Origin of the sequence: Megamonas rupellensis DSM 19944, from assembly GCF_000378365.1 — a bacterium.
GTDB lineage: Bacteria > Bacillota > Negativicutes > Selenomonadales > Selenomonadaceae > Megamonas > Megamonas funiformis.
Genome location: NZ_KB899584.1, coordinates 1 through 41946, shown reverse-complemented (window position 1 = coordinate 41946; position 41946 = coordinate 1). Strand labels below are relative to the sequence as shown.

At 30.8% G+C, this 41946-nt stretch carries 37 protein-coding genes and 1 CRISPR repeat array; of the genes, 12 read left to right on the top strand and 25 right to left on the bottom strand.

What is annotated here, in order from left to right; translation table 11 throughout:
• The coding region (locus tag F553_RS12320) for an IS3 family transposase (protein ID WP_018999694.1) at positions 1 to 123 on the top strand (123 nt) is incomplete at its 5' end.
• Between the two features lie 60 nt (positions 124 to 183).
• Here the strand turns inward: F553_RS12320 and F553_RS0107935 are convergent.
• From F553_RS0107935 to purE, 9 genes are all read right to left on the bottom strand, one after another.
• Positions 184 to 3105, bottom strand: coding sequence for an insulinase family protein (locus F553_RS0107935; RefSeq protein WP_018999693.1), 2922 nt, complete (start codon positions 3103 to 3105; stop codon positions 184 to 186).
• Between the two features lie 327 nt (positions 3106 to 3432).
• Entirely contained in the window at positions 3433 to 3771 is a 339-nt protein-coding gene (locus F553_RS0107930) for a helix-turn-helix domain-containing protein (protein WP_115152401.1), read from the bottom strand.
• A 356-nt stretch (positions 3772 to 4127) separates the two neighbouring features.
• Complete coding sequence (gene purD, locus F553_RS0107925) at positions 4128 to 5399, bottom strand: phosphoribosylamine--glycine ligase (RefSeq protein ID WP_018999691.1); 1272 nt, start codon at positions 5397 to 5399, stop codon at positions 4128 to 4130.
• Between the two features lie 78 nt (positions 5400 to 5477).
• Positions 5478 to 6071, bottom strand: coding sequence for an IMP cyclohydrolase (locus tag F553_RS11825; RefSeq protein ID WP_008537823.1), 594 nt, complete (start codon positions 6069 to 6071; stop codon positions 5478 to 5480).
• A gap of 34 nt (positions 6072 to 6105) precedes the next feature.
• On the bottom strand, positions 6106 to 6720 hold the full coding sequence (purN, locus tag F553_RS0107915) for a phosphoribosylglycinamide formyltransferase (protein ID WP_008537822.1): 615 nt from the start codon (positions 6718 to 6720) through the stop codon (positions 6106 to 6108).
• Entirely contained in the window at positions 6713 to 7780 is a 1068-nt protein-coding gene (gene purM / locus F553_RS0107910; protein WP_018999690.1) for a phosphoribosylformylglycinamidine cyclo-ligase, read from the bottom strand. The genes purN and purM overlap by 8 nt, the downstream gene beginning before the upstream one ends.
• A gap of 22 nt (positions 7781 to 7802) precedes the next feature.
• Positions 7803 to 9236, bottom strand: a complete 1434-nt coding sequence (purF, locus tag F553_RS0107905; protein WP_018999689.1) for an amidophosphoribosyltransferase — start codon at positions 9234 to 9236, stop codon at positions 7803 to 7805.
• A 114-nt stretch (positions 9237 to 9350) separates the two neighbouring features.
• Positions 9351 to 10061, bottom strand: a complete 711-nt coding sequence (gene purC, locus F553_RS0107900) for a phosphoribosylaminoimidazolesuccinocarboxamide synthase (protein ID WP_008537819.1) — start codon at positions 10059 to 10061, stop codon at positions 9351 to 9353.
• A gap of 90 nt (positions 10062 to 10151) precedes the next feature.
• Positions 10152 to 10643, bottom strand: a complete 492-nt coding sequence (gene purE / locus F553_RS0107895; RefSeq protein WP_008537818.1) for a 5-(carboxyamino)imidazole ribonucleotide mutase — start codon at positions 10641 to 10643, stop codon at positions 10152 to 10154.
• Between the two features lie 517 nt (positions 10644 to 11160).
• Between purE and F553_RS0107890 the strand changes: the two genes are divergently transcribed.
• The 5 genes from F553_RS0107890 to F553_RS0107870 all read left to right on the top strand — a co-directional run bounded on the left by F553_RS0107890 (position 11161) and on the right by F553_RS0107870 (position 17792).
• Positions 11161 to 12387 (top strand): aspartate kinase, encoded by a 1227-nt coding sequence (locus F553_RS0107890; RefSeq protein ID WP_008537816.1) that lies wholly within the window; start codon positions 11161 to 11163, stop codon positions 12385 to 12387.
• A gap of 48 nt (positions 12388 to 12435) precedes the next feature.
• Positions 12436 to 13926, top strand: a complete 1491-nt coding sequence (gene thrC / locus F553_RS0107885; protein WP_018999688.1) for a threonine synthase — start codon at positions 12436 to 12438, stop codon at positions 13924 to 13926.
• 443 nt (positions 13927 to 14369) lie between these two features.
• Positions 14370 to 14999 (top strand): DUF47 domain-containing protein, encoded by a 630-nt coding sequence (locus tag F553_RS0107880; RefSeq protein WP_026296977.1) that lies wholly within the window; start codon positions 14370 to 14372, stop codon positions 14997 to 14999.
• A complete protein-coding gene (locus tag F553_RS0107875) occupies positions 14992 to 15993 on the top strand; it encodes an inorganic phosphate transporter (RefSeq protein ID WP_018999686.1) in 1002 nt (333 codons plus the stop codon). The genes F553_RS0107880 and F553_RS0107875 overlap by 8 nt, the downstream gene beginning before the upstream one ends.
• 179 nt (positions 15994 to 16172) lie before the next feature.
• Positions 16173 to 17792, top strand: coding sequence for a nucleoside kinase (locus F553_RS0107870; RefSeq protein ID WP_018999685.1), 1620 nt, complete (start codon positions 16173 to 16175; stop codon positions 17790 to 17792).
• Positions 17793 to 17863: 71 nt separating this feature from the next.
• Here F553_RS0107870 and F553_RS0107865 read toward each other — a convergent pair whose 3' ends face one another.
• From F553_RS0107865 to dapF, 8 genes are all read right to left on the bottom strand, one after another.
• Entirely contained in the window at positions 17864 to 18532 is a 669-nt protein-coding gene (locus tag F553_RS0107865; RefSeq protein WP_018999684.1) for a hypothetical protein, read from the bottom strand.
• 58 nt (positions 18533 to 18590) lie between these two features.
• Entirely contained in the window at positions 18591 to 19391 is an 801-nt protein-coding gene (gene proC, locus F553_RS0107860) for a pyrroline-5-carboxylate reductase (protein WP_018999683.1), read from the bottom strand.
• Positions 19392 to 19502: 111 nt separating this feature from the next.
• Positions 19503 to 20708 (bottom strand): bifunctional phosphopantothenoylcysteine decarboxylase/phosphopantothenate--cysteine ligase CoaBC, encoded by a 1206-nt coding sequence (coaBC, locus tag F553_RS0107855; RefSeq protein ID WP_018999682.1) that lies wholly within the window; start codon positions 20706 to 20708, stop codon positions 19503 to 19505.
• An 84-nt stretch (positions 20709 to 20792) separates the two neighbouring features.
• Positions 20793 to 21002 carry a DNA-directed RNA polymerase subunit omega gene (rpoZ, locus tag F553_RS0107850; protein ID WP_015562278.1) on the bottom strand — a complete coding sequence of 70 codons (210 nt, stop codon included), beginning with the start codon at positions 21000 to 21002 and terminating at the stop codon, positions 20793 to 20795.
• 29 nt (positions 21003 to 21031) lie between these two features.
• Positions 21032 to 21649, bottom strand: a complete 618-nt coding sequence (gmk, locus tag F553_RS0107845; RefSeq protein ID WP_018999681.1) for a guanylate kinase — start codon at positions 21647 to 21649, stop codon at positions 21032 to 21034.
• On the bottom strand, positions 21639 to 21914 hold the full coding sequence (locus F553_RS0107840; RefSeq protein WP_008537806.1) for a DUF370 domain-containing protein: 276 nt from the start codon (positions 21912 to 21914) through the stop codon (positions 21639 to 21641). The genes gmk and F553_RS0107840 overlap by 11 nt, the downstream gene beginning before the upstream one ends.
• A gap of 19 nt (positions 21915 to 21933) precedes the next feature.
• The gene (locus tag F553_RS0107835) at positions 21934 to 22830 is read right to left on the bottom strand and encodes a YicC/YloC family endoribonuclease (RefSeq protein WP_018999680.1); all 897 of its coding nucleotides are present in this window, start codon (positions 22828 to 22830) and stop codon (positions 21934 to 21936) included.
• A gap of 31 nt (positions 22831 to 22861) precedes the next feature.
• Positions 22862 to 23692 carry a diaminopimelate epimerase gene (dapF, locus tag F553_RS0107830; protein ID WP_018999679.1) on the bottom strand — a complete coding sequence of 277 codons (831 nt, stop codon included), beginning with the start codon at positions 23690 to 23692 and terminating at the stop codon, positions 22862 to 22864.
• Positions 23693 to 24007: 315 nt separating this feature from the next.
• Here dapF and F553_RS0107825 point away from each other — a divergent pair, with 315 nt between their 5' ends.
• A complete protein-coding gene (locus F553_RS0107825) occupies positions 24008 to 25780 on the top strand; it encodes an Rqc2 family fibronectin-binding protein (RefSeq protein ID WP_018999678.1) in 1773 nt (590 codons plus the stop codon).
• Positions 25781 to 25910: 130 nt separating this feature from the next.
• Here the strand turns inward: F553_RS0107825 and pckA are convergent, their stop codons facing one another.
• Positions 25911 to 27488, bottom strand: coding sequence for a phosphoenolpyruvate carboxykinase (ATP) (pckA, locus tag F553_RS0107820; RefSeq protein WP_018999677.1), 1578 nt, complete (start codon positions 27486 to 27488; stop codon positions 25911 to 25913).
• Positions 27489 to 27767: 279 nt separating this feature from the next.
• Between pckA and F553_RS0107815 the strand changes: the two genes are divergently transcribed.
• Entirely contained in the window at positions 27768 to 28643 is an 876-nt protein-coding gene (locus F553_RS0107815; RefSeq protein ID WP_008537719.1) for a LysR family transcriptional regulator, read from the top strand.
• Positions 28644 to 28724: 81 nt separating this feature from the next.
• Here the strand turns inward: F553_RS0107815 and F553_RS0107810 are convergent, their stop codons facing one another.
• Both F553_RS0107810 and F553_RS0107805 read right to left on the bottom strand, forming a co-directional pair.
• Positions 28725 to 29882: a toxic anion resistance protein gene (locus tag F553_RS0107810; RefSeq protein WP_018999676.1), complete on the bottom strand. Its 1158-nt coding sequence runs from the start codon at positions 29880 to 29882 to the stop codon at positions 28725 to 28727.
• 5 nt (positions 29883 to 29887) lie between these two features.
• On the bottom strand, positions 29888 to 30853 hold the full coding sequence (locus tag F553_RS0107805) for a 5-bromo-4-chloroindolyl phosphate hydrolysis family protein (protein WP_018999675.1): 966 nt from the start codon (positions 30851 to 30853) through the stop codon (positions 29888 to 29890).
• A gap of 197 nt (positions 30854 to 31050) precedes the next feature.
• On the opposite strand from F553_RS0107805, the gene F553_RS0107800 reads away from it, so the two are divergent.
• On the top strand, positions 31051 to 31542 hold the full coding sequence (locus F553_RS0107800; RefSeq protein ID WP_018999674.1) for an HD domain-containing protein: 492 nt from the start codon (positions 31051 to 31053) through the stop codon (positions 31540 to 31542).
• A 30-nt stretch (positions 31543 to 31572) separates the two neighbouring features.
• Positions 31573 to 32103: a GNAT family N-acetyltransferase gene (locus F553_RS0107795; RefSeq protein WP_018999673.1), complete on the top strand. Its 531-nt coding sequence runs from the start codon at positions 31573 to 31575 to the stop codon at positions 32101 to 32103.
• A gap of 202 nt (positions 32104 to 32305) precedes the next feature.
• Positions 32306 to 32998: a CRISPR direct-repeat array (repeat unit 30 nt; unit sequence ATTTAACTTTAACAAGAGTTGTATTTGAAT).
• Positions 32999 to 33150: 152 nt separating this feature from the next.
• Here F553_RS0107795 and uraA read toward each other — a convergent pair.
• Positions 33151 to 34422 (bottom strand): uracil permease, encoded by a 1272-nt coding sequence (gene uraA, locus F553_RS0107785; protein WP_015562292.1) that lies wholly within the window; start codon positions 34420 to 34422, stop codon positions 33151 to 33153.
• A 202-nt stretch (positions 34423 to 34624) separates the two neighbouring features.
• On the opposite strand from uraA, the gene F553_RS0107780 reads away from it, so the two are divergent.
• On the top strand, positions 34625 to 35098 hold the full coding sequence (locus F553_RS0107780; protein WP_008537708.1) for a nucleoside deaminase: 474 nt from the start codon (positions 34625 to 34627) through the stop codon (positions 35096 to 35098).
• Positions 35099 to 35176: 78 nt separating this feature from the next.
• On the opposite strand, the gene ftsY is transcribed toward F553_RS0107780, so the two are convergent.
• From ftsY to F553_RS0107760, 4 genes are all read right to left on the bottom strand, one after another.
• Complete coding sequence (gene ftsY, locus F553_RS0107775) at positions 35177 to 36103, bottom strand: signal recognition particle-docking protein FtsY (protein ID WP_008537707.1); 927 nt, start codon at positions 36101 to 36103, stop codon at positions 35177 to 35179.
• Positions 36104 to 36106: 3 nt separating this feature from the next.
• On the bottom strand, positions 36107 to 39667 hold the full coding sequence (gene smc, locus F553_RS0107770; protein WP_018999672.1) for a chromosome segregation protein SMC: 3561 nt from the start codon (positions 39665 to 39667) through the stop codon (positions 36107 to 36109).
• Positions 39668 to 39706: 39 nt separating this feature from the next.
• Entirely contained in the window at positions 39707 to 40738 is a 1032-nt protein-coding gene (locus F553_RS0107765; RefSeq protein WP_018999671.1) for an HlyD family secretion protein, read from the bottom strand.
• Between the two features lie 183 nt (positions 40739 to 40921).
• Positions 40922 to 41602: an HAD family hydrolase gene (locus tag F553_RS0107760; protein WP_244263950.1), complete on the bottom strand. Its 681-nt coding sequence runs from the start codon at positions 41600 to 41602 to the stop codon at positions 40922 to 40924.
• Positions 41603 to 41742: 140 nt separating this feature from the next.
• Between F553_RS0107760 and F553_RS0107755 the strand changes: the two genes are divergently transcribed.
• Positions 41743 to 41946, top strand: a 204-nt coding sequence (locus tag F553_RS0107755) for a transposase (protein ID WP_018999669.1), incomplete at its 3' end; no start/stop codon positions are given.

Sequence of the window (41946 nt, the reverse complement as noted above, 5' to 3'; positions counted from 1 at the left end):
GTTGAAGATTTTATAAAAGAGTTAAAATCTTATATAAAATATTATAATACAAAACGGATAAAGATAAAACTAAAAGGACTTAGTCCTGTAGAATACAGAACTAAGTCTCAATTAGTAGCTTAATTAATATGTCCAATATTTTGGGTGCATATCATACTATGACAGTCTTCTTTTTTTATTAAATTATAAAATAGTAGTTACTGTTTTAAATACATCTTTAGCTTCGTTTACTTTGTTGCTTCCACCTAAAACACAGATAGCATTTTCCTTCATGCAAGCATCTACTAAATCAGCTAAAGCTCTAATATCTTCTTGAGTTGTAGCTAAAATTTCATCACGCTGTTGCTGACGCATTTCGTCTGTCATTTCAGCAATATACGCAGAAGAAGCTAATTCACCTTTTAATGCAGGAGTAAGTGGCATGTCAATATTACTAATTGTGCCGATAATATATTTTGTCATTTCTCTATCACTAACATTAAAATTACGTAAAAACTCTGCTGTTTTATCATATACATTTAAAGTTTCTACTAAATTAGGATCACGATAAGAACCAAAATACATATTGCCATCACGACGGAATTTTACAAATGCACCATAAGCTCCGCCAAGAACACGAATATTAGTCCACAAATATTCATAACGCATAATAGTTTCTAATACCTTCATAGCTCCTGTATATTTATATCCTAAGCGTATGAAATTAGCACCTTTGGCAACATATTGTACCTGAGAAGATGTAATAAAACCTTCATTTTTCTTTTCTACTGCAAATGGTATTTCTTGTTTTGGATAAGTTTCATTTGGCAATATTTCTAATAAAGGCTTAATTGCAGATATTACTTTTTCATAATCATTTTTAGATACAGTAATACTTGTCAATAAATTAGCCTTATTAAATATCATTGGTAAAATTTTAGCAAAAGCTGTTTGCATTTTATTAAATTCATTATCAAAATCATTTAAGAAATTCTTAATAAATGCATAGAATTTTAAGTCACCAAAATTATCATAGCATTCTTTTGGTGTAAAATATGCCATCAATTCATCAAGAACTAACTGATGACCCGAACGCAATATTGACATTTCAAAATCACTGCGACATTGCATTGCCAAATCTTTAATACGTTCTTTAGAAGTAAAGGAACTATTGAAAATTATTTCTTGTAGTAATTTTATCAATTCTGGCATCTTATCTACCAAAACTTTAGCTTTAAATACAAATTTTGGCATATAAGAGTCAACATCGCCCTCTTTATCATACGTAGCTACAGCAAATCTCATTCCACCAGTATGCAAGTTTACAGCATTAGCCAATGCTTCATATGTGTAATTTTTTGTAGCAGTTCTACCAATAAATTCTTCCAATAAGAATAGATAATTTATATCTTCATAAGCTATATTGCTTATATCAAATAACATTCTTAAATAGCAAATTCCATTTGTATCAATATCATATCTTAAAACTTTTGTATCTGCTATTTCATCTTCAGCAATAATTAATTTATCACATTGTTTAGTGATATCTTCAATTTTCAATAATGGAATTTTTTCTAAATCCTCTGGTTTATCCACAGAACGTTGACGCTCTTTTAATTTTTGAGTATCCGCAATAATTTTTTCAATATCTTCTTTACTCATAGAAGCTTTTTTCTGTGCTAATTTATCAGCTAAATCTTTTTCTTGTTTAGTGATTACATTTTCATCTGGTTCTAAAATTAAAATATGACTATGAGTATTATCCAATAAATATTCTTGAATTAATGCTTCAAACTTACCTTCTTTTGCCCATTGTTTTACAGTTTTCAAAGCTTCTTCATAATGGAGATACATAGTAGCATCGCCATCATATAACCAGCTATTCATAAGATTAATATTATAAATCAATCCTTTTGGATATTGACCAAAATCAGCCTCACGAAGCTTAAATTCCATACTATTAATAGAAGCTTGCAGCAATTCATCATCAATGCCATTTTTTACAATATCATTTAAAGTATCAGTTACAACTTTTGTAAATTCATCAACTTTATTAGCCTCAGAACCATTGACGATAATGCTAAACATTGGCTGTAAAATACCATTATCAAATGAAGAAATTACATCACTACCAAGACCAGCTTTAATTAAAGCATTGCGAAGTGGTGCAGCTTCACTTTTTAATAAAGCATGTTCCAATATAGTAAATGCTAGCATTTTTTCTTTTTCTAAAGAAGTTGCAATAGAATAATTCATGCTTAAAAATGTTTTATTTTCTTTTGCTTCACCTGGAGCTATAGGATAAATATCTTTAATCAATTTACGAGCTGTAAATGGTTTTTGTACATCAATATGGGAGTTGATTTCAATTTTATTAAAATTGCTAAGATATTCTTCATCTAAGAAAGATAAAGTTGACATCATATCCATATCCCCATAAAGATAGATATAACTATTAGCAGGGTGATAATATCGACTATGGAAGTCAATAAACATTTCCTGTGTTAAATCCGGAATAGCTACAGGGTCTCCACCAGATTCATATTGATATGTTGTATCAGGATAAAGATTATTTAAAATCTTTCTTTCCAATAATCCATCTGGAGATGATAATGCACCTTTCATTTCATTATAAACTACACCACTATAAGCTAATGGAGCATCTACATTATCAATTTCATAATGCCAACCTTCTTGCATTAAGATTTCAGGTGTTGTACGCATATTTGGATAAAATACTGCATCAAGATAAACGTCCATAAGATTGCGGAAATCCTTTTCATTTCTGCTAGCTATAGGATACATAGTTTTATCTGGAAATGTCATTGCATTTAAAAAAGTATTTAAAGAACCTTTTACTAATTCCACAAATGGTTCTTTAGTAGGAAATTTACGAGAACCACAAAGTGTGGAATGTTCTACAATATGAGCTACACCAGTATCATCAGTAGGAGTAGTGCGGAAAGTTATAGAAAATACTTTATTATCATCATTATTTTCTATAAATAATAATTTCGCGCCACTTTTCTCATGATAAAATTCATATGCATTAGATGAAATTTCAGATATATGGGATATTTTATCCAATCTGAAACCACAATAAATATTTTTCTCTTGTAAATTCAAAATAATATCTCCTTTATTCAAAATAAAATTAATATATTATATTTGCAGATTTTGCTTAATTAATTTATATAAAATTCATAATCCCGATAGAAGAAATGGGATATTTTTAAAAATCATACATATACAATTAAAAGCATATCTATATTATACCTTTAAAATAGCAAACCTTCAATAAACTTAATTAACCCTTAAAAATATCTATTGCAATTATAAAAAATATGCTATTATAATAACTGAACCTCAACCACTTATGTATTTCTTACATTTATTTTTTACATAATATAAAAAAGTACCTATAATAAAAATTATAGGTACTTAAAAATGTCATTACATTTTTTTCCAGTCAATTATTTCTTTTAAAATGCCTGTGATTTTATCCAATTCTTCGTTGGACAAATCTTTTAAGAGATAGTTAATATGCTGAATGCTTGCTTGTCTAACTTCGATTTCACTATCATTGTTAGGCACATCTAAGAACAATTCAGACATAGTAATCCCTAGAGCTCTTGTTATTTTCTCTAATGTTGTAATTGTTGGACTCTTTAAATTACGTTCCAAATGACCCAAGAAGACTGGATTAATTTCAGCTCCTAAAGCTAATTGCTCTTGAGTTAATTTTTTTTGTTGACGAAAAGATCTAATTTTTTCTCCAACGGTCTTCTTCATAACCATTGCCACCACCTATATATTAACATATAGACTTATCATAAGTGTACAAATGCATTGAACACAATATACAATAGATAATAATTGGCTATTTATTAGTACTATATGTTATTTTTCTAATTAACAAAATATTTAAAGTTATCATTATTAAACTAATAGCTTTACAGATATTTTACTATTTAATTATTTTTTTGTAATGCTATTCATTGTCAAATGTATCTATGTTCTCATCAATAAAATCATATAAGTAGTAAAAAAATAATCTAATCTCAATAAAAATAAATCAATAATTAATTAAAAATAAAGGAATAATATCAACCTATTATTCCTTTATTTTTTTATATATACTATTTTAATTATTTACGGTTGAAAGCTCTATGTGCGATATCTTTTCTATAATATACATCTTTAAAATCAATAAGTTTTATATCTGTATAAACTTTATCTACAGCAGTTTTTATATCATCACCTAAAGCCACTACACCTAATACACGTCCACCATTTGTGACAATTTTTCCATCTTTTTTAGCTGTACCAGCATGGAAAACTAAAACATTTTCTTTTTCTGCCTTATCTAAACCTAGAATTTCATTGCCTTTTTCATATTTAGCAGGATATCCACCGGCACTCATAACTACACAAACAGCAGCTTTTTTGCTCCATTTTATATCACAATTTGCAAGTGTACCATTTGCACAAGCTAACATGATTTCAGCTAAATCACTTTCTAACAATGGCAATACAACTTGTGTTTCTGGGTCACCAAAACGAGCATTAAATTCTACAACTTTTGGTCCTTCTGCTGTTATCATTAAACCAGCATACAAACAACCTTTATACTCATAGCCTTCTTGTTTCATAGCTTTTATAGTTGGCTCTAAAATCTTTGTTTGTACTTGTTTCATTAAATCTTCTGTAATAACTGGTGCTGGTGCATATGTTCCCATACCACCTGTATTTGGCCCCTTATCGCCATCATACGCTCTTTTATGATCTTGAGATGGTATCATAGGGATAATAGTTTCACCATCAGTGAAAGCCAATACAGAAGCTTCCTCGCCAGCCATAAATTCTTCGATAACTACGCTATTACCAGCACTACCAAAAGTTTTATCGCACATAATTTCATCAATTGCTTCTAAAGCTTGTTCTTTTGTTTCTGCAACAATAACACCTTTACCAGCAGCAAGCCCATCTGCTTTAATTACTATTGGTGCGCCTTCTTGTTCTATATAATTTTTAGCTTCCACTGCATCTGTGAAAACTTCATATTTTGCAGTAGGAATACCATATTTTTTCATAATATTTTTAGAAAAAGATTTAGAACCTTCTAATTGAGCAGCAGCTTTTTGTGGTCCAAAAGAAGCAATTCCCACTTTAGCCATATCATCAACAATTCCATTTGTCAATGGAACTTCTGGTCCTACCACCACTAAATCGACTTTTTTCTCTTGAGCTACTTTTACTAAAAATTCATTATCCTCTACTGAACCTGGTATACATTGTGCTATTTTTTCCATGCCTGGATTTCCTGGCACAGCATAAATTTTATCCACAAGTTTACTTTGAGCTAATTTCCATGTAAGTGTATGTTCACGTCCACCACTACCAATAACTAAAATATCCAAAATATAACCCCCTTATTAAAAGAAAACGCACTTAAATAGTGCCAATTGTTAGCATATCAATAAGTGCGCTAAAATATATTATTTGCTTAACTGAGCTGTAAGATATTCTTGAATGCAATCATCATAATGAGATGTATGACAGAAAGCTTCTTGAGCTAATTGCATACGGAATTTTCCTGTAGTGCAACCATCTTTAGCTATCATTTCAGCAACTTCATCATAATGTTTAGGATTTACTACAACTGTAACAAATTTGAAATTTTTTGCAGCAGCACGAATCATTGCAGGACCACCGATATCGATATTTTCTACTGCTTCAGCAAGAGTTACATTTGGTTTTTCTATAGTTTCACGGAATGGATATAAATTTACAACAACTAAATCAATAGGTTGAATATTAAATTTTTGCATTTGTGCTACATGACTTTGATTATCACGAACAGCTAAAATACCACCATGAATATATGGATTTAAAGTTTTTACACGACCATCCATAATTTCAGGGAATTTCGTTACATCACTAACATAAGTAACAGGTATACCAGCATCGTCAATTGCTTTCATTGTTCCACCAGTAGAAATGATTTCTACACCAGCTTCATGAAGTTTACGTGCAAATTCTACAATACCAGTTTTGTCAGAAACACTTAATAACGCTCTTTTAATAGGCATAATAAAAGCCTCCTCTTAATGTGATTATATAAAATCAATCATCAATCGTCACATGACGACCATTGACATGTATTTTTCCTGCTAAATACAATTCAATAACTTTTGGATATATTATATGTTCTTGTTCAAGCACTCTAGCAGATAAAGTTTCTTCTGTATCATCATCTAAAACAGGTACTGCTTTTTGCATGATAATAGGGCCACTGTCCATACCTTCATCTACAAAATGCACAGTGCAACCAGATACTTTCACGCCATATGCTAAAACATCACGATGAGCATGAGCTCCACCAAAAGAAGGTAATAATGATGGGTGTATATTTAAAATACAATTTTTAAATTCATTGACAAAATAAGGGCTTAAAATACGCATAAATCCAGCTAAAACAACTAAACCTACATTGTATTTTTTTAATTGTTCTACAAGTTTTTGTTCAAATTCTTCTTTTGTAGAACATTTTTTTCGATCAACGCAAACAGCAGGAATACCTGCTTTTCTAGCGCGTTCTAATGCCATTGCTTCTGGTTTATCAGTTAGTACAACACCTATTTTAGTTTTAATCTGACCATTTTCAATCGCATCAATGATAGATTGTAAATCACTACCACGACCAGAAGCCAATACACCTAAAATTATTTGGTTATTCATTGAAAACTCCGCCTTTTACTTCTACAGTTTGGTTGCCTTCAACAACTTTACCAATAATATAGGATTTTTCACCTTTTGCTTTGAGGTCTTCTTGAATTTTAGCTGCTTCTTCTTCAGATACAAGTAAAATCATACCGATACCCATATTGAATACACGGTACATTTCATGCCAATCTACATTACCCCAAGCTTGTAAGAGTTTGAAGATTGCTGGCATTTCCCATGTGCTAGCATCTACTTCAACGCCAGTACCTTCTGGTAAAATACGGGAAATATTTTCATAGAAACCGCCACCAGTTACATGTACCATACCATGAATATCATATTTTTCAATTAATGGTAAGCAAACAGCTGGATAAAGACGTGTAGGTGTTAAAAGTTCTTCGCCTAATGTTTTACCATTTAATTCTGGGAATTTTTCTTCACCTGTAAAACCTTTTACATCAAAGCAGATTTTACGAACTAAAGAATAACCATTAGAATGTACACCACTAGAAGGAATACCTAATAAAACATCGCCAGCTTTTATTTTTTCACCAGTGATGATATTAGCTTTATCCACTACACCAACAGCAAAACCAGCAATATCATATTCGCCATCAGCATAAAAACCAGCCATTTCAGCAGTTTCACCACCGATTAAAGCACAGCCAGATTCTTTACAAGCACCAGCTACACCTTTTACTACAGTAGCTACTTTTTCTGGATCTAATTTTCCTACAGCAAGATAATCTAAGAAATAAAGTGGTTCTGCACCTTGCACTAAGATATCATTTACGCACATAGCTACAGCATCTTGACCAATAGTATCATGTTTATCAAGCATAAATGCAAGACGTAATTTTGTACCAACACCATCAGTACCAGATACCAATACAGGTTCTTTATATTTTCCACTATTTAATGCAAAAAGACCACCAAAACCGCCTAAATCACCTAAAACTTCTGGACGATATGTTGCTTTTACGCTATCTTTTATAAGTTTTACAGAATAATTTCCAGCATCAATATCAACACCAGAATCACGATACGTAAGATTTGTCTGTTTATTATCAGTCATGTTAACCTCCAAAAAGTGCAAATTATTTTGCTCTTTGTTCAAATACGTATTTATCAGCACCAGTTACTGTTTCTTTTGACATTTCAATTGGATAAGCATTGTTAAAGCAAGCATAACACATATCTTCAGGATTAGCTGTTGTCATAGAAGCTTTAAGACCTTCCAAAGAAAGGAAATGTAAAGAATCTGCACCTATAAATTGACGAATTTCTTCAACTGATTTAGTTGCAGCGATTAATTCTTTACGTACAGAAGTATCAATACCATAGTAGCAAGGATAGCCAATTGGTGGAGAACTAATGCACATATGAACTTCTTTTGCACCTGCTTTGCGAAGCATTTTTACGATTTTACCACTAGTAGTACCACGAACGATAGAATCATCTACCATAATAACAGATTTACCACGAACAGCTTCAGATATTGCATTCAATTTCAAGCGAACAGCTGTATCACGTTTTTTCTGTGTTGGTTGAATAAATGTACGTCCAATATAACGATTTTTGATTAAACCTTCGCAAAATGGAATGCCTGATTCATAAGCAAAACCTGTAGCAGCTGTATTACCAGAGTCTGGTACAGATATAACAATATCACCTTTGAATTTACTTTCACGAGCAAGCATGCGACCCATCATAAAGCGAGCAGCATGAACACTTTGTCCATCAATTACACTATCTGGACGAGCAAAATATATATATTCGAAAACACATGCAGCTTTTTTCTGTGGAGTTGTGTATTTATAGGATTTTAAACCATCATCACCCATGACAACCATTTCGCCTGGTTCAACATCTCTAATAAATTCTGCACCTACAACATCAAGACCACAAGATTCAGAAGAAATTATCCAAGAACCTTCTTCTGTTTTACCGATGCAAAGAGGTCTAAATCCTTGTGGATCACGTACAGCTATTAATTTATTTTCAGTCATAATAGCCAAGCAAAAAGCACCTTTTACTTGTTGTACACTTTCAATGATTTTTTCCTCAATACTTGATTTACGAGAACGTGCGATAAGATTAACGATTACTTCTGTATCTATAGAAGTTTGAAAAATTGTACCTTGTTCTTCTAAGTAACGACGAAGTTCAGCTGCATTTGTTAAATTACCATTATGGGCTAAACTAATTTTTCCGCCGGAATAATTAGCAATTAAAGGTTGTGTATTTGATAATAAGCTAGAACCAGTTGTTGAATAACGTACATGACCAATAGCAATATATTGATTTTCCATATGAGGTAATTGATGACGAAATACTTCATTTACAAGCCCCATATCACGAGTAACGTCCATCCAAGCGCCATCAGTAACAGCTATACCAGCACTTTCTTGACCACGATGTTGAAGTGCATACAACCCAAGATATGTTAACATAGAAACATCTTCAGTACGAGAAAATACACCAAAGACGCCACATTCTTCTTTCCACTTATTTGACGTAATGTCAACCATTAGTTACATTCTCCTATACATATATTTTAATCATAAACCTACTCAATACATACAATATAAATGAAGAATACTAAGCATAAATATTTTATAATTTATGCTTAGTATTTTATTTAATTATAAAGTTTCGCCTGTTAAACGATGAAGAACTTCTTTATAAGCATCTTCAACATTACCTAAATCACGACGGAATCTATCTTTATCAAGTTTTTCATGTGTCTGACTATCCCAGAAACGGCAGTTATCTGGAGATAATTCGTCGCCTAAAAGAATTTCACCATGATATTTACCAAATTCTAACTTAAAGTCAATGAGGTCAATATTTTTTGTAGCAAGATATTTTGTCATAACATCATTGATTTTAAGAGACATAGCTTCAATCTGATCAAGTTCTTCAGCTGTTGCCCAACCCATAGCTGTGATATGATAACGGTTAACCATAGGATCACCTAAATCATCACATTTATAGCAATATTCAATTACAGGTTTAGACATTTTTACGCCTTCTTCAAGACCAAGACGTTTTGCTAAGCTACCAGCAGCTACATTACGGATAATAACTTCAAGAGGAACGATATCTAATTTTTTTACAAGGATTTCACGGTCATTAAGAACTTTAATGAGGTGATGTTTAATGCCTTCTTTTTCTAATAAACCAAAGAAGAAATTAGTAATTTTATTATTTAAAATGCCTTTGTCTGCAATAGTACCTTTTTTTGCACCATTACCAGCAGTTGCATCATCTTTGTAATAAACTAATAATTCATCAGGATTTTCTGTTGAAAAGATTTTTTTTGCTTTGCCTTCATATAATAATTTGTTTTCCATTATTAATTGACCTCCCAAGTCATTAACTAAAATCTAAATAAAAATGAGTTATACGATTTTATATTAATTTTAGATGAATTTTTTCGTTAATTATGCTTGAAGTTGTTGTGCAACTTTTGCAGCTTTAGCTTCAACTTCTTCAACCATTTTTTCACGATATTCTTTAAGTTGTTTTCTTAAATTCATATCGCTTACAGCAAAGATTTCTATAGCAAAAATAGCAGCATTTTTAGCACCATTAATTGCCATAGTTGCAACTGGAATTCCAGATGGCATTTGTACAGTACTTAATAAAGCATCCATACCATTTAATGGAGTTGCATTAATTGGTACTCCAATAACAGGTAAAGTAGTATAAGATGCGATAACTCCACCTAAATGTGCAGCAGCACCAGCGGCAGAGATGAATGCGCCAACACCTCTTTCTTCCGCAGAAGAAACTAGGCCACGGACTTTGCCAGGGGTACGGTGTGCAGAAGCTACAATTACTTCTGTTTCTACATTAAACTGATGTAATAAATCAACAGCCGGTTTTAAAATGGGAAAATCAGAATCACTGCCCATTACTACAGCTACTTTCATTTAAATCATCAACCTCCTGAGTAGTTTTATTTAATTAGTACAATAATTACTATAACAGAATAAACTTAAAACTTCAATGTATATAGCTTATAAAAATTTTACATATTTTTTATAAAAAGGATAGAAATTTTCACTCTAAGATAATTTTAAATTTTGCAAAAATGTAACCTTGAAAACTTCTAGATAAAAATTGCTAAATATAAAGAAATAAAATTTTTTTATATTCTTATTGTATCTTTTTTAATTTAACAAATCACTTATTTACGCTATTTTCACCAAAAATTTTCTTCTTATTTCCTATTATAATAAATAAGAAATTTTCATTTAACAAAATTAAATAGAAGTATTTTTATAAAATCAAATAATTATATAGATTATAATTATAATTATGATAGACACAATAAACATAAACTGCTATAATAAAAGCATTATATATGGTTTGCATTGTATAATAAATGTAAAAGGCAAACTTAATTTATACACTATGTAAATACATAAATACTTTAGGAGGGTAACAATGGCACTAATTGTAAAAAAATTTGGTGGCAGCTCTGTTGGAAATATTGATAAAATCAAAGCTGTTGCAAAACGTATTTTAGATGAAAAACAGCCAGATGATAAAATTGTAGTAGTTGTTTCCGCTATGGGGGATACAACAGATGACTTAATTCAATTGGCAAAAGGGATTACTAAAGATCCATATCAATATACTCGTGAAATGGATATGTTACTTACTACTGGTGAACAAGTTTCAATTTCTTTATTGACTATGGCATTTAAAGCTTTAGGACAAAAAGCTATTTCTCTTACTGGAGCATTAGCTGGTGTAAAAACTAATTCTGTTCACACAAAAGGTAAAATCAAAGATATCCAACCTAAACGTATTTTTGAAGAATTAGATAAAGGCAATATTGTTATTGTAGCTGGCTTCCAGGGTTGTGATGATTTAGGCGATCCTGTTACTTTAGGTCGTGGTGGTTCTGATACTTCTGCAGTTGCTCTAGCTGGTGCTATGAAAGCTGATGTTTGTGAAATTTACACTGATGTTGATGGCGTATATTCTGCTGACCCACGTATTGCTAAAGGCGCTCGTAGAATGAAAGAAATCACATATTATGAAATGTTAGAAATGGCTCGTTTAGGTGCTGGTGTTATGCAACCACGTTCCGTAGAAACTGGTCGTTTATACAATATTCCAATTCATGTAAGATCTACATTCACTAACAAACCAGGCACAATTATTAGGGAGGAATATACAATGGAAGAGAAAGAGTTTATTATTAGAGGGGTAGCTCATGATACTAATGTAGCTAAATTCGCTGTATTAGGTATTCCAAATACTCCAGGTATTGCACATGCAATTTTCTCCAAACTTGCTGAAAATAATGTTGATGTTGATATGATTGTACAAAGCATTCGCAATATGGAAAAAAATGTTACTGATATGGTATTTACTGTTACTGCTGATGACCTCGGTCAAGCAAAACAAATTGTAGATAAAGTTGCTGATGAATTAAATGCTGTTGCTGTATTAATCGAACAAGATGTAGCTAAAGTTTCTATCGTTGGTGCAGGTATGCTCGGTAACCCTGGTATTGCTGCTAGAATGTTCAAAGCTTTGTCTGATGCTAATATCAATATTGATGTAATCAGTACATCTGAAATCAGCATCTCTTGCTTAATTAAAGCTGATAAAATCAAAGAAGCTGTAAATGCTATTCATGATGAATTCTTTAAAGACTAATCATTAAATCGAATATAAATAGATATTTATAAATTAAGGGGGCATTCTATGAATTATATAAGTACACGTGGTCATAATTGTGCTGTTACTTCTGCACGTGCCATCATAAAAGGATTAGCAGAAGATGGTGGATTGTTTGTTCCTGAAAATATACCTATTATTGATGAAAAATTTTTAACTTCACTTCTTGATTTATCTTATCAAGAATGTGCAAAAAAAATTCTTTCTTTATATTTAACAGATTTTACTGCTGAAGAAATCAATCAATGTGTTGATAACGCTTATACTACAGAAAAATTTGACACTGATAAAATTGTCCCTACAGTAGAAGTCGAAAAAAATAATTATCTTTTAGAGCTTTGGCATGGTCCAACAAGTGCTTTTAAAGATATGGCATTACAATTATTGCCACAATTCATCTCTACTTCATTAAAAAAATTAGGTGATAAAGATGAATTAGTTATTTTAGTAGCTACTTCTGGTGATACAGGTAAAGCAGCCTTAGATGGCTTTAAAAACGTTGACCAAACAAAAATTCTTGTCTTTTATCCACAAGAAGGCGTAAGTAAAATTCAGCGTTTACAAATGCTCACACAACAAGGTGATAATGTATCTGTATTCGCTGTTAAAGGTAATTTTGACGACGCTCAAAGTGGTGTTAAACAAATCTTTAGTGATAGTAAATACAATGAATATCTAAATGAAAAAGGTTTTAAACTCTCTTCTGCAAACTCCATAAATTGGGGTCGTTTATTGCCACAGATAGTTTATTACTTCAGTGCATATGCCGATTTAGTTAATGATAAAAAAATCACTATGGGTAATAAAGTCAACTTTACTGTACCAACTGGTAATTTTGGCGATATCTTAGCTGGTTTCTACGCAAAATGCATGGGTCTTCCTGTCAATCGTTTAATTTGTGCTTCTAACTCTAATAATGTATTGACAGATTTCTTGAAAACTGGCACTTATGACCGCAATCGTGAATTTTTCAAAACTATATCTCCATCAATGGATATTCTAATTTCCAGTAATTTAGAACGTTTGCTTTATCATATTACAAATGATGCAACTAAAGTAAAATCCTATATGGAAAAACTTCAATCAACAGGTTGCTATCAAGTTGATGAAGCAACATTAAAAGCTATTCAAGAAACTTTCTCTGCTGGATATTTAGATGATAGTGCTACTAAAAAATGTATTCATGATATTTATCAACAAGATAATTATGTAGCAGACACACATACTGCTGTTGCATGGCAAGTAGCTCAAGATTATCAAAAATCTACACAAGATAAAACACCTATGATTATATTATCCACTGCTAGCCCATATAAATTTAGTGATAGCGTTTTATCTGCTCTTGGTGAAGATATCTCCAATAAAGATGAATTTGCTTTATTAGATAAATTATCCACATTGAATAAAGATAAAATTCCTCAAGGCTTAGCTCAATTACAATCTTTACCTATTTTGCATAATAATTTATGTGCAAAAGAAGATATGATTAAAGCTGTAAATACATTTTTAAATATCTAATATCTTAATGAATATTTCATAAAAATTTTACAAATAGGCGATAAATTTTACATTTTACTAGTAAATTTATCGCCTATTTTTTTCTAATATGGTATAATTATTTACAGATTTATGGAAAACGTATGATTTAATTTCAGATGTAAAGAAAAAGTAAAATTATATTTATCCATATTTTACATTTTCTTTACTTTAAAATTAAAATATATGTATCTCCATAATAATAATCGCATTCACTTTAAATATAAGTGAAGTATATATTTGATGAATAACAAGGAAAGGATAAGAGTTACTGGTATTACTATTTAGTAATATTGTACCGGAAATCGCCGGGATGTTAAGCCTTGGGAGTATTGCATCAAACATTAATAATTTTAGTGGATACTATGAACAAGGAATATTCTCTAGCTTGATTTTAGTCTAGAGATTTACAGTAACAAATGGGCATGTTCAGCTTTTTTACAAAAAAGGATACGGAATTTTATGATTTATTTTTAGCTAGTGCAAAATACTTTAACAGTAGTGCAAAATTAATCAATGATGTTATGTCTGGCAACAATAAAGCAGAAGCTAAAATATCAGATATCATTAATATCGAACATGAAGCTGATGCTGTTAACGACAAAATCATTGATAAACTAAACAAAACATTCATCACTCCTATTGACCGTGAAGACATTTATGCATTAGCTAATGGTCTTGATGATGGGGTTGACTTTCTCCAAGGAACACTCCAAAGAGCTGTTATGTATCATTTAGTAGATACAAGCAAAGCAGCTATCGCTTTATCTGAATTATTAGTATCAGCAACAGATGAAATCTTAAAAGCGTTTTCTATGCTTCATGAAGTTACAAAACATGAACACGAAATTTTAGAATGTACTTATAAAATTAGCAAGCTTGAAAGCGAAGGCGACCGTATTTATCGTGAAGAGGTTGCTTACTTATTTGAACATATCACTGACCCAATTGAGCTTATCAAATGGAAAGATATTTTGACTTATATGGAAGATACTTTAGACCATTGCGAAAAATTATCTGATTTGGTGAGAGGCGTGGTAATGAAATATGCATGAGTTACAATTTCTTATCATAGCAGTTATTATCCTAGCTTTAGTATTCGATTTTATTAATGGGTTTCACGATACAGCTAATGCTATTGCTACATCTGTATCAACAAGAGCTTTAAAACCTAGAACAGCTATCATAATGGCAGCTTTCTTAAATTTCTTTGGTGCTATGTATAGTACAGGTGTTGCTAAAACAATTGGTGGCGATATTGTAAAATCAGCAGAACATATTGATGAACATATCATTGTTGCTGCTTTAATTGGTGCTATTGTTTGGAATTTATTCACTTGGTGGATAGCAATGCCAAGTAGTTCCTCCCACGCTTTAGTTGGTGGTATCATTGGTGCTGTACTCGTTTCCACAGGTGCTATTGGCTTGAATTTCTGGGGCATTGGTAAAATTGTATTATCCTTGATTTTATCACCTATTATTGCTATCGTTGTCGGCTTTATCATTATGAATATATTTTATTTATTATTTGGTAAATTTAGGCCCTCGTCGCTCAATAATAAATTCAAACGCATGCAGATTATAACAGCTGCTACTATGGCTTTTTCTCATGGCTCAAATGATGCTCAAAAATCTATGGGTATTATCACACTTGCTCTTTTAAGTGGTGGTTATATCGATGTTTTTGAAGTTCCTTATTATGTAAAAATCTTGGCTGCAACAGCTATGGCTTGTGGTACTGCTATTGGTGGTTGGAAAATCATCAAAACTGTAGGTGGTCGTATTTTTAAACTCCAGCCAATATCTGGTTTTGCTGCCGATTTAAACTCTTCTGTCATAATTTTCTCTGCTACAGTACTTTCTTTACCAGTAAGTACTACACATGTCGTTTCTGGTTCTATAATGGGTATAGGTAGTGCAAAACGCATTGGAGCAGTTCGTTGGGGTACAGCTCAACAAATGCTTATGGCATGGGTTTTAACAATTCCTTGTACAGCCATTGTTGGTGCATTAGTTTATTCCTTAATGTGCTATGTATTTGGCTTATAATGACCAATTGAAAATCAAAAAAACAACTGCACCCTGAAAGTTGGATAAAAACCAACTTTTGGAGGTGCGTTTTTTGTTTATAAAAGTATAAAATCATTGCCTTATTTTTTAAAATAATATTATCGTTTCTATAATGTTTTTGTTATAATATATTTAAGAAAAATTAGGAGGTGTTCTTTATGGATTGCCAAATAAAATACTCATTATTAGATACTGTCTTAAAAGAACAGAAAAATCACAAAAATTTGATAACAGCAGTAAAAATAAATAATGTCCTACGTGATGTACAAACGCAAGTTACACCAGAAGACAAAGTAGAATTCATTGATATGACCACTGAAGATGGTGTCCAAGCTTATCAACGAAGTATTTTATTTATCATGATGGCTGCTGTAAATATGCTTTATCCTGATAAAGAGGTAGTAGTAGAACATTCCGTAAATAATGGTATTTATTGTGAATTATTGCCTAAAGGTGATTTAACGCTAGAAATGGTCGGCAAAATTCAAGAAAAAATGTTTGAATTTGTTTCTAAAGCAAAAGATATAAAAAAATGCATTTTACCTCGTGAAGATGCTGTTGCTTTATTTAGAGAATCTCAACAAATCGCTAAATCAAAACTTCTTGAATCCTTAAAGCAAGACTATGTAAGCCTTTATTACTGCGCAGGCTATTATGATTATCTTTATGGTCCAATGCTTTATAACACTTCATTATTAGATAAATTCGCTATAGACTTTTATGAGCCAGGATTGATTGTTAGAACACCTTTAATCAGCAATCCTAATGTAATTCCGCCAAAGATGAAACAAAAGAAATTATCTATGATATTAAGCGAAGCCGATAGATGGTCTTACATTTTAAAATGTAATTACGTGACCAATTTGAATGAATATATTCACTCAAATAAAATTAGTGAATTAATTCGTATTTCCGAAGCATTACACGAAAAGAAAATCGCTCAAATTGCCGATCATATAGTTGAATCTATAGAAGACCTTCGTTTAATTTTAATAGCTGGTCCATCATCTTCTGGAAAAACAACATTTGCTCAAAGATTGCGCATTCAATTACTTGTCAATGGTATAAATCCTCTATCTATATCTTTAGATGATTATTTCTTAGATAGAGATAAAACTCCTAAAACACCTGAAGGTCAATATGATTTTGAATCTATAAACGCTTTGGATTTGCCATTATTCAATAAACATATGATGGCATTATTAAAAGGAGAGAGCGTTGAATTACCAGTTTATAATTTCACCACAGGCTATCGTGAATGGAAAAATCATGTTGTAAAATTAGAGCCTAATCAACCTATTATCATTGAGGGTATTCATGGTTTAAATGATGAATTAACAAGAGATATTCCTTCTCATGTAAAATATAAAATTTACGTCAGTGCCTTAACTCAATTAGCTATAGATGCACACAACCGCATTCCTACTACAGCTGCTCGCATTATTCGCCGTATTGTTCGCGATAATCAATTTAGAGGTGCTCACGCTTTAAAAACGATTAAACAATGGCCTGATGTGCGCAAAGGTGAAGATAAAAATATTTTCCCATTCCAAGAAAATGCAGATGTCATGTTTAATTCTGCTCTAATTTATGAATTAGGTATTTTAAAGAAATACGCTAAACCTTTATTAGAAAAAATCACACCTGATTTACCAGAATATAATATATCTAAACGCTTGATTGATTTTCTTGATTACTTTGAAGACATTTCAAATGATGATGATGTACCAAATAATTCTATACTAAGGGAATTTATTGGAAAATCATGTTTCTTCTAATAAAATAAATTACTCCATAAAAAATAAGCACTATATCAATTAGTGCTTATTTTTATTTATGCTATTTAATTTTAAAATCTCATTTCTCCAGGTCTTTTTGGGCCTTTAATCATGCCTAAATCCAATGTTTCCATTTTTTGATGTATTTCATCTAATTCTTCTTGAGTAATACCCAAATCATCTGCCACCACTTCCCAATTAGATGTTGGTGGATTATGCATTTCTATAATATCAGCTGGAGATTTATCTACATACATAGAATAAAGTATGCCATGAATAACTTCATCTACTTCATAATTCTGTTTAACTAAAAAAGTTACAATACTTTTATTTATATCTAATTTATTAGCTATCTGTGTTGATATAATATCATCTTGTGTTGCCTTTAAATCATTTGGTGTAAGCCCAATTAAATATTCTACACGACCCCAAGAATTATTCTCTCTTAAATTCATAACATCATCAAAAGATTTATGTGAAGCATATGCTAAGAAAGCACCTCTACGAAGTTCCGGCATTTCCCAACCATTATTATAATACGTTACTAATGTTTGCTTATCTACCCCAAAATATTCACTTATATTTTGCATTTCATTATTAATACGCATTTGTGGTGATACTCTTTCAGCTCTAGGTAATGGTCTTGCCTGTGCTGTATTATCCATAGGTAATTGATAACTTGCACCCGTTAAAATTAAACCCATAGCACTAAGAGCTAAAACTTTTTTCCATCTTTTCATATTTATCGCCTCACTTTGAATAATTATTAGTTATATTATATCATATTTTTATATAAATTTATTTGTTTTCAATAGCATCAATAGCATCAATAGCATCAATCACTGCACTTCTAAAGCCTTTACGTTCTAAAGTTGCTACACCCACAATAGTAGTACCAGCAGGTGAACATACTGCATCTTTCATTGCACCTGGATGATTATTTGTAGCTAATTGCAATTTACCAGTTCCCACTATCATTTGACTTGCTAATTTATAAGCTACAGGGCGAGCAAGTCCATGCATTACACCAGCATCAGCTAAAGCTTCTATAAACATACTAGCAAAAGCAGGGCCACAACCTGCTACAGTTCCGCCAATGGATAATTGTTTAGTTTCTACAAATTGAACTATAGAAATTGTAGAGAATAATTTTGTAAATAAATCTAATTCTTCATCACTCAAAGAATGTGTATTTTCACAAATAAAAATACCTTCACCTATGGCTACTGGCGTATTTGGTATTGTACTTAAATGATGTGTATTTGGTAAAAGAATTTGCTCATATTTAGCAAAAGGAAAATTTGCTGCAATAGAAATAACAATTTTTTCTTGTAATTCTTTTTTTATTGGAGTAATAACTTCTTCTATCATATATGGTTTCACAGCTATGATAACCATATCTACATTATCAACAACTTCTTTTGCACTTTTACAAGGATTGACTTGTTTTTCCTGTGTATTTTTACAAAGTTTATCCCAATTCTTAGCACAAGCAAAAATTTGATTGCCCTGTATAGCTCCTTGATTGATTAAACCTGTAGCTATAGCTTGTCCCATATTGCCAAAACCAATAAAACCTAATTTTAAATTATCAAACATATAAATACCTTCTTTATTTATTTTTTTACATCATTTAACTTATATTTTATCATAATAACTAATTATAAAAAACTCCTACTAGCTTCAAAAACTAATAGGAGTTTTTATTTATCATTTATTCATTTTTTCTTCAATTGTATCTAAAATCAATTTAGCAAGTTCTGCCTTTTGCATAAGTGGAGCTTGTTTTATTTCTCCATCACGAGTGATGATTTTAGCTATATTAGTATCTACATTAAATCCAGCACCAGCTTGGCTTACATCATTTGCTACAATCATATCAAGATTTTTGCGCTGTAATTTGCCTTTAGCATATTCTTCAACATTCTGTGTTTCAGCAGCAAAGCCAACTAAATACTGTTTATCTGATTTTTTCTCGCCTAAACCTTTCAAAATATCTGGGTTTTTTACAAGCTCAATAGTAATGACTTCATCAGATTTTTTTATTTTTTGACTAGCTACTTCTTTTACACGATAATCTGAAACAGCTGCTGACATTATTGTAATATCACAATCTGCAAAATGTTCTTCAATATGTTTTTGCATTTCACGTGCAGACTCTACTTTTATTAAATTTACATTTTCAGGTGCTTTAATATTTGTAATACCTGAAACTAAAACTACTTCAGCACCTCTACTAGCAGCTTCTGTAGCAATAGCATATCCCATTTTTCCACTAGAACGATTACTGATGTAGCGAACAGGGTCAATAGGTTCTCTTGTACCTGCTGCACTTACAATCACTTTTTTGCCTTTTAAAGACTGATTATTTTGTTTTTCAACATAATCTTTTATAGTCTCTACCAAAGTAATAGGTTCAGGAAGTCTACCTATACCATTTACACCACAAGCTAAATGACCACTTGCTGGCTCAATAATATGATAATTATATTCACGAAGAGTATTTATATTTTTTTGTGTTATTGGGTTTTGATACATATTACTATTCATTGCAGGAGCGACAAAAACAGGTGCTTTAGTCGCCATAATCACAGTGGATAACATATCATCAGCAATACCATTTGTTATTTTACCAATAATATTTGCTGTTGCAGGTGCAATCAAAACTAAATCCGCCAAATTAGCAAGAGCAATATGTTCTACATTCCAATTTGTAACTTTATCCCACATAGAAACATTTACAGGATTTCCACTGATTTCTTGAAATGTAAGTGGTGTAACAAAATTTGTAGCTTCTTTAGTCATTACTACATGTACATTAGCGCCTAATTTTCTTAGTCTACTAGCTACATCTACAACTTTATAAACCGCAATACCACCACAAACTGCTAATAAGATATTTTTGCCTTTTAACATAATAAACCTCTTATATAAAATAAATTAATATTTACCGTCTTAATTAGCAAAAAAGGCAAGTATTAGCTTGCCTTTCATTTTAAATTAAATGCTTTTTTTCACACGTGCAAAAGTAATTTTATCTTCTGCAACTTCTTCTAAAGCATTTGTAACATCTTTATGAGATTGAAGTACGGATTTTACAGGAGAACCTGCTAAAATTTGTCTAGCTCTTTTAGCTGCTAAAACTACTAAAGTATATTTGCTATCAACTTTTGGTAAAAGTTGGTCCATAGAAGGATGTACTATATCCATTATAAATCGCTCCTTTGCAATATCTTAATTTAAACTTTTTCATTTTCAAGTTGAACAAGTTTATCTAAATTATTATACACTGCACAGCGTTCAGCTTCAATAATATGCAAAATTTTATTTACAACATCACTGACAACTTCATTAGTGATGATGTAATCATAATTATTTCCGCATGGAATTTCTTCAATAGCAGCGCTGAGGCGACGTTTTATTGCTTCTTCAGTTTCAGTACCACGTCCGCGAATGCGTTTTTCAAGTTCTGCAAGAGAAGGAGGTAATAAAAAGATGAATGTACCTTCTTTTAAAAACATTTTCTGTACATTTAAAGCACCTTGAGTATCGATTTCAAGTAATACATCTTTACCACTTTCCAATACTTCGCGTACTTTATCTGCTGGAGTTCCATAATAATTTCCATAAACTTCAGCCCATTCTAACAAACGATTTTCTGCTATCATTTGCTGAAATTCTTCTTTAGATAAGAACCAATAATCCTTACCATTCACTTCGCCTGGTCTAGGTTTACGTGTTGTTGCTGATATGGAAAATACAATTTCTGGCTGTGCTTTTAATAATTCTTTGCAAACAGTCCCTTTTCCTGTACCAGATGGTCCAGAAATAACGATTAAATTACCCTTATTCTTCATTTACTCTACCCTTTTCTTTTATAATATCCATATTTACTCTATTTGTTATTGTTTCTGGCTGTACAGCCGATAAAACAACAGTCGAATTATCCATGATAATCACTGAACGTGTACGACGTCCATAAGTGGCATCAATTAAATTCTTTAACTCTTTTGCCTCTTGGACTATACGCTTTATTGGTGCTGACTCTGGAGCGACAACTGCGATAATTCTATCTACAGCTATGATTGTACCATAACCAATATTAACTAATCTTGCCTGCATAACTTTTACCTATTTTTACCTATTCAATATTTTGGATTTGTTCACGAATTTTTTCTAATTCACCTTTAATCTCTACTACTAAATTAGCAATCTCAGCATTATTAGCTTTAGAAGCCATTGTATTTGTTTCACGGTTCATTTCTTGGACAATAAAATCTAATTTACGACCAATATTACCTTCCATTTCCAAACTAGCCTTAAACTGCTGTAAATGACTTCCCATGCGTACAATTTCTTCTGTAATATCCATTTTATCTGCCATTATCGCACATTCTTGGATTATTCTATTCTCATCAATATTTTGCTCACTCAATAAAGATTTAAGTGTTTCTATCAATTGAGTTCGATAATTTACTAAGCGTTCAGGAGCTATTACTTTTATTTTTTCTGTATGCTTAGCAATGATATCTAAACGGCGAAGTAAATCTTTTTTTAGATTTTCACCTTCAATACATTTCATTTTGACAAATTCTTCTGTAGCTTCTTCTACAGTAGCCACTAATAATGGTTTTATCGCTTCTAAATCTAAACTATCATCAGCTAAATTTATCACGCCTTGAAAATTTGCCAAATCTATTAAAGATATATTTTTTAATTTTGCTTTTTTATCTACACTTTTAATAGTTGTATTGATTTCCTGTAAGCTTTTATAATAAGCAATCAATAAATCTTTGTCAATGGCTAACTTTTTATTTTCTTCATTGTTATTTACAAAATTAATGTAAATATCTATTTTTCCACGAAGAGCATATTTATTTAAAGCCTCAACTATACTTGCTTCTAAAGCACGTAGTCCACTTGGCATACGAATGGAAATGTCGCGATATCTATTGTTTACCGCTTTCATTTCTACGCCAATTTTATATATTCCATTATCAAAAGTTGCTGAGCCAAAGCCCGTCATACTTCTTATCAAAAAAATACCTCCCCAAACCTAATTAAGATTATTAATCAGCCCATGTTGCTGTGAAAACTTTTGTAGCAGGGCCAGTCATATAAATTCGATTATTATCAGCCCACTGTATTGTTAAAATACCGCCATCTAATTCAATTTGAGCTGTTCTCTGTGTACGTTTATTTAATACACAAGCTACTAATGTAGCGCAAGAACCAGTACCACAAGCCCAAGTAATACCTGCACCACGTTCCCAAACACGCATACGAACATATTTATCATTTTTTACTTCTACAAATTCTGTATTTGTTTTCTTAGGAAATACTGGATTAGTTTCAAATTTTGGACCAATTTTTTCAAGTTCTACACTATTAATATCATCAACAAAAACGATACAATGAGGATTTCCCATAGATACGCAAGTCATTTTATAAGTTTGACCATCTACGGTGATATCTTCATTTACTACTTGATTATTGCCAAAGCCAGATACTGGAATTTTATCGCCTTCTAAAATAGGTTCACCCATATCTACATGAACAGTGCCATCTTCCATAATTTCAGGAACGATTATACCAGCACCAGTTTCTACAGTGAATTTATTTTTATCTGTAAGATTAGCTTCTTTTACACATTTGGCAAAGCAACGTATACCATTGCCACACATTTCAGCTTCACTGCCATCACTATTGATGATTTGCATACGAAAATCTGCTATTTTAGATGGCAAAATAAATATAACACCATCGGCACCTACACCAAAATGACGATCACAAATTTTTTCTGCATTTGCAATTATTTCACTGATATCTTCATTATTGAAAGCATTTACTAATACAAAATCATTTCCACAAGCTTGCCATTTAGAAAAATTAAATTCCATGATAAAATCCTCCTTAAACACATTATTAAAACAATGTATTTATTTTTACAAATTTAAAATCTATTCAGGCTCATTATAGATAATAACTAAATTATTATATTATAACTATAACTAATATTAATTCGCTATTAAATATCAACAATCCTGCTCATATTATTATAATTATTCATCTTTTTAAAGAAAATACTAATTAATGACAAAAAACTTAGCAAAAACTGCTCAATTAATAATTTATCAAATAAAAATACCTATGATATAATATTTTAGATATTAATTTCTTAAACTAAGAAATTAACGAAAGGAATGAATTAAACTATGAGCTTAGATGGATTTTCATTAAATCCTTTAATAAATGAACTAAACGACAAATTAGCAGGTGGTAGAATAGATAAAATCTGCCAACCAAACAAACAAGATATTTATTTATATATTCGCCAGCCTAGACAGACATATATTTTATATCTTTCTATAAATCCTCAAAATCCTATGGCAAATATAACTGAATTTCAGCCAGATAATCCACCTGAACCACCAGTTTTCTGCATGGTTTTACGTAAACAATTAGAAGGTGGTCGCATCGCCTCTATTTCTCAATATGGTTTAGACCGCATGATTTTAATAGATATTGATACCTTAGGGCCAAAAAGTCTTATCATTACAAAAACTTTAATAGCTGAACTTATGGGAAAATATAGCAATCTTATTTTAATGCAAGACGGAACTATTATTGAAGCCTTTCGCCGTGTAGGTGAAAATAGCAACCGCGTGCGTACTGTCTTACCTGGTCAAAATTATGAAGTCCCACCTATTCAAGACAAAATAAATATTTTAACTACCGATACAAATTCATTTATTGAACGCTTAAAAACATATCAAGAAGCGACATTATATCAAGCAATCATCGCTAGTGGATTGGGCTTTGGGCCAATAACAGCAAAAGAAATCATCTTTTTAGCTGGCTTTAGTAACGATTTATTGATAAAAGATATGGACGAAATGGATTTTTCTTCTATAACTAATATCATTGATGAATTAAAAATCATGTATCAAGAAAAAAATTTTTCGCCAACATTAGTCTTAGATAAAAAACGTAAAATTAAAGCCATGGCACCATTTGCTTTGCATATTTTTAACGAAAAAGATTTCACCCTTAAAACATATATAGATATTAATGCTCTATTAGAAGATTCCAAAAACTATACTAACAGCTATTATAATTTACCAGAAAAAGATTTCTATCGTAAAACAATCCATAATGAAATTAATCGTTTAACTAAAAAAGAAAAAATTCTTACAGAAGAATTAGCTAAAGCGCAAAAAGCTGAAAAATATAAAATAAAAGCTGATAACTTAATGACTTATCAATACCAATTTAAAGACCATCAAGACAAAGAAATTTCTGTAGCTAATATTTATGATGAAAATTATGCACCTATAACTATTGCATTGGATACGAAATTAACTCTAATTCAAAATATGCAAGCTTATTATAAAAAATACGATAAGTTAAAACGTTCTACACAAATGTTAGAAATCCAAATAAAACGTTGCCAAAAAGATAGAGAATATGCCCTAACCATAGAAACTGCTATAGATGCTTGTACTACTATAGCCGATATTGAAGATATCAAAGCTGAAATGATTAAAGCTGGATTTTTACCACCTGAAAATAAGAAAAAAGCTTCTATTGCTCCATCTAAACCATTTAAATTTGCTCTACCTAATGGAATGTTCTTATTCGTTGGCAAAAACAATTATCAAAATGATAAACTCACTTTTAAAACAGCACATAGCGATGATATTTGGTTGCATACAAAAGATATCCCTGGCTCTCATGTCATCATTGATACTAAAGGCGATGAAGTAGATGAGGATACTCTATTTTTAGCTGCCCAAATCGCAGGATATTTCAGCAAAGCACGTGGCTCTTCAAAAATTCCTGTTGATTATGTAGAATGTAGATATCTAAAAAAACCATCAGGAGCTAAACCTGGTTTTGTTATCTTTACAAATAATAAAACTTTATATGTAACACCTGATGAAGATGAAATCATGCCAATCATCAATAAAGATTTAAATAAAAAATAAGTAAAAAAAGACTACCATATTTATTTTTGGTAGTCTTTTCTCATTAATTAAGTTATCGCCATTAAATTTATTTATTGCCTAAAAACTTTAAAATCATATTTATAATTTTTCTACAAAAACCAATTTCTTCTCAGTCTTCAAGTCTTGGTCCAGCATTTAAAATTTCTTCTGGCATTTCACCAGCGAAACGTTTAACATTTTCAGCAAACAATCTTACTAATTTTTCAGCTTGATTTTTATATGCTTTTTTATCCATCCAAGTATTTTCTGGATTTAATACTTCACTTGGTACACCTGGGCAGCTATCTGGAATATTTAATTGGAAATATTCATGTTTAGTCCAAGTAACATCATCTAATTTACCATCTAAAGCAGCAGAAATCATAGCTCTAGTGTATTTTAATTCCATACGTTTACCAACACCATATGGACCGCCAGTCCAACCAGTATTAACAAGATATACACTAGTATTATATTGATTAATTTTTTCACCTAATAATCTAGCATATTGTAATGGTGGTAATGGGAAGAATGGTTCACCAAAACCAATAGAGAATGTTGCTTGTGGTTCTGTAATACCACGTTCAGTACCAGCAACTTTACTTGTATAACCGGATAAGAAGTGATACATAGCTTGTTCTTTAGTGAGTTTTGCAATAGGAGGTAATACACCAAAAGCATCTGCAGTCAAAAAGATAATTGCATTTGGATGACCTGCCATACTTGGTACGATGGCATTTGGAATATTTTCTATTGGATAAGCTGTACGCGCATTTTGTGTAAATCTAGCATCAAAGAAATCTGGTTCACGAGTATATGGATTGATATAAACATTTTCCAAAACAGTTCCATATTGAATTGCATTATAAATTTCTGGTTCACTTTCAGGTGTAATTTTTATAGTTTTTGCATAGCAACCACCTTCAACATTGAAGATACCATGTTCACTCCAACCATGTTCATCATCACCAATTAAGGAACGATTAGGGTCAGCAGATAAAGTTGTTTTACCTGTACCACTTAAACCAAAGAATAATGCAGAATTTCCATCTTTACCTACATTTGCAGAGCAGTGCATGGATAAAACACCACGTTGAGGAAGAATGAAGTTCATAACAGAGAAAATAGCTTTTTTCATTTCACCTGCATAAGCACCGCCACCGATTAATACCATTTTTTTGCTGAAATTAACAATAATAAAAGTTTCAGAATGTGTACCATCTTCAATTGGATTAGCTTTTACACTAGGCATACAAATAAGTGTAAATTCAGCAGGTGTAGTAAGTTTAGTTTTTGGTCTAATGAATAATTGTTTTAAGAATAAATGATGCCAAGCATGCTCATTAATGCATTTTATTTGTAATTTGTATGCAGGGTCTGCACCAACTAAAGCATCAGTTACAAATAATTGATGGTCTTTAGCATAATCTTTCATTTTTTCATAAAGACGATTAAATGTATTTTCCGAACATGGTTGATTTGTATTTGACCAATGTATTAAATCATGAATATCTGGAGTATCAACAATAAATCTATCTTTAGGTGAACGACCTGTATGTTTACCAGTAGTTACACAAATCGCACCTTTGTCAGATAAACGTCCTTCATGATTTCTAACCGCTTCTTCAAGTAACTCTGGAATTGTTGCATCATAAGTAATTCTTCTTGCAACTGATAAAAAGTCCTGGCTAGAATAGTTGTTCATCATTGTAATCAACCTCACTTTTATTTATGTTTATTTGTCATAAAATTTATTACCTAAAATTACTATATGAATATATATTTCTCCAAAAAATTCACTATTCCTCCCAAAATTTTTAAAAAATTTTTTATATTTTAACATAAAAGCAATATAATAGATAAAACTTATGGCAAAAAACATTTATAATAAATAAAATATTGGATATATGCTATTTTTATGCTATAATATCTATGTGTTAATTAATAAAATTTATTATACATAAGATATTTTCAATAGGAGGATTATATGGAACTTAAACAACTAGAATACTTTCAAATGACTAGCCGTTTGAAAAATATTACTAGAGCAGCCAAACGGCTTTCTGTTTCTCAACCAAATATTACAGTTGCTATAAAAAAATTAGAAGCAGAACTTGGCATACAACTTTTTGAACGTAGCCAAAAACAATTATCACTCACACCAGAAGGAGCTGTATTTTTAAATCGCATTGAACTTGCTTTGCGTAATATTCAAGATGCCGTTTTAGAAGTTAATGACTATAAACAACTTCAAAAAGGCACTATCAAAATTGGTATTCCTTCTATGATCGGAGCATATCTTTTCCCAAAAATTTTCTCTGGTTTCCAGAAAAAATTCGCTCATTTAGATATTTATCTTTATGAAAAAGGCTCTATGTCTATTCGTGAATCCTTAGAACGTGATGAATTAGATTTTGGTATTGTCATCATCTCCAATGCTTCTCCTAGTTTACAGTTATTACCAATGTCTACTAACCAAGTAGTAGCTTGTGTTCCTGAAGATAGCCCACTTGCTCAAAAAGATTCTTTATCTTGGAGCGATGTAAGCAATATTGATTTAATTATGTTAAAAGAAGGTTCTTTTATCCGTAATTTAATTCAACAAAAACTTAAAGAACACAATATTCAACCAAATATTATCTTAGAATCAAACCAAATTGAAACGATAAAAGGTCTTATTTCTAGTAATGTTGGTATGGCATTTCTCTTAGACTTCGTAGTTCAAGATACACCACATATTAAAACATTACCAATAGAAGACCCTATATTTGTAGATGTTGGACTTGCATGGAAAAAAGATAGATATATCTCCAAAGCTGCTCAATCTTTTATCAATTTCTGTCAAGATACATTAAATAAATAATTTTTATTGATAACAAAAAGGATAATCCACTTATTTTAGGATTATCCTTTTTATATTTTTTATAGCTTATTTAATGATATTTTAACGATGAGCCAATAAAGTTTGTTTTAATTTATTTTCAATTTGTACAAGTTCAGCTTCTGCTAATTTACGACGTTCACGTCCATCTTTTTGAATTTTAATAGTTTCTTCAATAGTAGAAATCAAATCTTCATTTACTTTTTTTACAGTTTCGATATCTACAATTCCACGTTCTGTTTCACGTGCTGTTTCTATTGTATTTTGTTTCAACATTTCAGCATTACGTCGCAATAATTCATTTGTAGTATCTGTTACTTCACGTTGCATCTGTAAAACTTTTTGCTGTCTAGATAAACCAAGTGCAATCACAATCTGACTTTTCCATAATGGAATAGTATTATAAATAGCACTTTGCACCTTATCAACTAAAACTTTATCATTATTTTGAATAAGACGTATCTGTGGTGCTGTCTGTATAGCTATTGTTTTACTCAATTTCAAATCATGAACTTTTTTCTCAAAACGACTGACAGCATTTTCAAAATCACTGACTACCTGCACTGCCATTTGATTTTGAGAATTTACAGCTTCCATACGCAATTTAGGAATAGTATGCTGTTGCAATTCTAAGATTTTTTCTTCGCCAGCTTTAATATATAACTGCAATTCTTTAAAATACTCTAAATTTCGTTGATACATAGTATCAAACATCACAATATCTTTCATCATGCTCATGCGGGCTTTATCTAATTCGCCTTGTATCTTATCAATCTGTACAGATAATTTATCATATTCTGCCATCATACTTTTAGCACTGCCAACTAATGAGCCTAAAATAGGAATTTTCTTTATAAATCCACCACTATTTTTACTATCTACATCAAAACCTTTTACTTTTACTACTAAATTGCTTAATAAATCGCCAACATGCCCACTATCTTTACTGCGAATATTATTCAAAATACTATCTGAAAACTCCGCTATATTTCGTTGTGCATTTATGCCATATTGTACCGAAGTCTGTGAATTCGTTAAATCTATATTTTCTTTTATTTCATCAATACGTTTTCTATCTTCTGGTGAAATCAATTCTGTTTGCTTTGTAACCTGCTCAATTTCTTCTTTTTTTGTCATTACTTGCCAATTTTGAGCATCAGCATTATTGTCCATTGTCTGTGTTTTTGCTTTGATTAAATCATCTAAACTAATATCTGCCATAAGTTTCACCCTCTATTCATATTATCAAAAAATTTGCGATAAAAATCTTCTTTATCCATAAATAAATAGCGTATACCTTCTATAAATCCCGCAATAAAAGGTATGCCTGTCCATGAGAATAATAAATAAAAAATGCCCATAAAAGTTTTGCCTAAATAAAATTTATGTGCGCCAAAACCGCCAAATAAAATTCCTAGACCTCCAGCAATTAATTTTTTACGCAAAACTTCATCACTATCAAAAAATTTTTCTGGTAAATGTTTTAATTGCCAACGCATTTTCTGCATAGGTTTATCGTGCATACAAATTTTACGTCTATAGCTAAAGCCAGATTTTATCTCTTGAGTGCGGTCTTGCTTTTTCACATCAAAACCATCTGCTTTTATTGTATTTTCCATGACCTTTAATTCCGCATCCATATCTAATAACTGGTCATTTATCAATTTTTCAAATTGTTCTGTATAAGCATTACTCAATCCATATAAAGTATTTTTTGTTCTTTCCTTTATATCATTTACACTATCTGTATTTAACTGCGTATTTTCTATTTCTACATATTTTTCAATTAAACCAGCCACAGTATCTTGATAATAATCGATAAATCTTCTAGCTAGAGTAATTTTCTCTGGATGTTTTTGTAGATATTGTAAAATATTCAAAGATACCTTTTGCATATCTTGCACATGCATTTTTAATTCACTATCTCTAATATATTTCAATGAACCTTTTATATAATTATAATCCTCTAACGCTTTTTGATAACTTTCCTGCAATAATTTACTATTTTCACTATCATCTAAATCTAAACTAATCTGCTTTTTTTTATTTGGTTTAAATGTCAAAAAGACGCCTACACCTAAAGCTACCGCTCCTATCAAATTCACAATATCACTAAAATGTGTTATCATATCAAACCCAATAAAAGCCAAAATAGTCGTTATAACTGCTAAAAACATAATAAAACTAAACATAATTTTTATTCTCCTATATTTTATTATACTTATTAAATTCTAATAAACCCTTTTAAAATCCTGCACTACAAAAATAATTATACAAAATTTATACTGATTATGCTTGTATATCATATTAAAATTGTATTAAAATAAAATTAAAATTTTTTCTTGATTTCTATTTTCTGAAACAAAACTATACTTAGGAGGCTTTTATTATGACAAATATAAATAATGTATTAATAGAAATGATTAATTATTATCAGGGCGACCCTAAACGTATTCAACATTTTCTCAAAGTACATAGCTTTGCAAAATTCATAGCAGAACAAGAAAACTTACCCTCAGATAAATTATATATTTTAGAAATCGCTGGCTTGATGCATGATATTGGCATAAAAATTGCTGAGCAAAAATACAACAGTAGCAATGGCAAATATCAAGAATTAGAAGGCCCTGCACCTGCTAGAGAAATACTTGAAAAACTCCAAGTAGATACTGCTGTAATAGATAGAGTATGTTTCTTGATTGCTCATCATCATACTTACAATAATATTGACGATTTAGATTACCAAATCCTAATAGAAGCAGATTTCTTAGTAAATCTTTATGAAGATAATTGCCCAAAACAAGCTATAGAAAATGCATTAAACAGAATTTTTAAAACTAAAACAGGCATTAATTTATGTAAAACTATTTATGGTATTTAATCATATTAAACTAATAGAAAGGAATTTTTTATGTCCCAAAACCTTGATATTGAATTAAAACCAGTAATTCCCAAAGAATATCCTACATTTATCAAAAATTTACAAGAGGCTTTTTCTCCTGCAATTATTGAAAAATTTGGCACAAATGAATATCTTCCATCTAAAAATGATATATTATCCTCACTTACTGCTAAAAATGCAGAAGTTTTCCACATTATTTATAATAATCAATGTGCCGGCGGTGTTGTTCTCATGATAGATAAAAATACTCATCATAATTCTTTAGATTTATTCTTCATATCACCAAAATATCATGGAGACGGCTTGGGTCTTGCAACATGGAAAACCATTGAGAAAAAATATCCCGATACAATCACATGGAGAACAATTACGCCATATTTTGAACAAAGAAATATACATTTTTATATAAATAAATGCGGATTTCATATAATAGAATTTTTCAATAAATATCACAAAGAAAAAAATATGCCCAATCATATAAATGATAAACCCAATCCATGTATAGATAATTATTTTCTCTTTGAAAAAAAGATGAAATAATCCAAAGAAATGCTACTTGCCAAAGATATTTTATCTCTAATTTTACCAGCTAAATTCTTAAAAAAGCTTTTCATTACCTGAAAAATAAGGCTTTTTATAAAATCTTTAAAATTACCATTATCGCTGGTAAAAAATATCAATATCCTTGTATATCAATACTTTTAATAGTATAATGAAAATCACAAATACTGATTTTTCTAGCATTTAACTTTAACAAGAGTTGTATTTGAATTCTGTAAAAAGTACAGTTGGTGTATTAAAAACAGCAGATTTAACTTTAACAAGAGTTGTATTTGAATATCCATTTTATTAATCTAATAACTGGTTCATTTAAAAATTTAACTTTAACAAGAGTTGTATTTGAATAATCTAAAAATTTTTATGAAGGGCTCCAAGAACATCATTTAACTTTAACAAGAGTTGTATTTGAATGTAGCGAAGAACCATACGATAGATGGTTTGGTACAGATTTAACTTTAACAAGAGTTGTATTTGAATAATTAGACCATAACTTATTTATTTTTTGTCTAGTAAAATTTAACTTTAACAAGAGTTGTATTTGAATACACGGGGTGTATTTGATTTAAATTTAAATTTTATTATTTAACTTTAACAAGAGTTGTATTTGAATATATATAAAAAACAATTTTAAATCCTAAATGTGCATTTAACTTTAACAAGAGTTGTATTTGAATTGGGTTTATACAAATGAAATATGATGTACCTACAGCTATTTAACTTTAACAAGAGTTGTATTTGAATAGAAGCACAGTCTGCACTTAGTGGTGTGGGTTCAAAATTTAACTTTAACAAGAGTTGTATTTGAATGTTATAAAGCTAATATAGAAAAACAAAATAATTCCAAATTTAACTTTAACAAGAGTTGTATTTGAATGCGATTACTGATGAAAAGATATATACTTCTGTATTATTTAACTTTAACAATTGTATATTTCTAAAATAACTTTTCCACTATTTGATAAATATGTAGATAATTATAAAAATAAAAACTCATGGATTAAAATACCCATGAGTTTTTATTTTGCTTTATTCTTTATTAGCTATACCTAATTTACCAAAAACATAAAACGATAAGCTGAGAATCATGCCACAGACAACAGCAAGACCCATACCTTTTAATTGTACAGGACCGATATTTACAGCAGCTCCACTAAGACCACTTATCATAGTTACGGCAGTAAGTATCATATTTTTCGTACTAGTATAATCGACTTTCTTCTCTATAAGCATACGTATACCAGAACAAGCGATAACACCAAATAATAATACAGAAATACCGCCCATTACTGGTACTGGAATAGCATGAATAATAGCAGCAATTTTACCAATAAAAGAGAAAAGAATAGCAAAAACAGCAGCTCCACCAATTACCCATACACTATAAACACGAGTAATAGCCATAACGCCCATATTTTCGCCATAAGTAGTATTAGGAGTTGAGCCTACAAAACCAGATAAAACATTAGAAACACCATCAGCAAATAAAGAACGATTAAGTCCTGGATTTTTAATTAAATCTCTATCTACAATACTACTTGTAACAACTACATGCCCAATATGTTCAGCAAAAACTACAAACAATGCAGGCATGATAATCATGATAGCGTGAATATTAAAAGTTGGTTCATAGAAAGTTGGTACTTGTACCCAACTAGCAGCTTCTACACCAGACCAATCTACAATACCTAAACAAAAAGCCATAATATATCCTGCAATTACACCAATTAATACAGGAATTACACTTAAAAATCCTCTACCAATTACAGAAGCCAAAATTGCCACAGCTAATGTAAATACAGAAGTAATCATTGCAAGCTCATTTGGAATGCCTTGAGATTGCATTGTATCACTGATAAAACCAGACATATCCAAAGCAAGTGGTGCAAGCTCAAGACCAATTACTGCTACTACCGCACCCATTGCAGCTGGTGGCAAAATAATATCAATCCAAGCTGTACCTAATTTACCCACAACAAAAGATAAAATAATAAAAGATAAACCAAATGCTATAAATCCACCTTGAGCATCGCCATAACTAAGTCCACTAGTAGCAAGTACTGCTAAAACTGGAGAAATAAATGCAAAACTAGAACCTAAATAAGCAGGTAATTTCCCTTTACAAATGATTAAATACAAAATTGTACCTATACCATTCATAAATAAAGCTGTTGCTGGATTTACATGAAGTAAAAAAGGAACTAACACTGTAGAACCAAACATAGCAAACAAATGTTGTAAACTAAGTGGAATTCCTTGCAACAAAGGCACTTTTTCTTCTACGTCATAAAACTTTTTCATTTTGTCCTCGCTTTCATAAATAAATAAAAAATTCCTTAGTTATTTTATCATAAGAAATCATATCTATCTATTTAAAAATAAAAATATCTATTAAAAACCAAAAGATTATTGCATATTTACTGCTTTTAATTTATATTTATATAGGCAAAAAATAAAAACATTATTTTTTCCTATATATTTTATTATGAATAGGAGATTTTTTATGACTAAAGAAGAATTTATGCTTATTGCAACTCAAGAAGCTGATAGTAATTTAACAACTAATGAAGGTGGTCCTTTCGGTGCAGTTATTGTAAAAGATGGCAAAATCGTAGGTCGCGGTCATAATCGTGTACTTATAAAACATGATCCAACTTGTCATGCTGAAGTTGAAGCTATTCGTGATGCTTGTCAAAATTTAGGTACTCATGATTTAACAGGTTGTGAACTCTATACATCTTGCTATCCATGTCCAATGTGCCTTTCTGCTACTATCTGGGCAAACATTAAAAAAGTTTATTATGGAAACACAGCTAAAGATGCTGATAAAATTGGTTTTAGAGATGATTTCATCTACAACTATATTGAAGGAAAATGCCAAGATATCTCCGTTTTAGATTTAGAACAATTTGGTAGAGATATCACTATAAAATCCTTTGATAACTTTGCACAAAAAACAGACAAAACAATCTACTAAAAACAAAGAGGATAAGTTTTATACTTATCCTCTTTTTATTATTTTTATTATCATCAAATAAACAATTATTTAATTATATTATTCTTCTACTTTTTGGTTAAACAAAGCCGCTGCAAAGTCATTAGCTACAAATGGTCGTAAATCGTCCATACCTTCACCTACGCCAATCCATTTTACTGGCATACTAAGTTCAGATTTTAAGCCAATTACTACACCGCCCTTAGCAGTACCATCTAATTTAGTCAATACCAATCCAGAAATAGGAGCTGATTTTGTGAACAATTCAGCTTGGCTAATTGCATTTTGTCCTGTTGTAGCATCTAATACTAATAATGTTTCATGTGGAGCTTCTGCTATTTCACGTTTAATAACTCTTTGAATTTTATTTAATTCTGTCATTAAATTAGCTTTATTATGCAAACGTCCTGCTGTATCAATGATGAGTATATCCACTTTTCTTGCGATAGCAGCTTTCACAGCATCAAATACTACTGCTGCTGGATCTGAACCTTCTTCATGTTTAATCACAGGAACATTTACTCTTTGACCCCAAATTTCTAATTGGTCAATAGCCGCTGCACGGAAAGTATCTGCTGCTGCAAACATGACATTTTTGCCTTGTTCTTTATAATATCTACCTAATTTACCAATAGTTGTAGTTTTACCTACACCATTTACACCGATTACTAAAATTACTGTAGGCCCAGATTTAGCAATGTTTGTTTCATCAGAACCTTCATTTAACATTTCTGTAATACGTTTAATCAAGAATGGTTTTAAATCTTCTGGAGAGTTAATCTGTTTTTTCTTAATACCAGCACGAACATCGTCCATTAATTGTAAAGAAGTTTTTACCCCTACATCAGCTTGAATTAAAGCATCTTCTAATTCATCTAATAAATCATCATCAATATCAGCATAACCAATAATTACTTTTTCAATTTTCTCTGTTAGAGATTTACGTGTTTTTGTAAGACCTTCTTTTAATTTACTAAAAAATCCCATCTTTTAACCTCTTTCCTCAAAATCTTCTAAACGAACAGATATCAACTTAGATACACCAGCATCTTCAATAGTTACACCATACATAACATCAGCAGACTCCATTGTTCCCTTACGATGTGTTACTAAAATAAATTGAGTGCGTTTGGCATAATCTTTTAAAAACTTCGCGAAACGTTTGACATTTGCTTCATCTAATGGAGCATCAATTTCATCTAATACACTAAATGGTGCAGGATTATAAGTGAAAAATGCAAACAGTAATGCTATAACTGTAAGCGTTCTTTCCCCACCTGATAATACAGCTAGACTCTGTGGTTTTTTATCTGGTGGTTCTACTTCAATTTCAATACCTGAACTTAAGATATCTTCTTTATTTGTTAAAATTAATTTTGCATTGCCACCGCCAAACAAACGTTTAAAAATATCATTAAAATATACTTTTATTTTATCAAAAGCTAAACCGAATTGTGTAGACATTGTTTTATCTATCTGTTCAATGATTTTCGTTAAATCTTCTTTAGCCTTGACTAAGTCCTCAATTTGTTTACTCATAAAGCTATAACGTTCATTTAATGTTTCATATTCGTTGATAGCATTTGGATTTACAGGGCCGATTTCTTTTAATTCTTTGTCTAATTTCTTTAATTTAGATTTCAACTCATTTTCATCAAGTTCTAAACGATGATTTAAAGCTTCTTGTGGAGTCAATTCATATTCTTCTTGCATACTTTGTAAGCACTGCTTAATTTCAGTTTCTAATTTAGCTACACTTACTTCACATTTATGAATTTTATCCTTGATAACGCCTACTTTACTTGCAATTTTAGCTCGTTCTTCGTCCATATCAGATAATTCACTTCGCATACCTAATTGTCTTTTATATAAAGTATCGTATTCTTCTTTACCATCAGTTTTTAACTTTTTTAAATTAGCTACAGATTCTTCTAATTGTTTTAATTCAGCTAAACTATCATCAATGACTTTTTGTAATCCAGCCATTTCTTTATCACTATCAGCTAAAAATGCCTTAAATCTTTCTGCCTGTCCTGTCAGCAAATTCAATTTATCATTATAGCGAATCACTTCTTGTCTTGCCTCTGTACAACTAATTTGTTTTTGCATTACCTTTTGTTGACGAATTTTTAAATCATGTTTCAATACTTCAATCTCACTATAAATATCTTCATAAAGATTTTGTTTTTCATCAACTTGAGCTTCCATTTGAGCAATTTTAGCTGTTTGTTTTTCAATATCTGCTTCGATAGCTGTTTTTTTCACGATTAAAGCAGATATGCGATTATCTATAGCTTTTAAGATATCTTCTTGATTTACAAACCAATTTTCTAATTGCTTAAATTCTACTTTTTTCTGTGCTAATAGTAACGATAACTCTTGCCAATCTTTTTGCAAACGGTTGATATTTTCTGCTAAAGCCACGCGTTTTGCTTCATCATCTTCATATTTATTTTTCGCATCACGCAATACTTTACGCTCACTAGCTAGATAATCTTTTAATTCTAATAACTCACCTTTACGATGTAAATAACCTGCTTCCTTGCTTTGGCTACTACCACCAGCAATAGCACCACCAGGTTGCAATAATTCACCTTCTAAAGTTACGATACGCAAACGATAATCATATAACTTAGCTAATTTCAAAGCGTTATCCACATCATCAACTACTAAAATTCTACCCAATAAAGATTGAGTTATCACTTTATATTCTTCATCAATATTTACAAGTTCATCTGCATAAGCGATAAAACCATGTTTACCTGGTTCAATTTCAGTGCGTTTATTTTTATGTGGCTGAACAGTAGTCAGTGGCATAAAAGTTACACGACCAAATTTATTTTCTTTCAAATAATTAATTGCTGATTTTGCAGTATCTGTATCTTTAGTAACTACATTTTGCATAGCAGAGCCAAGAGCTACTTCAATAGCTGTAATAAAAGGATCTTCTACCTTTATCAATTCAGCTACAGCACCGCAAATACCTTTTTGCCATGATTTATCTGCTTTTAAAACTCTTTTTACAGCCTTGCCAAACCCTTCATATGATGCTTGCATTTCCTGGAAAAATTTTACTTTTTCCTCTGCCATACGCACATTTTGGCGAGTTTCATTGATAAATTCTGTAGCCTCTTTGCAAACTTTTATAAGTTCATCTAAATTACTTTGTTGAGAATTGATACTTTCTTGCTTAGCCTGTACCTTTTTATTGATATTATCAATCTCTACCTGTAATAATTCCTTAGCTGTATTTTTTTCTATTTTTTCATTAATTGCATTTTTATGTGCACTATGCTGATTTTCAATATTTACATCTATATCAGACATATCTCGCTTTAACAATAATAATACCTTATTTTGTTCTTCTATCTGCTTGCGCTTTTCATTATCTTGCTCTTGCTTTAATTTAATTTCTTCTTCTTTCGCTTTAATATCATTTTCTACTTTTTGTACACTTGAATTTTCTTCTTGCAGGGCAAGTTCCAATTTATCTGCAGTATTATTAGCAATTTGAGCTTTTCTTTTCAATTCTTCTCCATCAGCTAAAGATATTTTTAATTCTTCTTTTGTCTGATTTTGTCTTTCCTCTAAACGCTGTTGAGACTGACAACTCTGTCGTATACGCTCTTGTAATAAAGTGGCTTGATTGCGACTGCGTTCTATTTCTTCATGGATTTTTTGATTATTTTCACCAAGCAATTTTATTTTCTGTTCTAATTTATTTATCTCACTTTTTTTAGCGATTTTTTCACTTTCAGAAACAGAAACTGTGGCCTCTAATGAAGCTCTTTCTTGTTCATAACCTTTTATCTCTAAATCCAATTTATTATTTTCATCTGAAAGATTTTCATATTTATACAAAATCTGCGTGAGTCTACAATCTTTATATTCTTTATTAATGACATTATATCGTCTAGTTTTATCAGCTTGTTCTTTTAAAGGTTCTAACTGTTTTTCAATCTCACTTACAATATCATTTAAACGTACAACATTTGCCTGTGTATTATCTAATTTGCGCACAGCTTCGCGTTTTCGTTCACGATATTTAGTAATTCCCGCACATTCTTCAAAGAAATATCTTCGCTCTTCTGGCTTTGTATTTAAAACTTCATCTACTTTATTCTGACTAATAACACTTATAGAATTTTTACCCAGTCCTGTATCGGCAAATAAATTATAAATATCCTTTAAACGACACTTTGTCTTATTGATTAAAAATTCACTTTCACCGGAACGAAATATGCGTCTTGTAATCATTACTTCCTGAAAATCTATAGGCAATTTACCATCACTATTATCAAAAGTAACGGAAACTTCCGCTGCACCAAGAGGTCTTCTTGTGGAGCTACCTGTGAAAATAATATCTTCTGCCTTATTTCCACGCAAATTGCGCACGTTTTGTTCCCCTAAAACCCAACGAATGGCATCTGTAATATTACTCTTACCACTCCCATTAGGCCCTACAATTGCTGTTATGCCCTCATCAAATTCTACTTCTAATTTATCTGCAAATGATTTAAATCCATACGCTTCTAATCGCTTTAACAGCAAAGTTTTCACCGTCCATTGTTGTTTCTATTTCATAAACTATTATCTATCTATTGTTATTTGAACTGTTACATCAGCACCAGGTAAAACTTTATCTTTTAATTCATCAGGGAAAGAAATTTTTGCTGCTGTAACTAAATTTTTATTTTCTTCATCTTCACTATCTTGATGTGTTACCTCTAAGACAGTACCTGTTAAATCCATATCATCAACAGAATAATGAACAAATTGACCTTGATGTACTTTAGCATATTGTTCTTCTGTAAGTGGTGCTTCTACCCATAAATTTTTAGTATTACCCACATTGATAAATACATCGCCTTGTTTTAATTCATCACCTTGTTTAAAATCAGTTAAATATATAATACCACTAACTGGAGCTGTAATATCGGCAAAATTATCATCAGATTGAGCTTGGTCTAAAGCTGCTTTTGCTTGATTTAATTGAATTTGAGCTGTAGCTAATGCTTCTGATAATTCTTTAGATGGAGCAGAAGACACACTTGCTTGTTGCTCTACAACTTGTGGTGTACTTGCTGCCGCTAAAGCACTTTGTGCTGCTGCATATTCTGATTGTGCTTCCGCATATTGTGTCGCACTTACAGCACCTATAGAATATAATTTATCCATCTTCTGTTTATTTGCTGCAGCTGCATCTAATCTAGCTTGAGCCGCTGCTATATTTCCTGTCGAAGAACTTGTAACTACTGGCTGACTTACTACCATAGAAGCTTTTACTTGTTGCTCTAAATTATCATAATTTACTTTTGCTTCGTCATATGCCTTTTGCAAAGCTTCAATTTGTTCAGGTGTTACAACTACTTTCATTTTAGCAATAACTTGACCTGCTTCTACCTTATCACCATCATTTACCAAAAGCTCTGTCAATGTTCCATCATTTTGAGCTACAACCATAACTTTAGAACTTGTGAGTTTTGCATCATTAATATTAATAATTCCTTGTCCCTGGTTCCATTTATATACACCAAAAATAGCCACAACAGCTATAAGTAGAATTATAGGAACACTATAAATTATAAATGGTTTTATTTTTTTTGTAATATCTTTTTCCATAATAGTACCTCCCATCTTCAACAATAAAAAAATCCTTTCTCATTCAATATATATCTAAATAAATGAGAAAGGCTGTATATATTCTTACAGCTAGTATTAAAAATACCACAAAACAGTAAAATACACAAGAAAATAGGCTATTTCTAATGAAATTATAACAAAATAATAATATTTATTTTTCTCTTAAATCAAACTAGTTAAATACTTTTTAACATCCTCAATAGAATAACAAATTACATCTGGATTTTTAGCTTTTACAGCATCTTCTTCTATTCTTGTTCCGTACAATACAGAAGCTATTTTTACACCAACTTGTCTAGCTGCATCAATATCAGTTGGCGCATCACCAATATAAATCACTTCATCTGCTGATAAATTGTATTCATCTATGACTTCTTGCATCATTTGCGGTTTTATACCACCTTTTATAGAACCAGTTTTCACTTTGTCAAAAAGATTTTCCATCTGATACTGTTTTAGAGATATTTCACAAGTTTTTGCACCTTTACCTGTAGCCAAAATTACAATGAGATTTTTACTTTTTAAATATTTTATTAAATCCACAACACCTATAAATGGTTTTGGTGTTATTTTTTTATGTAATCTTGCATAAGCATCATACAATCGTTTACAAGCTTCTTCATAGTCTTTTTCATTTACAAATTTTAAAATACTACCTTCTTCTATAGGTCCAAATGTATCTGCTATTTCATCATCAGATAATTCTCTATCCATAAAAGGACTTACTGCTTCTCTGATTGACTCAATAACTAATTTTAAAGTGTCTCCTATTGTACCATCAAAATCAAAAATAACTGCTTTTAACATAAATTCGCTGTTTCCAGCTTTCACCTCTTTATCCATATTTATATCTATTATCTATCAAATAAATAACAAAATCAATTTATTATGTTTAAATATATTAATAAATAAAAAAGTGGTAGATTTTTGAACTGCACCCCAAAAGTTGGACAAAAAACAACTTTTGGAGGTGCAGTTTTTTTATGACTAAATACTCAAATGAATTTAAAGTTAAAGCAATTAAAATGGTTTTAAAAGGAGATTCTATTTCTCATGTAGCTAAAATTCTAAACATGCCAAACACAGCTTCTCTTTGCAGATGGATATTTCATTATGAAAATGGTGGCATCTCACAACTTCTTCATAAAAATCGTAAATATACTCCTATCTTTAAGCAAAAAGTTATT

Excerpts from the sequence above, each read along its gene's own strand:
- F553_RS0107930 (WP_115152401.1), bottom strand. The coding sequence starts at position 3,771 with ATGAAGAAGACCGTTGGAGAAAAAATTAGATCTTTTCGTCAACAAAAA.
- F553_RS11825 (WP_008537823.1), bottom strand. The coding sequence starts at position 6,071 with ATGCCTATTAAAAGAGCGTTATTAAGTGTTTCTGACAAAACTGGTATT.
- purN (WP_008537822.1), bottom strand. The coding sequence starts at position 6,720 with ATGAATAACCAAATAATTTTAGGTGTATTGGCTTCTGGTCGTGGTAGT.
- purM (WP_018999690.1), bottom strand. The coding sequence starts at position 7,780 with ATGACTGATAATAAACAGACAAATCTTACGTATCGTGATTCTGGTGTT.
- purF (WP_018999689.1), bottom strand. The coding sequence starts at position 9,236 with ATGGTTGACATTACGTCAAATAAGTGGAAAGAAGAATGTGGCGTCTTT.
- purC (WP_008537819.1), bottom strand. The coding sequence starts at position 10,061 with ATGGAAAACAAATTATTATATGAAGGCAAAGCAAAAAAAATCTTTTCA.
- purE (WP_008537818.1), bottom strand. The coding sequence starts at position 10,643 with ATGAAAGTAGCTGTAGTAATGGGCAGTGATTCTGATTTTCCCATTTTA.
- F553_RS0107890 (WP_008537816.1), top strand. The coding sequence starts at position 11,161 with ATGGCACTAATTGTAAAAAAATTTGGTGGCAGCTCTGTTGGAAATATT.
- thrC (WP_018999688.1), top strand. The coding sequence starts at position 12,436 with ATGAATTATATAAGTACACGTGGTCATAATTGTGCTGTTACTTCTGCA.
- F553_RS0107880 (WP_026296977.1), top strand. The coding sequence starts at position 14,370 with ATGTTCAGCTTTTTTACAAAAAAGGATACGGAATTTTATGATTTATTT.
- F553_RS0107875 (WP_018999686.1), top strand. The coding sequence starts at position 14,992 with ATGCATGAGTTACAATTTCTTATCATAGCAGTTATTATCCTAGCTTTA.
- F553_RS0107870 (WP_018999685.1), top strand. The coding sequence starts at position 16,173 with ATGGATTGCCAAATAAAATACTCATTATTAGATACTGTCTTAAAAGAA.
- F553_RS0107865 (WP_018999684.1), bottom strand. The coding sequence starts at position 18,532 with ATGAAAAGATGGAAAAAAGTTTTAGCTCTTAGTGCTATGGGTTTAATT.
- proC (WP_018999683.1), bottom strand. The coding sequence starts at position 19,391 with ATGTTTGATAATTTAAAATTAGGTTTTATTGGTTTTGGCAATATGGGA.
- coaBC (WP_018999682.1), bottom strand. The coding sequence starts at position 20,708 with ATGTTAAAAGGCAAAAATATCTTATTAGCAGTTTGTGGTGGTATTGCG.
- rpoZ (WP_015562278.1), bottom strand. The coding sequence starts at position 21,002 with ATGGATATAGTACATCCTTCTATGGACCAACTTTTACCAAAAGTTGAT.
- gmk (WP_018999681.1), bottom strand. The coding sequence starts at position 21,649 with ATGAAGAATAAGGGTAATTTAATCGTTATTTCTGGACCATCTGGTACA.
- F553_RS0107840 (WP_008537806.1), bottom strand. The coding sequence starts at position 21,914 with ATGCAGGCAAGATTAGTTAATATTGGTTATGGTACAATCATAGCTGTA.
- dapF (WP_018999679.1), bottom strand. The coding sequence starts at position 23,692 with ATGGAATTTAATTTTTCTAAATGGCAAGCTTGTGGAAATGATTTTGTA.
- F553_RS0107825 (WP_018999678.1), top strand. The coding sequence starts at position 24,008 with ATGAGCTTAGATGGATTTTCATTAAATCCTTTAATAAATGAACTAAAC.
- pckA (WP_018999677.1), bottom strand. The coding sequence starts at position 27,488 with ATGATGAACAACTATTCTAGCCAGGACTTTTTATCAGTTGCAAGAAGA.
- F553_RS0107815 (WP_008537719.1), top strand. The coding sequence starts at position 27,768 with ATGGAACTTAAACAACTAGAATACTTTCAAATGACTAGCCGTTTGAAA.
- F553_RS0107810 (WP_018999676.1), bottom strand. The coding sequence starts at position 29,882 with ATGGCAGATATTAGTTTAGATGATTTAATCAAAGCAAAAACACAGACA.
- F553_RS0107805 (WP_018999675.1), bottom strand. The coding sequence starts at position 30,853 with ATGTTTAGTTTTATTATGTTTTTAGCAGTTATAACGACTATTTTGGCT.
- F553_RS0107800 (WP_018999674.1), top strand. The coding sequence starts at position 31,051 with ATGACAAATATAAATAATGTATTAATAGAAATGATTAATTATTATCAG.
- F553_RS0107795 (WP_018999673.1), top strand. The coding sequence starts at position 31,573 with ATGTCCCAAAACCTTGATATTGAATTAAAACCAGTAATTCCCAAAGAA.
- uraA (WP_015562292.1), bottom strand. The coding sequence starts at position 34,422 with ATGAAAAAGTTTTATGACGTAGAAGAAAAAGTGCCTTTGTTGCAAGGA.
- F553_RS0107780 (WP_008537708.1), top strand. The coding sequence starts at position 34,625 with ATGACTAAAGAAGAATTTATGCTTATTGCAACTCAAGAAGCTGATAGT.
- ftsY (WP_008537707.1), bottom strand. The coding sequence starts at position 36,103 with ATGGGATTTTTTAGTAAATTAAAAGAAGGTCTTACAAAAACACGTAAA.
- F553_RS0107765 (WP_018999671.1), bottom strand. The coding sequence starts at position 40,738 with ATGGAAAAAGATATTACAAAAAAAATAAAACCATTTATAATTTATAGT.
- F553_RS0107760 (WP_244263950.1), bottom strand. The coding sequence starts at position 41,602 with ATGGATAAAGAGGTGAAAGCTGGAAACAGCGAATTTATGTTAAAAGCA.